At 66.9% G+C, this 55829-nt stretch carries 56 protein-coding genes (1 of these 56 running past the window's edge); 25 read left to right on the top strand and 31 right to left on the bottom strand.

Annotation, left to right across the window (positions count from 1 at the left end; translation table 11 throughout):
- On the bottom strand, positions 1–1909 hold the 5' portion of the coding sequence (locus tag BKG60_RS12505) for an FUSC family protein (protein WP_070945312.1). 113 nt of this gene lie to the left of the window's left edge; only the first 1909 of its 2022 coding nucleotides appear in the window; it begins with the start codon at positions 1907–1909; its stop codon lies beyond the left edge, outside the window.
- Between the two features lie 85 nt (positions 1910–1994).
- Here BKG60_RS12505 and BKG60_RS12500 point away from each other — a divergent pair, with 85 nt between their 5' ends.
- Both BKG60_RS12500 and BKG60_RS12495 read left to right on the top strand, forming a co-directional pair.
- A complete protein-coding gene (locus tag BKG60_RS12500; RefSeq protein WP_070945313.1) occupies positions 1995–2699 on the top strand; it encodes an EthD domain-containing protein in 705 nt (234 codons plus the stop codon).
- A gap of 77 nt (positions 2700–2776) precedes the next feature.
- Positions 2777–3532 (top strand): enoyl-CoA hydratase/isomerase family protein, encoded by a 756-nt coding sequence (locus BKG60_RS12495; RefSeq protein ID WP_070945314.1) that lies wholly within the window; start codon positions 2777–2779, stop codon positions 3530–3532.
- Here the strand turns inward: BKG60_RS12495 and BKG60_RS12490 are convergent.
- Positions 3529–3744: a (2Fe-2S)-binding protein gene (locus BKG60_RS12490; RefSeq protein ID WP_070185005.1), complete on the bottom strand. Its 216-nt coding sequence runs from the start codon at positions 3742–3744 to the stop codon at positions 3529–3531. The genes BKG60_RS12495 and BKG60_RS12490 overlap by 4 nt on opposite strands.
- The gene (locus BKG60_RS12485) at positions 3744–4379 is read right to left on the bottom strand and encodes a fatty-acid--CoA ligase (RefSeq protein ID WP_070945315.1); all 636 of its coding nucleotides are present in this window, start codon (positions 4377–4379) and stop codon (positions 3744–3746) included. Before BKG60_RS12485 ends, BKG60_RS12490 begins: the two co-directional genes overlap by 1 nt.
- 241 nt (positions 4380–4620) lie before the next feature.
- On the opposite strand from BKG60_RS12485, the gene bfr reads away from it, so the two are divergent.
- The 5 genes from bfr (at position 4621) to BKG60_RS12460 (ending at position 9647) form a co-directional block, all read left to right on the top strand.
- On the top strand, positions 4621–5100 hold the full coding sequence (gene bfr / locus BKG60_RS12480; RefSeq protein WP_019345482.1) for a bacterioferritin: 480 nt from the start codon (positions 4621–4623) through the stop codon (positions 5098–5100).
- Positions 5101–5246: 146 nt separating this feature from the next.
- Positions 5247–7307: an MDR family MFS transporter gene (locus BKG60_RS12475; RefSeq protein ID WP_070945316.1), complete on the top strand. Its 2061-nt coding sequence runs from the start codon at positions 5247–5249 to the stop codon at positions 7305–7307.
- A 41-nt stretch (positions 7308–7348) separates the two neighbouring features.
- Positions 7349–7831 carry a carboxymuconolactone decarboxylase family protein gene (locus BKG60_RS12470; protein ID WP_070945317.1) on the top strand — a complete coding sequence of 161 codons (483 nt, stop codon included), beginning with the start codon at positions 7349–7351 and terminating at the stop codon, positions 7829–7831.
- Positions 7832–7860: 29 nt separating this feature from the next.
- Positions 7861–9231, top strand: coding sequence for a type I glutamate--ammonia ligase (locus BKG60_RS12465; RefSeq protein WP_070945318.1), 1371 nt, complete (start codon positions 7861–7863; stop codon positions 9229–9231).
- A 50-nt stretch (positions 9232–9281) separates the two neighbouring features.
- Entirely contained in the window at positions 9282–9647 is a 366-nt protein-coding gene (locus tag BKG60_RS12460; protein ID WP_070945319.1) for a VOC family protein, read from the top strand.
- 12 nt (positions 9648–9659) lie between these two features.
- On the opposite strand, the gene BKG60_RS12455 is transcribed toward BKG60_RS12460, so the two are convergent.
- The 3 genes from BKG60_RS12455 to BKG60_RS12445 form a co-directional block, all read right to left on the bottom strand.
- Positions 9660–10118 (bottom strand): nuclear transport factor 2 family protein, encoded by a 459-nt coding sequence (locus BKG60_RS12455; protein ID WP_278185118.1) that lies wholly within the window; start codon positions 10116–10118, stop codon positions 9660–9662.
- Positions 10108–11898: an N-acyl-D-amino-acid deacylase family protein gene (locus BKG60_RS12450; RefSeq protein WP_075909663.1), complete on the bottom strand. Its 1791-nt coding sequence runs from the start codon at positions 11896–11898 to the stop codon at positions 10108–10110. The genes BKG60_RS12455 and BKG60_RS12450 overlap by 11 nt, the downstream gene beginning before the upstream one ends.
- A 100-nt stretch (positions 11899–11998) precedes the next feature.
- On the bottom strand, positions 11999–12925 hold the full coding sequence (locus BKG60_RS12445) for an SDR family oxidoreductase (protein ID WP_070185012.1): 927 nt from the start codon (positions 12923–12925) through the stop codon (positions 11999–12001).
- A gap of 177 nt (positions 12926–13102) precedes the next feature.
- On the opposite strand from BKG60_RS12445, the gene BKG60_RS12440 reads away from it, so the two are divergent.
- Together BKG60_RS12440 and BKG60_RS32460 are read left to right on the top strand one after the other, a co-directional pair.
- The gene (locus tag BKG60_RS12440; protein ID WP_075909662.1) at positions 13103–14209 is read left to right on the top strand and encodes a glycosyltransferase; all 1107 of its coding nucleotides are present in this window, start codon (positions 13103–13105) and stop codon (positions 14207–14209) included.
- Positions 14210–14464: 255 nt separating this feature from the next.
- Complete coding sequence (locus BKG60_RS32460) at positions 14465–14686, top strand: cupredoxin domain-containing protein (protein WP_242671600.1); 222 nt, start codon at positions 14465–14467, stop codon at positions 14684–14686.
- Here the strand turns inward: BKG60_RS32460 and BKG60_RS12430 are convergent.
- Positions 14679–15971, bottom strand: coding sequence for a cytochrome P450 (locus BKG60_RS12430; protein ID WP_070945324.1), 1293 nt, complete (start codon positions 15969–15971; stop codon positions 14679–14681). The two genes, BKG60_RS32460 and BKG60_RS12430, sit on opposite strands and share 8 nt — an antisense overlap.
- A 177-nt stretch (positions 15972–16148) precedes the next feature.
- Here BKG60_RS12430 and BKG60_RS12425 point away from each other — a divergent pair, with 177 nt between their 5' ends.
- A complete protein-coding gene (locus tag BKG60_RS12425; RefSeq protein ID WP_070185016.1) occupies positions 16149–16628 on the top strand; it encodes a hypothetical protein in 480 nt (159 codons plus the stop codon).
- A gap of 40 nt (positions 16629–16668) precedes the next feature.
- Here the strand turns inward: BKG60_RS12425 and BKG60_RS12420 are convergent, their stop codons facing one another.
- Positions 16669–17109 (bottom strand): DUF6188 family protein, encoded by a 441-nt coding sequence (locus tag BKG60_RS12420; protein ID WP_070185017.1) that lies wholly within the window; start codon positions 17107–17109, stop codon positions 16669–16671.
- Positions 17110–17195: 86 nt separating this feature from the next.
- On the opposite strand from BKG60_RS12420, the gene BKG60_RS12415 reads away from it, so the two are divergent.
- From BKG60_RS12415 to BKG60_RS12405, 3 genes are all read left to right on the top strand, one after another.
- Positions 17196–18077, top strand: coding sequence for a TIGR03854 family LLM class F420-dependent oxidoreductase (locus tag BKG60_RS12415; RefSeq protein WP_070185018.1), 882 nt, complete (start codon positions 17196–17198; stop codon positions 18075–18077).
- Positions 18078–18181: 104 nt separating this feature from the next.
- Positions 18182–18685, top strand: a complete 504-nt coding sequence (gene dsbE, locus BKG60_RS12410) for a disulfide bond-forming protein DsbE (protein WP_070185019.1) — start codon at positions 18182–18184, stop codon at positions 18683–18685.
- A gap of 9 nt (positions 18686–18694) precedes the next feature.
- Positions 18695–19597, top strand: coding sequence for a cytochrome c biogenesis CcdA family protein (locus BKG60_RS12405; protein WP_070185020.1), 903 nt, complete (start codon positions 18695–18697; stop codon positions 19595–19597).
- Here BKG60_RS12405 and BKG60_RS12400 read toward each other — a convergent pair.
- From BKG60_RS12400 to BKG60_RS12390, 3 genes are all read right to left on the bottom strand, one after another.
- Positions 19539–19871: a hypothetical protein gene (locus tag BKG60_RS12400; RefSeq protein WP_070185029.1), complete on the bottom strand. Its 333-nt coding sequence runs from the start codon at positions 19869–19871 to the stop codon at positions 19539–19541. The two genes, BKG60_RS12405 and BKG60_RS12400, sit on opposite strands and share 59 nt — an antisense overlap.
- A 17-nt stretch (positions 19872–19888) precedes the next feature.
- Complete coding sequence (locus tag BKG60_RS12395; protein ID WP_070185021.1) at positions 19889–20101, bottom strand: hypothetical protein; 213 nt, start codon at positions 20099–20101, stop codon at positions 19889–19891.
- Positions 20102–20183: 82 nt separating this feature from the next.
- Positions 20184–20606 carry an acyl-CoA thioesterase gene (locus BKG60_RS12390; protein ID WP_070185022.1) on the bottom strand — a complete coding sequence of 141 codons (423 nt, stop codon included), beginning with the start codon at positions 20604–20606 and terminating at the stop codon, positions 20184–20186.
- 101 nt (positions 20607–20707) lie between these two features.
- Between BKG60_RS12390 and BKG60_RS12385 the strand changes: the two genes are divergently transcribed.
- Positions 20708–21661, top strand: a complete 954-nt coding sequence (locus BKG60_RS12385; RefSeq protein WP_070945325.1) for a threonine ammonia-lyase — start codon at positions 20708–20710, stop codon at positions 21659–21661.
- Here BKG60_RS12385 and BKG60_RS12380 read toward each other — a convergent pair.
- On the bottom strand, positions 21655–23112 hold the full coding sequence (locus BKG60_RS12380; protein ID WP_070945326.1) for a peptide MFS transporter: 1458 nt from the start codon (positions 23110–23112) through the stop codon (positions 21655–21657). The genes BKG60_RS12385 and BKG60_RS12380 overlap by 7 nt on opposite strands.
- A 210-nt stretch (positions 23113–23322) precedes the next feature.
- Here BKG60_RS12380 and BKG60_RS12375 point away from each other — a divergent pair, with 210 nt between their 5' ends.
- Positions 23323–24828, top strand: coding sequence for a DUF7159 family protein (locus BKG60_RS12375; protein WP_070945327.1), 1506 nt, complete (start codon positions 23323–23325; stop codon positions 24826–24828).
- 175 nt (positions 24829–25003) lie between these two features.
- The gene (locus BKG60_RS12370) at positions 25004–25783 is read left to right on the top strand and encodes a L,D-transpeptidase (RefSeq protein ID WP_070945328.1); all 780 of its coding nucleotides are present in this window, start codon (positions 25004–25006) and stop codon (positions 25781–25783) included.
- Here BKG60_RS12370 and BKG60_RS12365 read toward each other — a convergent pair.
- The 3 genes from BKG60_RS12365 to BKG60_RS12355 are packed head-to-tail and all read right to left on the bottom strand — an operon-like array spanning position 25764 to position 27964.
- Positions 25764–26420, bottom strand: a complete 657-nt coding sequence (locus BKG60_RS12365) for a sterol desaturase family protein (protein ID WP_070945329.1) — start codon at positions 26418–26420, stop codon at positions 25764–25766. The genes BKG60_RS12370 and BKG60_RS12365 overlap by 20 nt on opposite strands.
- Positions 26417–27139, bottom strand: coding sequence for a FadR/GntR family transcriptional regulator (locus BKG60_RS12360; protein ID WP_070945330.1), 723 nt, complete (start codon positions 27137–27139; stop codon positions 26417–26419). The genes BKG60_RS12365 and BKG60_RS12360 overlap by 4 nt, the downstream gene beginning before the upstream one ends.
- A 48-nt stretch (positions 27140–27187) precedes the next feature.
- Complete coding sequence (locus BKG60_RS12355; protein ID WP_120764901.1) at positions 27188–27964, bottom strand: helix-turn-helix domain-containing protein; 777 nt, start codon at positions 27962–27964, stop codon at positions 27188–27190.
- A 104-nt stretch (positions 27965–28068) separates the two neighbouring features.
- Here BKG60_RS12355 and BKG60_RS12350 point away from each other — a divergent pair, with 104 nt between their 5' ends.
- On the top strand, positions 28069–28392 hold the full coding sequence (locus BKG60_RS12350) for a hypothetical protein (RefSeq protein ID WP_070945331.1): 324 nt from the start codon (positions 28069–28071) through the stop codon (positions 28390–28392).
- Here BKG60_RS12350 and BKG60_RS12345 read toward each other — a convergent pair.
- Positions 28346–29593 carry a cytochrome P450 gene (locus BKG60_RS12345; RefSeq protein WP_070945332.1) on the bottom strand — a complete coding sequence of 416 codons (1248 nt, stop codon included), beginning with the start codon at positions 29591–29593 and terminating at the stop codon, positions 28346–28348. The genes BKG60_RS12350 and BKG60_RS12345 overlap by 47 nt on opposite strands.
- Before the next feature lie 253 nt (positions 29594–29846).
- On the opposite strand from BKG60_RS12345, the gene BKG60_RS12340 reads away from it, so the two are divergent.
- Positions 29847–30335 (top strand): hypothetical protein, encoded by a 489-nt coding sequence (locus tag BKG60_RS12340; protein WP_239252923.1) that lies wholly within the window; start codon positions 29847–29849, stop codon positions 30333–30335.
- Positions 30336–30350: 15 nt separating this feature from the next.
- On the opposite strand, the gene BKG60_RS12335 is transcribed toward BKG60_RS12340, so the two are convergent.
- From BKG60_RS12335 to BKG60_RS12320, 4 genes are all read right to left on the bottom strand, one after another.
- Positions 30351–32600: a molybdopterin-dependent oxidoreductase gene (locus BKG60_RS12335; protein ID WP_070186948.1), complete on the bottom strand. Its 2250-nt coding sequence runs from the start codon at positions 32598–32600 to the stop codon at positions 30351–30353.
- Positions 32597–33166: a TetR/AcrR family transcriptional regulator gene (locus tag BKG60_RS12330; protein WP_070945334.1), complete on the bottom strand. Its 570-nt coding sequence runs from the start codon at positions 33164–33166 to the stop codon at positions 32597–32599. Before BKG60_RS12330 ends, BKG60_RS12335 begins: the two co-directional genes overlap by 4 nt.
- Positions 33167–33381: 215 nt before the next feature.
- Positions 33382–34512 carry a nitronate monooxygenase gene (locus BKG60_RS12325; RefSeq protein WP_070945335.1) on the bottom strand — a complete coding sequence of 377 codons (1131 nt, stop codon included), beginning with the start codon at positions 34510–34512 and terminating at the stop codon, positions 33382–33384.
- Positions 34513–34633: 121 nt separating this feature from the next.
- Positions 34634–34999, bottom strand: coding sequence for a VOC family protein (locus BKG60_RS12320; protein WP_070945336.1), 366 nt, complete (start codon positions 34997–34999; stop codon positions 34634–34636).
- A 56-nt stretch (positions 35000–35055) separates the two neighbouring features.
- Between BKG60_RS12320 and BKG60_RS12315 the strand changes: the two genes are divergently transcribed.
- Positions 35056–35817, top strand: coding sequence for an HAD family hydrolase (locus BKG60_RS12315; RefSeq protein ID WP_070186944.1), 762 nt, complete (start codon positions 35056–35058; stop codon positions 35815–35817).
- Here the strand turns inward: BKG60_RS12315 and BKG60_RS12310 are convergent.
- Entirely contained in the window at positions 35814–36890 is a 1077-nt protein-coding gene (locus tag BKG60_RS12310) for an NAD(P)H-dependent amine dehydrogenase family protein (RefSeq protein WP_070945337.1), read from the bottom strand. The two genes, BKG60_RS12315 and BKG60_RS12310, sit on opposite strands and share 4 nt — an antisense overlap.
- Before the next feature lie 102 nt (positions 36891–36992).
- Between BKG60_RS12310 and BKG60_RS12305 the strand changes: the two genes are divergently transcribed.
- The 5 genes from BKG60_RS12305 to BKG60_RS12285 all read left to right on the top strand — a co-directional run bounded on the left by BKG60_RS12305 (position 36993) and on the right by BKG60_RS12285 (position 43504).
- The gene (locus BKG60_RS12305) at positions 36993–37730 is read left to right on the top strand and encodes a glucose 1-dehydrogenase (protein WP_070945338.1); all 738 of its coding nucleotides are present in this window, start codon (positions 36993–36995) and stop codon (positions 37728–37730) included.
- Between the two features lie 239 nt (positions 37731–37969).
- Complete coding sequence (locus BKG60_RS12300) at positions 37970–40663, top strand: glycosyl hydrolase 2 galactose-binding domain-containing protein (RefSeq protein WP_239252921.1); 2694 nt, start codon at positions 37970–37972, stop codon at positions 40661–40663.
- A gap of 9 nt (positions 40664–40672) precedes the next feature.
- Positions 40673–40897 carry a hypothetical protein gene (locus BKG60_RS12295; protein WP_070186940.1) on the top strand — a complete coding sequence of 75 codons (225 nt, stop codon included), beginning with the start codon at positions 40673–40675 and terminating at the stop codon, positions 40895–40897.
- A 75-nt stretch (positions 40898–40972) separates the two neighbouring features.
- Positions 40973–42199, top strand: a complete 1227-nt coding sequence (locus tag BKG60_RS12290) for an enhanced intracellular survival protein Eis (protein WP_278185119.1) — start codon at positions 40973–40975, stop codon at positions 42197–42199.
- A gap of 36 nt (positions 42200–42235) precedes the next feature.
- On the top strand, positions 42236–43504 hold the full coding sequence (locus tag BKG60_RS12285; protein WP_070945340.1) for a competence/damage-inducible protein A: 1269 nt from the start codon (positions 42236–42238) through the stop codon (positions 43502–43504).
- Positions 43505–43514: 10 nt separating this feature from the next.
- On the opposite strand, the gene BKG60_RS12280 is transcribed toward BKG60_RS12285, so the two are convergent.
- From BKG60_RS12280 to BKG60_RS12240, 9 genes are all read right to left on the bottom strand, one after another.
- Positions 43515–44894 (bottom strand): FAD-dependent oxidoreductase, encoded by a 1380-nt coding sequence (locus BKG60_RS12280; RefSeq protein ID WP_070945341.1) that lies wholly within the window; start codon positions 44892–44894, stop codon positions 43515–43517.
- A gap of 90 nt (positions 44895–44984) precedes the next feature.
- Positions 44985–45632, bottom strand: coding sequence for an MBL fold metallo-hydrolase (locus tag BKG60_RS12275; RefSeq protein WP_075909660.1), 648 nt, complete (start codon positions 45630–45632; stop codon positions 44985–44987).
- A gap of 56 nt (positions 45633–45688) precedes the next feature.
- Complete coding sequence (locus tag BKG60_RS12270; protein WP_070186936.1) at positions 45689–46597, bottom strand: alpha/beta fold hydrolase; 909 nt, start codon at positions 46595–46597, stop codon at positions 45689–45691.
- 26 nt (positions 46598–46623) lie between these two features.
- Positions 46624–47517, bottom strand: coding sequence for a fructose bisphosphate aldolase (locus BKG60_RS12265; protein ID WP_070186957.1), 894 nt, complete (start codon positions 47515–47517; stop codon positions 46624–46626).
- 94 nt (positions 47518–47611) lie between these two features.
- Positions 47612–49087, bottom strand: a complete 1476-nt coding sequence (locus BKG60_RS12260) for an amidase (RefSeq protein WP_070945343.1) — start codon at positions 49085–49087, stop codon at positions 47612–47614.
- Position 49088: 1 nt separating this feature from the next.
- A complete protein-coding gene (locus tag BKG60_RS12255; protein WP_070186934.1) occupies positions 49089–49316 on the bottom strand; it encodes a hypothetical protein in 228 nt (75 codons plus the stop codon).
- Positions 49317–49359: 43 nt separating this feature from the next.
- The gene (locus BKG60_RS12250) at positions 49360–49989 is read right to left on the bottom strand and encodes a hypothetical protein (RefSeq protein WP_239252919.1); all 630 of its coding nucleotides are present in this window, start codon (positions 49987–49989) and stop codon (positions 49360–49362) included.
- A gap of 271 nt (positions 49990–50260) precedes the next feature.
- Positions 50261–51007, bottom strand: a complete 747-nt coding sequence (gene yaaA / locus BKG60_RS12245; RefSeq protein WP_070945345.1) for a peroxide stress protein YaaA — start codon at positions 51005–51007, stop codon at positions 50261–50263.
- A 53-nt stretch (positions 51008–51060) separates the two neighbouring features.
- Positions 51061–51723 (bottom strand): glycoside hydrolase, encoded by a 663-nt coding sequence (locus BKG60_RS12240; RefSeq protein WP_070945346.1) that lies wholly within the window; start codon positions 51721–51723, stop codon positions 51061–51063.
- Between the two features lie 550 nt (positions 51724–52273).
- On the opposite strand from BKG60_RS12240, the gene BKG60_RS12235 reads away from it, so the two are divergent.
- On the top strand, positions 52274–53047 hold the full coding sequence (locus tag BKG60_RS12235; protein ID WP_070945394.1) for an ArsR/SmtB family transcription factor: 774 nt from the start codon (positions 52274–52276) through the stop codon (positions 53045–53047).
- Here the strand turns inward: BKG60_RS12235 and BKG60_RS12230 are convergent.
- A partial coding sequence (locus BKG60_RS12230; RefSeq protein WP_075909659.1) for an MMPL/RND family transporter occupies positions 53044–55829 on the bottom strand: 2786 nt, incomplete at its 5' end. The two genes, BKG60_RS12235 and BKG60_RS12230, sit on opposite strands and share 4 nt — an antisense overlap.

Here is a 55829-nt window from a genome sequence, read left to right as displayed (position 1 = left end):
GCGTCGAGGCCACGTTGTGGACGCGGCGCAGCGCGGTGGACAGTTCGGCGGTATCGAGGCTCCATGGCACGGCCGGGCTCGGCGGGGCTCCGCGCAGCGCCTCCACATAATCGTCCACCGCAGCGATGAACTCGTTGTGCAGTGCGGACGACGGATGGGTCGGCAAGCTGTTCTCCAGCGTGGTGCAGGCGCTGGTCACCGAGTTGAGCGCGGTGCGGTAGGACCGCAACCACCGACGCAGGATCGGTGGGTCCAGACTGGTCGCGCCCCACGCGGCCTCGAAGGCTGCCCGCGCGCGGAACGCCCGCTGCCAGGCCGCCGACAGGATCTCGGCCGGGTGGTCGACCTCGTGTACGAAGGCCTTGATCACCAGCGCGGCGTAGTCGATCTCGGTCATCAAGAGTTCACCGGCGCGCTGGCGCAGCCGGATCAGGGCGTGATCGGGTAGCGCCACGTGGGCCATCACGGCCAACGCGCCGCCGATCATCACCGCGAACAACCGGTCGGTGTTGCCCGACCAGGGTTCCGCGGCGCTCACCCCGACGGCGAACATCACGATCGTCCCTACCGCCGCGCCGACGGCCAGATACCCGAACTGCGCGACACCATAGGCGAGCCCGACGAACAACAGGGCACACACCGCCGAGCCGACCGGGCCGGGTTGCCAGATGAAGGTGAGGAGGGAGGCCACGACGATGCCGACGCACAGGCCCGCGATGCGCCCTGCGCACCGGGTATAGGTATGTGCCGTTTCCGGCCGCAGCACCACCACGACCGTCAGCGGCATCCAGTAGGCGTGCTCGAGCCCGCCGTACCGAGCCGCGGCGACCGCCAGGGCAGTTGTCACCGACAGCCGGATGGCGTGCCGAAGGATGGGGGAGGTCCAGGTCAGGTGGGAGCGCACCACTGCGGGCGCCGAGGCCAGCGAGCCGATCAGGTCGGGCCGGTGCAGCTGGCCGAACCGCAGTACCGCGGCTTCCCGCAACTGTTCACAGAATCGTTGTGCCAGCGCGGCTTCGGGGCCTGTGACGGCGGCTGCGGCGGTGTGGACGCGCACCAGGGCGTGCTCGGCGTCCCGTCGCGCGGTGTGACTGTGATCGGCGATCGCGTCGAGCAGCACCGCGGCGGCGGTCAGCAGTTGCGGCAGCCCGCTGCCGGCCGCGGATTCTTCCTCGGGCATGTCGTCGCGTCCGGCGGTGGCGTGCAGCGAGGCCAACGTGCCTGCGAGACGTTCCGGTAGCCGATAGCCGCCGTGGTAGGCCCGCGGCCGTTGGCTGACCTGGCTGTCGGCGAACACTTCACGCAGCCAGGTCAACGGTGCGTCGTCGACATCGGCGGCGCTGTTGGTCGCGACGTTGCGGGAATCGGTGGCCAAGGACCGGTAGGCCCGGGTGAGCCCTTCGCGCTGGGCCCGCCAGCGCCGCGGTGGCCAGACGGCGATCAATACCGCCTGCACCACGCCGGCCAGCACCACCAGGACAGGTGTCAGCAGAGCCTGGCCGACCGTCGGGGCGACCGGTGGCGCCAGGACCAGCAGCGCGCTGGCTGCCGAGGCCACCAGGCCCGCATTGGCGCCGAGCGACCACTGCATGCCTGCGGCGAAGCACCACAGCGCCACCACGGCGACGAACACCGGGCTGTGCCCGCCGGCGAGGATGCCGAGCAGTACGGCGATGGCCAGTTCGACGGAGCCGGTGACAACCAGCGGGATCCGGCCGCCGGGGCTGCGCTGCAGCGCGATCGCGCCGGCGATGACGCCACCGCTCAGTGTCCACATCGCGGTCGCACCGGTTCCCCACGCCAGGGCGACAGCTGTCACTGCCAGGACGCCGATCAGGCTGCGGGCCACCGCGCCGGCGTCGGGGGTGCTCAGCCGGAGCGCGTCGGCTGCCTGTCCACCCGTGTGCACCCCACCATTCTCTCTCGCCGCGGGCTGCCGGGGTGGCAAGCACCCACGCGTGGCGGAAATCGGTGCGCCGGTAGGTTCTCCCACCGTGGAGAAAGTCATCGTTCTGCTACGTGGGGCCCACTCGGATCAACAGTGGTGCGAGCGCCTGCGCTCCCGTGCGGCCGGCGAACTGCCGGCGCTGGGGATCGACGGCCTGGCGGTCAATGTTCGCGACGACGCGGTGCGAGAGTCGTTGATGACGCTGACCACGCTGGACCCGCCCGTGGTTGCGGTGGTGAGCCTGTGGGTTCAGCAGTACTACGGTGAGCACGTCCGGCGGGCATTGGAAGTGCTTGCGGCCGAATGTGATTCGCTGGCGGCATATCTGGTCACCGAATCGGTTCCGATGTCTGCGCCGCCCACCGCGGCGGGTGAGCGGACCGACGGCCTGGCCAATATCGCACTGCTGCGCCGGCCCGCGGACCTGGACCGGGCCACCTGGCTGCGCCGCTGGCACCTCGACCACACCTCGGTGGCCATCGAAACCCAGGACACGTTCGGCTACACGCAGAACACCGTGGTTCGCGCCCTCACCGAGGATGCCCCGGCGATCGACGGCATCGTCGAAGAGTTGTTCCGCCAGGAGGCGGTGTCGGATCTGCATGCGTTCTTCGGCGCGGCCGACGACGACGATCTTGCCGACCGCATGCGTCGCATGGTGGCCAGTACCGACGCCTTCGGCGCCAGCAGCAACATCGACACCGTGCCGACCAGTCGGTACGTCTATGTCACCCCGTTCGCCGGAGGGTAGCCCGCACCCGGTCGGCAATAGTGAAACGTGTTCTAGTTAGGCTGCAGCGGTCACGGCGCGCACCCGAGGAGTGAGAGATGACCCTGCTGATCGAGGACAACAACCGGGTTCGCACCCTTACCCTCAACCGCCCGGAAGCGCTCAACGCGTTCAACGAGGCGTTGTACGACGAGACGACGATCGCCCTGCGCGCCGCGGCCGAGGATCCCGACGTGGCGGTGGTGCTGCTGACCGGGGCCGGTCGGGCTTTCAGTGCGGGCAACGACCTCGTCGAGATGCAGACTCGCATCACCAATCCGGAGTTCACCCCGGGCGAGCACGGGTTCTACGGAATGATCGAGGTGATCGCCGATTTCCCGAAGCCGTTGATCTGTGCGGTGAACGGGGTCGGCGTGGGTGTCGGGTGCACCATCCTCGGCTACGCCGACCTCGCGTTCATGTCGTCGACGGCCCGGCTGAAGTGCCCGTTCACCAGCCTCGGGGTGGCGCCGGAGGCGGCGTCGTCGTATCTGATGCCGCGGCTGGTCGGCCGGCAGAACGCCGCCTGGCTGTTGATGTCCTCGGAATGGCTGAGCGCGGCCGAGGCTCTTGAGATGGGCCTGGTATGGAAGGTCTGTGAGCCTGACGAGCTGCTGTCCGAGGCCCGCCGCCATGCCGAAATCCTTGCAGCGAAGCCGATTTCGAGCCTGGTTGCGGTCAAGCAGGCCATGGTGGCACCGATCCGAGACCAGATCTCGGCGGCAGTGGAGCGGGAGAAGGCGTTGTTCGTCGAATTGGTCGGCGCGGCGGCCAATGTCGATGCGCTGGCGCAGTTCGCCGATCGCAAGCGTTAGCGGGTGACCCGTGAGGGGCAGCCGTTGATCTGCGGCGGGCCCCCCTCGGCCGCCTGATGGGCGGCGATGATGGCGCGGATCGTGCGTCGGCACCGTCCGCAATCTGCCCCGGCGCCGCAGGCTTCCGCCACCTCCTTGGACGTCCTCGCGCCGGCCTCGACGATTTCGTTGACGACCTGGCTGGTCGCCCCGGTGCACAGGCAGACGAACATCAGTCGTCCCGCTCGTCGACGTTCATGATGTGCGCCAATTTGCCCACGAACAGGCTCGGATAGGCGCCGAAGCCCGCCGTGGTCATCCACTCGGCAGCCGCATCGGGGTGGTCGATCCACTGCCGGGCGCTGATCTCGTCGGAGACCTCCTGCAGGATCATCACTTCCTGCCCGTCATCGAGCGCCTGGTAGACCCAGATCTTGCGGATGCCGCCCTGCTCGAAGCGGTCGAGACCGTCGTGCACCTTGCGCATCAGCGTGGGGACGTCGTCGACGGTGGCGACTGCGCCCACGATCACCCCGGCCACGTGCCCCTCCGGCGACGGCTCGGTCAGGTCGATTTTCTCGACCACTTCGCCGCCGAATATCGGCGGAATATCTTCGACGCCGGAAATATCGAACCACTCGAAAATCGCCGGGGAACTTAATACGTCGCGGATCGACCGGGCGTGCCGAATGCCAATTGTCACCAATACCCGGCCGGGCTCCCAAATTGATTTATAGAGCACCACATGATGGGCACCGATAGACAATAGACCGGACCGGTGCTTCTTCATCCATTTCCACATCTCTTCGACGTCGTCGACGCGGAAATCGCACGAGAGAATGAGCGAGTGTAAATCGTACTCACTCATCTTTACCGACCTTTCTTTTGGGGTGTGGCAAGAGATTAGCGCAGTCTAACCTTAGTTAGGACAGCCAGTCCACTCCTGGTGGCCACGCCTCGGTCCGGTTGCGTCCAAAGCTGCGCCAATGTGGCACCAACACGCCGAATTGGCCGTTAAACATTGCGCCGCGCCATGCTTTCTGCACTAGATTGGATGTGCACGACAGACGGCAACACTTGACCAGCCCTCAAGGTGCTTAGGAGTCACGATGCAAGGCGATCCGGATGTTCTGAAATTGCTCAACGAGCAATTGACAAGCGAACTCACCGCAATTAATCAGTATTTTCTTCATTCGAAAATGCAGGACAACTGGGGATTTACCGAACTGGCGGAACACACCCGTGCCGAGTCTTTCGAAGAGATGCGGCACGCGGAGACCATCACCGACCGAATCCTGCTCTTGGACGGCCTGCCCAACTATCAGCGACTGTTTTCGCTGCGGGTGGGCCAGACGCTTCGGGAGCAGTTCGAGGCCGATCTGGCGATCGAGTACGAAGTGGTGGCCCGGCTGAAGCCGGGAATCATCATGTGCCGGGAGAAGCAAGACGCTACTTCCGCGGGGATTCTGGAGAAGATCCTGGCCGATGAGGAAGGCCACATCGACTACCTGGAGACCCAGTTGGAGCTCATGGAGAAGCTCGGCGACGCGCTGTATGCAGCGCAGTGCGTCTCCCGGCCGCCGCAATAAGGACGGTCGTACCACCCGTTTCAGTCGAAGCCGCCCTGGGTAGCCGGTGACCGCCGGTTGTCCAGGGCGGTGTTCGTCACGGCTGTAACTTTCATAGCCTATCTAACGATATCGTGGTTGAACTGGCAGGCTGATGAAAGGAAGTCATGTCGAGCCCATCGACCACCGCCGAGCCGACCTCGGGTGCAGCCCTGTTGAGCGTGCGCATGCGCAATCTGGTGTTCATCGCCGTGCTGCTCGGCATGCTGCTGGCCTCGCTGAACCAGACCATCGTCGCGACGGCCCTTCCGACCGTGGTGGCAGACCTCGGCGGGGCCGGCCATCAGGCGTGGGTGGTGACGAGCTACCTGCTCGCCTCGACCGTCGTGACCGCTGTGGTCGGCAAAGTCGGCGACATCTTCGGCCGCAAGGCGGTGTACCAGGCCGCGGTGTTGTGTTTTCTCATCGGATCGGTCCTGAGCGGGCTGTCCGGTTCGATGGTCATGCTGGTGGCCGCGCGGGCGCTGCAGGGGATCGGCGGCGGTGCGATCATGGTGACTTCCTCCGCGCTGATCGCCGAGGTCATTCCGCTGCGCGATCGCGGGCGGTACCAGGGTGCGCTCGGGGCGGTTTTCGGTGTCACGACCGTGGCCGGCCCGCTGCTCGGCGGTTTCGTCACCGACCACCTCGGCTGGCGGTGGGCGTTCTGGCTGAGCATCCCGGTGGGCTTGGTTGTGCTCGTGGTCGCGGCCGCCACCATCCCGGCGCTCACCTCTCGGCCGGCCCGCCCGGTCATCGACTACGCCGGAATCGTCTGGGTCGGGATCGGGGCGTCCGGTCTCACCCTGGCCACCAGCCTCGGCGGCGAACTGGCGTGGACGTCACCGACGATCATCGGCCTGGTGTTGGGATCGGTCTTGGCCCTGGCGATGTTCGTGCGAGCGGAATTCAAGGCGGCCGAACCGATTCTGCCGATGCGCCTGTTCCGCAATCCGGTGTTCACCATGTGCTGCGTGCTGTCGTTGGTGGTCGGTTTCGCGATGCTCGGTGCACTCACCTTCATGCCCACCTTCATGCAGTTCGTCGACGGTGTGTCGCCGTCTGAATCCGGTCTGAGGACCATGCCGATGGTGGTCGGGCTACTGATCACCTCGACGGTCAGCGGCAGCCTGGTGGGGCGCACGGGTCGCTACAAGATCTATCCGGTGGCCGGGACGGCCGTCATGCTCGTCGGCTTCGTGCTGCTGTCGCGAATGAACGCCGCGACGCCGATCCCGTTGCAGTCGCTGTACTTGTTGATCCTGGGCGCCGGTATCGGCATGTGCATGCAGGTGCTCGTCCTCATCGTGCAGAACACCTCGGACTTTGCCGACCTGGGCGTGGCGACCTCCGGGGTGACGTTCTTCCGGACCATCGGAAGTTCGTTCGGTGCCGCAATTTTCGGTTCGCTGTTCGCCGGATTTCTCTCCGACCGGCTGCCGGGTGCGCTCGCGGCCAGCGGAGCCCCGCCGGTTGCGGGGGCCTCGCCCAAGGCGCTGCACGAGTTGCCGCCCGAGGTTGCCGCCCCGATCGTCAACGCCTATGCCGATGCATTGGATCTGGTCTTCCTGTGTGCCGCACCGGTGGCGCTAATGGGCTTGATCGCGGCGCTGTTCCTCAAGGAGGTGCCGTTGGTCGAGGCCGAGGCGACGCTGGCTGCCGACCTCGGCGAGGGCTTCGGCATGCCGAGCGCGGAATCCTCGGACCAGGTGCTGGAGACGGTGGTCAGCCGCCTGATGCGCAGCTCACCGGAGGTGCGATTGCGCAGCGTCGCCGGGACGTCGGGGTGCGAACTGGATGTGGCCGGACTCTGGGCGCTGCTCAAGATCTACCGGCACAACCAGGTATTCGGCTCGGCCCGCCTCACCGAGATCGCCGATCGGCTCGTGGTGCCTTATGAGGTGCTCGAGCCGACGTTCAACCGCCTGGTGCAGGACGGGTATGTGCTCCGTACCGGAGACAGCCTGTGGCTGACCCAGAAGGGCGTGCAGCAGGTTGACTGCGTATCCGCCGCGCTGGTCGGGCGGATCGTCGACAAACTGGGCGAATCAGCGTCTTTCGAAGGCCGGCCAGACCGAGCGCAGGTCGAGGCCGCGCTAGAGCGGATCGCTCACCGGGTGGTCGTGCAACGGGACTGGGGTGACGAGGACCGAGCCACCGAGCTCAGTGGTTCGGGAGCCAAAAACTAGAACTTGTTCCAGAATCGGCTTCGCGCGCGTACGATTCGGCCATGAGCCGTATCGGAGAATTTCCCGACGACGACGTGGCCGGCTGGATCCTGAAGTCTCCGGAGATCGGCACCGCCATGGCCAACTTCACCAATGCGGTGTACACCAAGGGGCGGCTGCCCTTGCGGGTCCGCGAACTCGCCCGGATGGTGATCGCGCTGGACAACGAATGCGCGGTGTGCCAGAACACCCGCGACTCCGACGGGGCCGCGGCCGGGGTGGACGAGGATCTCTACGATCACGCCGCCGAGTGGCAGACCTGGCCGGGTTACAGCGCCCAGGAGCGGATTGCCGCCGAGTTCGCCCACCGGTTCGCCACCGGCCACACCGAACTTCGCGACGACGAGGACTTCTGGGAGCGCGCCGGTGAGCAGTTCGATGCCGAGGTGCTCACCGACCTGGCACTGTCGTGCGCGATGTGGCTCGGGATGGGCCGGATGTTGCGTACGCTCGACATCGGCCAAACCTGCAAGATCACCCTGTAGCGCACCCTGTCCCGGCGCACAATGAGGTTGTGACGGCTGGATTATCGGGACCGGCGAAACCGCTGGCTGCGGCCGCCATCGCCCAGCTGGAGTCCGACGGGGTCGCGACTCTGATCGGCACGGTGGTCAGTCCGGCCGGGTTGACCCATGCGAAAACCGTTCCGCTGCGCCGGATGGGGATCTTCGCCGATCCGGGTCTGGGTGCGAGTCCGGTGTTCCACGGATTCACCATCGATCAGACCGGGATCGCCAAGAGCGCGGACATCGGCGTGGTGGGGGATCAGCGGATCCGCATCGACCTCGGTGCACTCCGGATCCTCGGCGATGGATTGGCTTGGGCCCCAGCGGCTTTCTACAACCAGGACGGTTCCGCAGATCCGTACTGCACGCGCGGGACACTGCAGCGCGTACAAGACCGGCTGGACGCCGCCGAGCTGACCGCTCTCGTCGGCCACGAGGTGGAATTCGTGCTCGTGGGGCCGGACGGGACCCGGCTCCCGTCGCTGTTGTGGGCGCAGTACGGGTTGGCCGGAGTGCTGGAGTTCGAGGGGTTCGTCCGCGATGTCACCAATGCGGCCAACAGCTCTGGAGTGGCGATCGAGCAATTCCATCCCGAGTACGGGTCCAACCAGTTCGAGATCTCGTTGGCGCCGTTGCCCCCGGTGGCCGCCGCCGACCAGTTGGTACTCATGCGGATCATCGTGGCCCGGGTCGCCCGACGATACGGATTCCGGGTCAGCCTGTCTCCGGTTCCGTTTGCCGGCGGTGTGGGTTCCGGTGCACACCAGCACTTTTCACTGACCCGGTCCGGGGTGCCGCTGTTTTCCGGTGGCACCGGCACGCAGGGAATGACATCGGAGGGTCAATCGGCGTTGGCCGGGCTGCTCGCCGGTCTACCCGCGGCCCAGGGGGTGCTGTGCGGCTCGGTGCTCTCCGGGCTGCGCATCCAGCCTGGTTACTGGGCCGGCGCCTATAACTGCTGGGGCACCGAGAACCGGGAAGCCGCCGTGCGGTTCCTGATCGGCGGTCCCAGCAACCCGTACGGCGCCAACGTCGAGGTGAAGGTCATCGACCCGTCCGCCAACCCATACCTGGCGAGCGCGACCATCCTGGGGCTGGCCCAGCACGGCATCGACCAGGGCCTGCCCCTGGGGCCGGAGGTCGTCGTCGACCCCGCCTCGCTGAGCGATACCCAGCGTGCCGACAACGGCGTCGTGCAGTTGCCCGATCGCCAGGCCGACAACCTCGCCGCACTCGACGCGTCGGCACTGATCCGGGAAATACTCGGCGATCAGCCCGTGGATGCGGTGCTGGCGGTCCGCAACTACGAGCTGGAGAACTTCGGCGCCCTGGACGCCGAGCAACTCACCGAGCGGTTCCGCCTGGCCTGGAGCCTGTGAGCGGCGGGGTGAGACGTTTGCGGGCTGCCCACGATGGCAATATCGATCCGATGATCGGGACACTTCGCTCCATAGTGCTGGACTGCCGGGATCCGCGGGCATTGGCCGAGTTCTACGCCGGGCTGCTGGGCGGAGACGTTGCCGCCCAAGACGACACGTGGGTTGTCGTGACAGATCCGTCCGGGCGGCGGGTCGCATGTCAGTACTCGCCACAACACGAGCCCCCGGACTTCCCCGATCCGCGGGGATCCCAGCAACTCCACCTGGACATCGAGGTCGACGATGCGGATGTGGCCGAGCGCCAGGTGCTGGCGCTGGGTGCCACTCGGGTCACCGATGCCGTCGGCGAGGAGAACTTCCGGGTGTTCCGGGATCCGGCCGGCCACCCGTTCTGCTTGGTGTGGGGCCCCGATTAGCCAGGGGTCGGGTCAAACCAGCCCGGTGGCATCGAACACCCACGACATGTCCGCGGTGGCGAAATTCTCCAGCCAGTCCGGCGGGGCATGGTTGGCCAGGGCGCCCATGTCCCAGTAGTCCTTCCACAGCGTCACCTTGCCGTTCTCGACCCGGTGTACCGTGACGAACTTCAGCACGGCGGATTCGCCGCTGGCCCAATGCCATTCCTCATGATGTTCGTACATGGCGTCGCGACCGTTGTCCACGAGCAGGCCCGGGAAGTTCTCGTAGGACGCCAGCGGTTCGAGGCCGATTTTGAGGCGCTTGACGATGTCGGTGGGTCCCTTGGCTGCCGCGGCGGGACCCACCGGCATGTCGAGGTAGATGCAGTCGTCCGACAGATACGTCATGAGGGTGTCCCAGTCGCGCTCCGAAAGCGCTTTCCACATGCCGTGGACGGTCTCTTCGATCGTTACGTCTTCAACGGACACTGGTCAGCTCACTGTTCTCGGCGGAGATCGACGGGGTCTGATGTGCGGCTCGCAGGAACCGGCCGGTGCGCTGCTTGCCCACCAGGTCGGTCAACCGGCCGTCGGCGAACACGGTGCGCCCGCCGACAAGTACGGCGGTGACGGTGTCGTCATTGCGATTGACCATGCGGGACAAGCCGCCGTACTGGTCGACGGTGTCCTCGGCGTAGGCGTCGAGGGAGTCGTCGAGATGCTCGGGGTCGATGATCACCACGTCGGCGCGGTCTCCGATGCGCAGGTGGCCGGCGTCGATGCGATACCAGTCCGCGAGTTCGCCGGTGAGCCGGTGCACGGCCTGCTCGGTCGACATGAACGGCGTGCCCGTACGTTCGGCGTCGCGAACATGCCGAAGCAGCCGCAGCCCCATGTTGTAGAACGCCATGTTCCGCAGGTGCGCACCGGCGTCGGAGAACCCGAGCTGGATACCGGGGTCGCGGGCCAGCTTCTTGAGCACCTCCGGCCGGTGGTTGGATATCGTGGTGCGCCACCGCAGCGCCGTGCCGTGCTCGAGCACCAGGTCCAGGAAGGCATCGACCGGGTGCAGCCCACCCCGTTCCTGCCCGACCTGGCCGAACGATTTGCCGACCACGGATTCGTCAGGGCAGGAGACGATTTCGGCGTCGAAGAAGTCCCGGTGCCAGACACGCACACCGAACTTGCTGTCGTAGTCCTTGCGGAACTTGCGCCGGTATTCCTCGTCGCGCAGTAGTTCATTGCGCTCGACTTCGTCGCGCAGGTGCAGAGCCGCTGCGCCGGAACCGAATTCCTCGAACACCACCAGGTCGATGCCGTCGGCGTACACCTCGAACGGTACCGGAAGATGCTGCCAGCGGAAGTTGCCGCCGAGCTTGTTCACCAGCCGGGCGACGGGGCCCATGATCGCGATCGAGTACGGGTTGGCCTTGATGTCCGCGGCCGAGAGCAGGCTGGTCTTCAGGTTGTTTCGTATCAGCCCGAGCGACTGCGCCAACTGCGAGACGAGGTTCAGCGGGTTCTGGATGTCCGGACCGGATTGCAGAACCCGGCCCGAGCGGCGTAGCAACGACTTGAGTCGGCGCAGCTCACGGGGTTTGGCGTAGGTCGAGGGCAGGGTGCGCGACCGGCAGGTGTCGCCGTCGATCTTGTCGAAGAGCAGCTGCTGAGACGACATTCCGACGAAGCCGGCCTCCAGGGCCTCGGTGAGCATCTGCTCCATCCGGGCCTGTTCGGCGGCGGTGGGCCGCTCGTCTTTGCGGGTGGCGCGGTCCAGGCCCATCACCGCGGTGCGCATGTCGGAATGCCCGATGAACGCGGCGAGGTTGGGTCCCAGCGGCAGGCTCTCCAGTGCCGTCACGTACCCCTTGCAGTCGGTCCAGGTCTTGTTCCCGTCCACTGCGGCGATGACTTGGCCCCGGGGGATGGCCTCGACCCGGCCGAACAGGTCACCGGCGTCGACGCCGCCGACGTGCACGGTCGACAGTGAGCAGGAGCCGAGCATCACGGTGGTCACGCCGTGGCGCAGCGATTCTGACAGCGAGGGGCCGCCCAGCACCTCGACGTCGTAGTGGGTGTGGATGTCCAGCATGCCGGGCATCACCCACTTGCCTGCGGCATCGATGACCTGCGGGCCGCCCGTCTCATCGAGGGGCTCGGGGGAGATGGCGACCACGTGCCCGTTGCGAATTCCGATGTTGCGGACGGCTGACGGGGCGCCGGTGCCGTCGAACCACCGGCCGTTGCGAATGATTGTGTCGAACGTCACTCAGCCATAGAACAGGCCCGGTCGCGCCGATGTCAATGAAAAAGGTGAACAGATTCGAGGAAATGTCTACTGGCTGTGTGAGATGACGCCTCACCTGGGGTTATAGTGGAGCCCAGACGTCCGGCACCCGCCCGTCGAGGTCGCTGAAACCGTAGTGGCGGGCGAGCGCGGCCGAGCTGACGGAGTGCTGGTTCCATCGGGCCCGATCCGGGTCCGCGGCCACCGCGGCGATCCCGCGGCCGACGAACCTGGGGGACTCAGACTCGGCGAACCCGGGCGGCGCCGCCGGGTATCCGTCCGTGCGGGCCAGGTCGAGTGCACCCCGCCAGTTGGCTTCGGTTACGCCGTAGTTGTCCAGCATCATTTCCGAGCGCAGCCAACCCGGGGTGACTGCCACGGCGGTGGCGCCGAATGCGGCGAGTTCGTGCCCGTGGCTGAACGCCAGCCGGTTCACTGCGGTCTTGACGAGGTCGTAGAACACCGACAGTCGGGGATTTTCTGCGTTGAATTCTGTTGTCCCATCGGTCATCTCGACCAACAGCCCGCCGGGGCGGTCGGCGAGCAGCGGCAGGATGCAGTGCGAGGTGATCAAGTGGGTGTCCAGCCCGAGTCGCAGCATCCGCAACCCGTCGTCGAGATCGTGCTGCCACATCGGGCGGCCCCAGGTGTCGGGCGGCCCCTTGAGGATCTCGGCGCCCCAGATGTCGTTGACCAGAATGTCGATGTGCCCGTAGTCGGCCTTGAGCCGGCCGGCCAGTTTGCGCACCTGCGTCACCTCGAGGTGATCGACCTGAACGGCGATGCCGCACCCACCGAGCGCCGTGACCAGTTCGGCGGTTTCTTCGATGGTTTCGGGCCGGCGATAGTCGGAGTCGCGGCTTCCACACCGGCTGCTGCGCCCGGTGCACACGACGGTGGCGCCGACCTCACCCAGTGCCGCCGCGATGCCCCGGCCCGCACCGCGGGTGGCCCCGGCGACCACGGCGATACGGCCCCGCAGCGCGTCCGGCTCCGGTGTCCAGCCCATCGGATGAGTATCCCGCGGGAGGCACCGTTATAGCTGTGGTTCGGGATTTCGGCGCATAGTGGTTCGCCACCCATCTCACCTGGACCCGAGCGGGCCCCAGGGCTTGTTCAGTGGCTGTTCAGGTCACGGTCGCGCCCTCGTTGTTGACCGCACACGCGGCCCGGTTCTGATCGTGGCATGCGGGTTGTCCAGGTCGCCAACTTCTACGGCCCGCGATCGGGAGGCCTGCGGACCGCCGTCGACCGGCTGGGCGCAGAGTACTGTGCGCTGGGGCACGCGGTGTTTCTCATCGTCCCGGGTTCACAACCGCAGCGGCATGTGCTGGCCAGCGGCGTCGTGCGAATCTCCCTGCCCGCCAGGCTCATCCCGTTTACCGGTGGCTATCGTGCGGTGCTACCAGGTCCGGTGACCACGTTGTTGGAACAGCTGGGCCCCGACGCCATCGAAGTGTCGGACCGGTTGACCCTGAGGTCGCTGGGACCCTGGGGCCGCAGCCACGGAGTGGCCACCGTGATGATTTCCCATGAACGCCTCGACCGGTTGGTCGGCCAGGTGCTGCCACGGTCGGCGGCGGTGGTGGTGGCGGACTTCGCCAATCGGCGAACCGCGGCCAACTATGACGCCGTGGTGTGCACGACGGCCTTCGCGCGGGAGGAATTCGACCGTATCGGCGCGCACAACGTCGCGACCGTTCCGCTCGGGGTGGACCTCGAGCAGTTCCATCCGCGGCGCCGGTGCGCGGCGATGCGCAGTCGGTGGGCCGGGCCGCAGCAGACCCTGCTGGTGCACTGCGGCAGGCTATCGATCGAGAAGCATGCCCACCGGAGCATCGATACCGTCGCCGCACTGCAGGATTCGGGGGTCGACGCCCGGCTGGTGGTGGTCGGGGAGGGGCCGTTGCGGGCCCGGCTGGAACGGCAGGCCAGCGGACTGCCGGTGGCCTTCACCGGATACATCGGCTGCCGAGACACGGTGGCGACCATCCTGGCCTCCGCCGACGTCGCGCTCGCGCCGGGACCGCACGAGACCTTCGGCCTGGCCGCGCTGGAAGCGCTGGCCTGCGGAACACCGGCGGTCGTGTCACGAACCTCGGCGCTGGCCGAGATCCTCACCCGCGACAGCGGAGCCACCGCCGACAACGACCCACAGGCCATTGCCCGTGCGGTCACCTCGGTGATCGGTCGTCCCGAACCGTTGCGGCGCAGCAGTGCCCGACAGCGGGCCGAGCAGTTCAGCTGGCCGCGATCAGCGGCAGGCATGCTCGATGTCCTGGGGCCCCGCTAGCAGCGCCGGATCGGCGGATTCGAGCACATCACGCCCTGGGGGGGAGGGGATAATCGGCCCCGTCAGCACGATCCCGAGGGGGCCCGGATGTTGCGACTCGCGGCGGCGGCGGTGGTGTCGTCGTTCTTACTAGTGGTTACCAGTGTTGCTTGCGGGCAAGCCAATTCGCCGGGCGGTCACGGTCAGCATTCCGAGACGGTCACCGCGAGCTCCGACACATCGGTCCCATCCGGCCCCGTCCTCGCGATCGAGGGTATGGGGTTCAGCTCGCTCGGACCCGTCGCGCCGGGCACCGAGATCACGATCGTCAACAACGACGAGGTCGAGCATTCGGTGACCTCGCGGACCAAAGGGCTGTTCGACGTCCATGTCGAGGGCAAGGGGCGGGCGACGCTGACGGCTCCCGAGGAGCCGGGGGAGTATGCCTTCTACTGCCTGTATCACCCCGCGATGCTGGGCACCCTGACGGTCAGGTAGCCGCTGGGCCCGAGGACCAGGCCACCGGCATGCGCTTGATGCCGTGGATGAATTGTGACTGCAGCCGGTCGGGTTCCTCGGTCGCCACGATGTCGGGCAATTGCCGGTGCAGTTCCTCGAACGCCACGGTGATCTCACGGCGCGCCAAGTTCGCTCCGAGACAGAAATGTGCACCGCCGCCGCCGAATCCGAGATGGGGATTGGGATGGCGGGTGACGTCGAACATCCACGGATCGGCAAACTTCGACTCGTCGCGGTTCGCCGACCCGTACCACAGCGTGACCTTCGCCCCGGCGGGCAGCGGTGTCCCGCCGAGCACCGTGTCCTGGGTGACCGTGCGGCGCATGTAGCTCACCGGCGATGCCCAGCGCACGATCTCCTCCACCGCGGTGGGGGCCAGCTCGTCGTAGGCTGCCCACCATTTTTGGCGCTGCTCGGGGAATCGGGTGAGGGCCAGTACGCCGTGGCTGATGGCGTTGCGGGTGGTCTCGTTTCCGGCGACCACCAGCAGAATGAAGAACGAGGCCACCTCCGCCGAGGTCAGGCGTTCGCCGTCGACCTCGGCCTGGACCAGGCTCGTCGTGAGGTCCTCGGCCCCGACGGCGCGGCGCTCGTCGGCCAGCCCCGTGGCATAGGCGCCGATGTCCGTCGCCACCTGGAGGAACTCGTCGAAGTCGGTGGTCAGATCCGGATCGCCGAACCCCAGGATCACGTTGGTCCAGTGGAAGATCTGCTGATGGTCGGGCTCGGGAATTCCCATCATGTCGCAGATGATCTGCAGCGGTAACGGGCCGGCGAGTTCGTTGACGAGCTCGGCGTTGCCGTCGGGATTTCTGGCGACCATGTCGGCAACGAGCCGCCGGGCCCGATCACGGACAGAGTCCTCGATCAGCGCCACCACCCGTGGCGTGAACGCGCTGCGCACGATGTTGCGCAAGCGGGTATGACGCGGATCGTCCATCACGATCATGGAGCCGAAATACTCTGCCAGTTCCGGGGTTTGGTCACCGATGGTGATCCCGGACGCGGAGCTGAAGATCTCCGGATGCCGGCTGGCATGGAAGACATCGTCGTATCGGGTCACCGCCCAGTGCCCGGGGGTTTCGGGGAAACCCTCGAGGGTGCAGGCCGGGTGATACGAGATCGGGTCGTCGTGGCGCAGTGCAGCGAACGCTGCGTCCCGAATGTCGTCGTCCTCGCGCCAGAACTGCCAGGATCCGAGATCGACCTCCGACCGTGCTATGTCGGGAGGAGGTGCGCCATTGGTCCGCGGTGCGATACCCACCTCGCCAGGGTAGGTGCGCCAGGTGGGTGGACAACGGGTAACGCTCGGATCCGTGGTGGCGATACCTCCCTGGGGTGCACGTTTCGCCGCTCGCACAGGGCTGGGTTGCAAGGCGTTGCGGCGCCGGGCCGTTGGGGGACGGCCGGCGCCGGGGTCACGACTGTAGGAGGTCCAGGTATGAAACTGACCAAGTTCGTGGCGGCTGCGTTGACAGTCGGTGCGTTCGGAATCGGCGCCGCGGGGATGGGGGCCCCGGTGGCGTCGGCGTCGCCGGCGGTGCCCGCGCCGCTCAAGCCGGGGCACGGCAACGATGACTGCTTCCCGTTCTGCAACGGCGGGCGACCCGGTCATGACCGCGATTTCGACAGCCGTGGGCGCGGCCCTGACCGCGGCCCTGATTTCGACAATCGACGGCACTGGGATGACAAGGGACCCTGGTGGGCGAACAACCGGCACGACTGGTGGGACGACCGCAATGGCCCGCCGCCGTGGGGTTGGGGTCCGCCACCACCGTTCCACTGGCGGGGCGGGCCGCTGCCACCGACCGTCAATTACTGGGGTTACAACTTGAACCCAGTGTGGGACAACGGCTTCCGGCAGTGGGGCGTGTGGCTGTTCGGCGTCTGGATCCCGATCATCGGGGTTGGCGTCGGCTGATCTTCGGTAAAGGGGTACCCACGGCCGCGCCGTACGCCGGTCAGCCGCTCTCACGGGTGGGATTCTCGTCGGCGCCCTGATCGGAGTCATCCTGATCGTGGCGGACGACGCGAACCCGGCCGTGCGGCAGGCATGCGGCGTAGCCGTGGTACTTCCCGTACAGCTCCCACGAGGTATGCCCCTCGTCAGGCCGGACGTCGATGCGGTGGCCGTCCGAGAAGCTCAGGTGGAGACTGCCGTCGTCCTCCCAGTCGGCATGGGTACAGCGCTGGCCGGCGAAATCGAACAGCGGCCGGACCTCGTTTCGCAGTGCACGGGGGTCCAGTGACACCACTTCGGAATCGTCGGTGCCGGTCGCCGGCAGCGTCAGTTCCAGCGGAACCGAGATCACCAATTCGTTGTAGTCGTCGAGGTTGAGCACCAGGCCATCACGAAACGTGATCCGCTGGACCAAGCACCCTTGAATCCATTGTTCGCTCATTGTCTTACTCTGAACCGCCTGACGGGCGGGCACAAGAGGCGCGTCGCCGGTGTTACGCCCAATATGAACGGTATGGGACGCCCCCGATGAAGGTCCGCTTCGGTGTCGGGCTCGGTGCTGAAACCGCCCCGGAGGAGCTGGCCGACATCCTCGATCACCTCGAGGGTTCCGGCGTCGACTCGGTGTGGTTCTCCGAGCTGGTCTATACGCCCGCGGTGGACCCTTTCGTCGGTATGGCCTACGCGCTGGCCCGCACCCGGCGGCTCAAGGTCGGGACCTCGGTCGCGATTCTGCCGGGCCGCCATCCGGTTCTGGTGGCCAAACAACTGGCCTCGCTGGCGGCGCTGGCACCCAAGCGGGTGCTGCCCGCGTTCGGCCTGCACTCGGCACTCCCCGCCGAGCGGGATATCTTCGTCGTCCCCGACGGCCGCCGCGCCGCGGTCTTCGACGAATCCCTGGACCTGCTCCGAACCGCCCTGAACAGCGGCGACGTGACGTTCGAGGGCGAGTATTTCAGTGTCCGTTCCGCCCAGGTGCAGCCGCTGCCCGCCACCCCGATCGACATCTGGCTCGGCGGATCGGCACCGGCGGCGCTGACCCGCATCGGCAAATTCGGTGACGGCTGGCTGGGCAGCTTCCTCACCCCCGACGAGGCGGGCGCGGCCCGTCGGCGTATCGAAGCCGAGGCCGTTGCCGCAGGCCGCCGCATCGAGCCCGACCACTACGGCATCAGCCTTGCCGTGGGGGACGGCGCGCTGCCTGCTGAACTGCTCGCCGCGGTCCGTCGTCGCAGACCCGACGTCGACCCCGAGGAGCTGGTCGCTGCGGATTGGTCCGATCTGCACCGCCAACTCGATGGCTACCAGGCCGCCGGCCTGACCAAGTTCGTGGTCCGAGCGGCCGGGCCGACCGACCGCAACGCATTCCTGAACCGGTTCACCACCGAGCTGTTGCCGCGGCAGAACTGAAGGCGGGAACGCCGCGAACTTGAACCCGGGCGTGTCGACTTGCGTGTTAGGGGGTATGCGCGAGCCGTGGGTGTGCTTGCGCCCCGAGCGAAGGAGACGGTGCCATGAGGATGCGATTGCCGTACATACCCGGCCTGGCGGCCCTGCTGTCCGCGGTCGCGATGGTGTTCGCCCTGGTGGCGGCGCCGAGCGCGACGGCCGACGACCGGCTGCAGTTCACCGGCACCACCTTGTCGGGCGCCCCGTTCAACGGGTCGAGCCTGGCCGGGCGGCCTGCGGTGCTGTGGTTCTGGACGCCCTGGTGCCCGTTCTGCAACGCCGAGGCACCGTCGGTCAGCCAGGTTGCCGCCGCCAATCCAGAGGTCAGCTTCGTCGGTGTGGCGGCGCACTCCGATGTGGGGGCGATGCAGGCGTTCGTCGACAAGTACCACCTCAATTTCCCCAATCTCAATGACGCCGACGGGTCGATCTGGGCCCGCTACAACGTGCCGTGGCAGCCCGCCTACGTCTTCTACCGCTCCGACGGGTCGTCGACATTCGTCAACAACCCGACGTCGGCCATGCCGCAGCAGGAGCTGGCCGATCGGGTCGCGGCCCTGAAGAGCTAGTTACCGGGCGTGCGAGACAACCTGGTGGGGTTGGCGTTCGGTGCCGGGCTCGTCGCGGCACTGAACCCCTGCGGTTTCGCCTTGTTGCCGGGCTACCTCGCGCTGGTGGTGCGCGGTACCTCGCCGCGCGGGCCGCTTGCGGCGCTGGGGCGGGCGCTTGCCGCCACCGCGGTGATGACGGCCGGATTCGTCGCGGTGTTCGGCACATTCGGTCTGCTCACGGTTGCGGCTGCCAGCACTGTCCAGCGCTACCTGCCCTACGTCACCCTGCTGATCGGTGTCGTTCTCGTCGGACTCGGTTGCTGGCTGTTGGCCGGCCGCCGGCTCGGGCTGCTGCTGCCCGACGCCCTGACGGCACATACCGGCTGGGCGCCGACCGCCCGGCTCGGGTCGATGGCCGGCTACGGCGTCGGGTATGCGCTCGCGTCGCTCTCGTGCACCGTGGGCCCGTTCCTGGCCGTCACCGGCGCCACCCTGGAATCGAACACGCCACTGCATCGGGTGGCCGTGTTCGTCGCGTACGCGGCCGGTTTCGCCCTCGTCGTCGGCGTGCTGGCCGTCGCCGCGGCGCTGGCCGGCACCGTAGTGGTCGACCGGCTGCGGCGCGTCGTTCCCTACGTCAGTCGAATCAGCGGGGCCCTGTTGATCGTGGTCGGCGCGTATGTCGCGTACTACGGCTGGTATGAGATCCAATTGTTCAGCGCTGCAGGCAATCCCAGTGACCCCGTGATCGCCGCCGCCGGGCGGGTGCAGGGCAGTCTCGCCGGGTGGGTTCACCGGCACGGGGCGTGGCCCTGGGTGCTCGGCCTGCTGGCACTGGTCGTGCTCGGCGTGGGGCTGCGGATACGGCGGGTCAGATTCGCCGGGAGAACTCGCCGCGCACATCCGGCCACGGCGGACGACGCACCATAGCGGCCGTGGCCAATGTCGCTGCTACCAACCCGATCAGTTCACCCAGCAGGGCGATACGGGTGTGGTCGACCGCGGGCACCCAGGTGGGGTTGCCGTCTTTGACGACGAAGATGCCCAGCGGTCTGCAGTCGGACCGCCCGCTGCCGGGACGGTGCCGGGCCTTGCTGACCGGAATCACCGTTGCCCCGTCCGGCGTGACATACGGGTCACCGAACACCCGGGAGGTCGTCACGGGATCGGTGGCCATGCTCTCGAGCGAGTCGGGCAAGCGCATGCCGGACATCCTTTCGGTCAGCGGTCGAACTCGGATTCGTCGTCCAGGGGCACCGCGATGGCCTGATCGATCAGGTCCGCTTCGGTGGCATCGGTATCTGTCGAGATCCGCACCCGGGGCAGATCTGAGATCGCGTCGTCTTCGTCGTCGACACCGACTGGTATCAGTTGTTCGACAACGTCGGCCTCTGGGGCGCCATCATCGAAGTCGCCACGCTCAGCATGCGTCATGATTTCCCCTCATCGACCGGCAACGCCATCCATACCGATTGTGCTACCCGGGAAGTGGTGTTTCAACGCGAATTTTGGCAATTCATTGGCAGGCAACGGAACTGAGCGCTGTGCGAACAGCTTCGGGAACGGGGCGCTTGGTCCAGTCATCGGTCGAGACGACGACATAGACGTTGCTGCCGTGTACCCGCGGCTGCTCATGTCCGGAGGAGTCGGTGCCGAGCACGGTGAAGCCCAGGGTGAAGCTGGTGGTGCCGATACGCTCGCACCCGACCGCGACGCGGACCCGCTCCCGCCAGCGGACCGGTGCCCGGAAGTCGATCTCGGTGTGCACCACCTGCATGTCGACACCGTGGGCGATCAGGTCGGCATAACTGACCCGCAGGTGGTCGAACAGCCCCGTGCACGCCTCGTCGAACCAAGTGAGGTAGTGGCCGTTGAACACCACGCCCTGCTGGTCGATCTCGGCGTACCGCGGAACGATGCCGAAGCTGTACTGGGTCACGTGTGCACTCCAAAGGCCGGGCGGGGTCTGCGGCTCCACCGTAGCGGGTGCGGCGTGCCCCACCTCTTCCTCCGGGCCGAGCCGCGGGAGAGACTTCTGTCGTGAAGCTGGTGACCCTCGACGACATCGCTGCCGCGGCCGAGCGGATCGACTCCGACATCGTGCGAACCCCACTGTTGCCTGCCGGGTGGGGCGATCCCGTCCGGCCGTTGTGGCTCAAACCCGAGAATCTGCAACCGGTCGGTGCGTTCAAGATCCGTGGGGCGTTCAACGCGTTGGGCCGGCTGGATCCGGATGTGCGGGACAAGGGAGTGGTGGCCTATTCCAGCGGCAATCACGCTCAGGCGGTGGCGTATGCGGCTGCTGCCTATGGAGTTGCCGCGCATATCGTGATGCCCGAGGAGACGCCGGCGGTGAAGGTGCAGGCAACGCGGGATCGCGGAGCTCAGGTGGTGTTGTGTGGGGCCGGACGGCGTGAGAGCGTGGCCGCCGAACTGGTTGAGCGCACCGGCGGTGTGTTGGTGCCGCCCTTCGATCATCCCGATGTCATCGCCGGGCAGGGCACCATCGGTTTGGAGATCGCGCAGGACTTGCCGGATGTCGCATCGGTATTCGTTCCTGTCAGCGGCGGCGGGCTGGCCTCGGGTATCGGCACCGCGATCCGTGAGTTGATCCCGCAGGCGAAGATATTCGGCGTCGAGCCCCAGCTGGCTGCGGACACCGCCGAAAGTCTGGTCGCCGGTCACCGCGTGGACTGGCCTGTGGCACAGCGTAACCGGACGATTGCCGACGGGTTGCGCTCAACACCTTCGGAGCTCACGTTCGCTCATCTGCAGCGGGTTCTCGATGGCGTCATCACCGTGACCGAGGATGAGATCCGTTCGGCGGTAGGGGAGCTGGCATTGTGCGCACACCTTGTCGCCGAACCCAGTGGCGCGGTGGCGCTGGCGGGTTACCGCAAGGTGGCCCAGCCGCCGGGTCCGGCCGTCGTCATCGTCTCCGGCGGCAACATCGAGCCGGCGATGCTGGCCGCTGTCCTGACCGGCGGTCAGTGAACACCTTCCATCATCCGGCTTATCCGCGGCGACATCAGTAGCACCACGACACCGACGAGGATTGCCACCGCTCCCAGGATGCCGAAATAGGCGAGTTCGTTCGTGGGATCGTAGTGCTGCGCGAGGACCCCTGACATCGCCGTACCGAGGCCGACCGAGAAAAAGAACAGCGCCATCATCTGAGCCCGGAAAGCTTGTGGTGCAAGCTTTGTGGTGACCGACAGTCCGATCGGTGATACCAGCAACTCGGAAACCGCGAACACCACCATGATGCCGGCCACCAGCAACGCGGGCACCACCCTGCCGGTGGTGGAGGCGCTCGGCAGGAACAGCAGAAACGCTGCGCCCATGCCCATGACGCCGTAGGCGAACTTGTGCGGGGTACTCGGCGCACGGTTACCCAGCCGGGTCCACAGGATCGCGAACAGCGGTGAGAGCAGGATGATCCAGACGGGTTCGATCGAGCCGATCCAACTCGAGGGTGCGGTCCAGCCGAATACAGACCAGTTGACCCGCTCGTCGGAGTAGAGCGCCAGCACCGTGAAGGTCTGCTGAAACAGTGACCAGAACACCGCGTTGGCGATGAACAGTGGGACGAAAGCGCGAACCCGGGCGCGTTCGGTGCCGGACACCTTGGGGCTGGTCAGCATCACCGCGAAGTACATCACCGAGGCCACGACGATGACGCCGGTGATGAACTGCGACAGGTTCGCCAACTCGACCACGTGCATCATGAACAGTGCCGCCACCGCCGCGGCCAGCGCGGCGACGACACCGAGGGTCTTGCCGATTGCCCGGGGTGGCAACGGATTTGCCACGATGCGCCCGTGGTCCCCGAGGTTTCGCCGGAATGCGACGTACTGCGCGAGGCCCAGCGCCATGCCGATGGCCGCGGCGCCGAACGCGTAATGGAACCCCGAGTGGTTCTGCAGAAAGCCCGTGATCAGCGGTCCGACGAAAGCACCCAAATTGACTCCGAGGTAGAACAAGGTGAAGCCGCCGTCGGCGCGCGGATCGTCCTTGTCATAGAGGGTGCCCAGCAACGAGGACGCGTTGGCCTTGAGTGCGCCGGACCCGAGTGCGACCAAGACCAGGCCGAAGCCGACGCCGGCCAGGCCCGGAATGACCGCGAGGGCGATGTGCCCGGCCATCACGACCACCCCGCCGTAGAACACCGTGCGTTCCATGCCCAGCAGGCGATCGGCGATCCAGCCACCGAGGACGGTGGACAGGTACACCAGCCCTCCGTAGGCGCCGACGATGCCGGTGGCGGTGCTCTTCGGTAGCCCCAAGCCACCGTCGGTGGCCGTGTAGTACAGGTAGTAGCCCAGGATGGTGAGCATCCCGTAGAACGAGAAGCGCTCCCACAGTTCCACCCCGAACAGATTGGCCAGCCCGACGGGATGGCCGAAGAACCCGCGGTGGCGTGGTGGATCCTGAACTTCCGGCATGGGTGATCACCTTGCCATGCGTGCGGTCTGCGGGCCGGCATTTGGCCGCGTGACGGCAAACCGGCACAGCGTTGTGTGCTGGCTGTTCTGGGGCACAGCACATTTGGCCGTGGTCGCGACCGGGCTCAGTGGCGGTGCAGAGTTAGACGCCACGCTGCCACCGGGTAATGTCACGGTGAAACGTTTGGACGACGGCCACACATTTCGGGGGTGAACGTGGACGCGGTGCTCGGTGTTTCGTTGACACCGTCTACCGTCGGCCTGGTCCTGGTCGAGGGCAGCGAGGCTGACGGGGTGACCGTCGATCACAACGCCCTCGACATCCGTGGTCTTGCGCCTGCGCGGACAGACGACATCTGCGCTGACGTGGTAAAGGCCGTCCGGAAGTCCGAAAGGCTTGCCGCAGAACACGGTTTGCGGCTGACCGCGATCGGTGTGACCTGGAGTTCGGGGGCAGCCGCCGAGGCCACGGTCCTGCTGAAGAAGTTCGAGGACGCCGGATTTGCCGACGTGGTCCCGGTACGGTTGCCGCACGCGACGGATGCATTGGCCCGGCGCGTCGCCGGCACCGTCGGATTCGACACGACGAGCGTATGCGTCCTGGAACCCGATGTCGTGCAGGCGATGACGGTGGGCGGCGACGATCCGGTGCAGACTTCGGTGAGCCGCGGCATCGAGACCGTGGCCGGCCTGACCGCCTGGTTGTCGGAGATCTTCGATACGGCGGACCGGCGTCCCGACGCGCTGGTGGTTGTGGGGGCTGCCGTCGACCTGGATTCCGTTCTACCGAAATTGGAACAGGCACTGCAGGTCCCGGTGTTCACTCCGGCCGAGCCGGGGCTGCCGTTGGCCAGAGGCGCGGCCCTGGCCTCGGCGCGACGCGGCCGCTGGGCTTCGGACGAGACCGCGACCTCCATTGTTTGGCGCTGGCCCGCCAAACAATTGACGCCTCTGGCGATATTGGTCGGTGGCGTGCTCGCCTTCGGGGTCTCGTTGGCGTTGGCCGTCGGTCAGCAGCTGCTGCCCGGTTCAGAGCCGGCTCCACACCGAAGCACCCGTCCGGTGGTGAGCACATCGGGCGACTCGGCCGCGGTGCCGCCGCCGTCGCTACCCGCCGTACCTCCGCCCCCCGAAGCGCCTCCCGCGTTGGAGCCTGTGGTCCAGGACGCCGGCCCGGAGTATGCGATCGGTCAAAACCCCACGGCCCCATCCGAGAACACCGCGGTGCCGGCCGAGCAACTCGCCCCTGTCGGTGCCGAGCCGGCACCGGTGATCTCGGAGTTGCCACCGGAGCCCGCCGAGGGGGTACCGGGTGCGCCACCGATCGAAGCGGGACAACAGCCCCCGCCACCGGATCAGTTGCCGCCGGGGGAAACCGTGATGCCGGAGGCGCCGCCTCCGCCATCCGAGCCACCACCTCCGCCCCCGCCCGAGCCACCGCCCCCGCCGCCGCCCGAGGCTCCACCCGCTCCTGCCCCCGAGGTGGTGCCAGAGGCCGCACCGGTACAACAGACGGCTGCGCAGGCTCCGGTGGCCGAACCGGCGCCCCCGGCTGCCGAAGGGGCGCCTCCCGCTCCCGAAGAGGCGCCTCCCGCCCCGGAAGTGGTGCCACCCGCGCCAGAGGCGGTGCCTGCAGCGCCGGAGGCGGTCGTACCCGAGCCCGAAGAGGTCCCGGTCGTGCCCGAGCCGCAGGCCCCGCCGCCGGCCGCCCCGTGATCCGTCCGACGTTGCTGAGTCGTGGGTCAGTTCACCGACCCTGCGGTGAAACGTTCTGCCGCGTCGCGTCGATGTGTTCACCATGGGCAACTCATCGTGCGACCGCCGAGACCGCTTTCCCGCCATCACGCTGCGCCTAAAAGGTGCAGTCTCGGCGAGCGCCTACACTGGTGTAATGCTGAGCGTCCCATCGTCGTCATTCAGAACCGTTCGAGCGTCGGTACTGAAAGTGTTTGCGGCGATCGGTGTCGCCACCTTGGCCGCTGCGAGCACGGTCAATGTCGCATCGGCCGCGGTCAGCACGCCCGAGCCGGTAGCGGAGATTGCACCTGCAGCCGGTTCGGTGGTCGGTGTGGCGATCCCGCTCACCGTTACTTTCGATCATCCGGTGACCGACCGCAACGCAGCTCAGCGCAGCCTGCAGATCAGCTCACCGCGCACGCCCACAGGCACATTCACCTGGCTCAGTGACGAAGTGATGCAGTGGAAGCCCGATCAGTTGTGGCCGGCCCATTCGAAGATCTCGGTATCGGCCGGTGGGGCGAAGACCAGCTTCGAGACCGGGGCACAGGTGCTCGGTGTGGCTGATGTCAGCGCCCACACCTTCACGGTCAGCATCGACGGCGCCGTGGCCCGTACCATGCCGGCCTCGATGGGCAAGTCCAAGTTTCCGACTCCGGTCGGTACCTTCACCGCATTGGCCAAAGAGCCTGTGGTGGTGATGGATTCGCGGACGATCGGCATTCCGCTGAGTGATCCGGAGGGCTACAAACTCACGGTGTATGACGCCGTCCGGGTGACCTGGGGTGGTGTGTACGTGCACGGCGCGCCCTGGTCGGTGGGCTCACAGGGCTATGCAAATGTCAGCCACGGCTGTATCAATTTGAGCCCCGACAACGCCGATTGGTACTTCAACACGGTGCGCCTCGGCGATCCTATTGTCGTGCAGGCATAGCCGTATGCAGGTTCTTCGACGTCGGTGAGGTGGACACCGCCGCCGGGTCGGGATATGTCCCGAGCACACGGTCGGCGGTTCCGGCGGTGGTGACCGTGAACCAGTAGTGCTCGTTCTTGTAGTGGTGCTGGCGATGATTGCGCCAAACCGCGCGATATAAACGGCTTTTCGGCTTGTAGTCGCTGTGAATCAGGTAGTGGCACCACTCGTAGGACAGACCCAGCACCGTCAGGAATGACAGGAAGGTCAAGCCCAGGCCGGGACGCGGGAACGCCAGGATCGCGACGGCCACGGCGACGGGCAGGATCCACAGCAGGGCGCGCCATGGAATGAAGATCAGCGGGATGGCGCGTGGGTCGACGTGGTGGAGTCGGTGTTCCCGCGCGAGCAGCGAATCCAGCGTGATCGGGCCGAACGTCCTGGGCCGCCAATGCAGGACAAAAACATGGACGAGCCATTCGAAGAACGGAAAAACCGCGAGCATCACTACGGGGACGAGCGCATCGGTGAATTGCCAGTCGCCGACCGCCCATCGCGCGACGACGGTGACGGCCAGGGTGGTCCCGATCATCCAGGGGGAGGGGTGGCGGACGAACTCGCGTGCCGCGTCACCGAGTGTGAAAGCGTTGCGCGTCATGGGGTTTCCTCCAGGGTGTCGAGAGCGTCCATGAGCGCATCGGTGGCAGGCCCCAGCAGTTCGGCAGCGGCCTGGCCGGCCGCTGGGGGGTCGTGCGCCGCGATCGCCTCGACGATGCGCCGGTAGGCGTCCGGGCGACCGACCTCTGCGGCCATCATGGTGGCCAGCGCCGGCAGCGCGGGCTCGTAGGTCTGCCGAAGGGTGTTGTACATCAAGCGGAATGCGATCGAGTCGGCGCCGTCGACGACGAGGTCCCAGAAGGCCAGTGCTCGGCGCTGTTGTTCGACCGGATCCGGTTCGGCTGCCAAGGACTCCACGGTCTCGCCGAGTGGCCCGATCAGTTCGGCCGGGGCCCGCTCGGCAGCCAACTCGGCGACCTTGGGTCCGTTGTGTAAGCGGGTCTCCAGGATGCTGCGCACCACACTGACATCGAGTTCGCCTGCACGCAAAAGCAATCGGGGCAACAGATCGAGACCGGCATGCCTGCGGAAGTCGCGCACGGTGGTGGCGTCGCCTTGCCGGACCTCGACCAGACCGGCCTCGGTCAGTCGCTTGATTGCCTCGCGTACGGCCGGGCGCGACACCCCGAGCACCTCGGCCAGTCGGCGTTCGCTGGGTAACGACTCGCCAGGCTGCATCTGGCCACTGAGCACTTCGTCGATGATCTGATCGAACACGTCTTCGGGGACGGAACGGCGGTTTACCGGTTGCAGCGCCATGAGAACATCTTGCTCCCGGTGCGGTCAGAGGTCAAGTGGTAAGACCACTCAGCGCAACGTGGCCTCGGTCTCGGCGTTCGCGGGAAGAAACGCCTCGATGCTCAATTCCGCGGCGGTCAGATCCAGCGCGGTGCCGAACGTCGTCACGGTGCTCAGGAAGGTCAGCACCGTACCGTCGGGCGTGGCGAGTTCCAGTGGGACGACGACTCCGCCGAGATCGCGCACGGGTTCCATGCCGCCCGGGTAGGCCTCGATCTCGGTGAGGAGGTCCGCCAGTTCGGCCGACCCGCTCACCGTGACCTCGCGGCGCAGTCGGCTGATCAGGTGGTGGCGCCACTCGGCGAGGTTCCGGATGCGGGGAGCCATTCCCTCGGGGTGCAGGGTGATCCGCAGGGCGTTGGGTTGCGCCAACAGGTGTGGCGCGACGCCTTCCAGCATGACGCCGGCACCGGCGTTGGCCCGCAGCAGGTTCCAGGTGCGATCGACGACCACACAAGGAAAAGGGTTGTAGGCGTCCAAAACCCGTGTGACACCGTCGCGCACCGCGGCCATCTCGGGATCGTCCAGCGTACGTTCGGCATACACCGGCGCCAGGCCCGCCGCCAGCAGCAGCTGATTCTGGTCGCGCAGGGGCACCTCGAGGGCCGCGGCCAGTCGCAGAACCATCGCCCGGCTCGGCACCGAGCGTCCGGTCTCGATGAAGCTGAGATGACGGGCCGAGACATCGGCCTCGATGGCCAGTTCCAGCTGACTGATCCGGCGGCGCAGCCGCCAGTCGCGCATCAGCGAGCCGATCGGTGTCTGGGTGGTCGCACTCGTCACCATCCGAGTCTCACGCACACCCTGCGAGATAACCACTACCTGAGGGGTAATTGCCCCGGTTACCCGGTCGGGCCACGCTGGAGTCGAACCCCCTACAGGAGGCAAAGATGGGTAAGCCGCCCCAGTCACCCCAGTCGATCCCGCGCTGGCTGCACTTCGTGATGGCCGCCGACCGGTCCGGATCGGCCGCCTACATCGGCACCGGGTTCTTCTTCGCGCCGGCGCTCGCCCTGGCCTCGCCGTGGCCCGCGGTGACGACGGTGCTCTGGACCTTGATCGCACTCGCGGGCCTGTGGCTCGGAGTACTCGGCATCGCGATGGCTACCGGCCTGGCGATCGTGCTGCGGTCCAACACCGAAATCCCGGAAGACTACTGGCGGTCCATCATCGATTATCCGAGCGGCCGCGGTAATCCACCTGCCAGTGTTTGATTCCGTTCAGCCAGCCCGACCGCAGCCGTTCGGGCGCCGACAACGGGGTCAGGTCGGGCATCCCGTCGGCGATCGCGTTGAAGATCAGGTCGATGGTCATCCTGGCGAGGTTCGCGCCGATGCAGTAGTGCGCGCCGGTCCCACCGAATCCCACGTGCGGGTTGGGATCACGCAAGATGTCGAAACTGTACGGGTCGTCGAACACCTCTTCGTCGAAATTGGCCGAGCGGTAGAACATCACCACCCGCTGGCCTTTCTTGATCGGCACACCGGCCAGCTCGGTGTCCTGCAGCGCCGTGCGCTGAAATGAGGTCACCGGGGTGGCCCACCGCACGATCTCGTCCGCGGCCGTCGCCGGCCGCTCCCGCTTGAACAACTCCCATTGGTCAGGGTGATCGGCGAACGCCATCATGCCCTGGGTGATGGAGTTGCGGGTGGTCTCGTTGCCCGCCACGGCGAGCAGGATCACGAAGAAGCCGAACTCGTCGTCGGAGAGCTTGTGCCCCTCGACATCGGCCTGCAGGAGCTTGGAGACCAGATCCTCGCCGGGGTTCTTCGTCCGCTCGGCGGCCATCTGCATCCCGTACATGATCAGTTCGACCGAAGCGCTGATCGCATCGTTGGAGGCGAACTCCGGGTCCTGATCGCCGACCATCTGGTTGGACCAGTCGAACAGCTTCTTACGGTCCTCCTGCGGCACGCCCATGAGCCCGGCGATCGCCTGGAGCGGCAGTTCGCACGACACCTGTTCGACGAAATCTCCCGAGCCTTCGGCGGCGGCCGTCTCGACGATCGTTCGGGCGCGCTCGGCGAGGTCGGCACGCAGGCGTTCGACCGCGCGTGGCGTGAAGGCGCGCGAGATGATCTTGCGCAGGTGGGTGTGATGGGGGGCGTCCATGTTGAGCAACACGAACTTGCCCTGGTCGATCTGCTGTTGGACGCTGCCCTCCCGATAGCGCGGCAGGGCGGTCTTCTCCTGGCTGGAGAACACATCGCTGCGCAGCGACACCTCTTTGACGTCTTTGTGCTTGGTGACGACCCAGAACCCGCCGTCGTCGAACCCCCCTTGGCCTTTCGGCTGTTCGTTCCACCAGATCGGGGCCAGTCTGCGCATCTCCGCGAGTTCCTCGACCGGCAGTCGTTCGGCGTAGATGTCGGGATCGGTGAAATCGAATCCGGGCGGAAGGTTCAGAGTCGGCATGGCGTTGGCGCTCCTCGCGACGACGTTGTGTAGTGGCGTAAAGCCATTGCTACACCACAGGTGGGGCGCTATGGAGCGGGTTGGGAGAAACTCCCGCATCGTTGGTATTGGAACGTGTTCTGATCCCTGTGCTGTAACGGTTGGACGAGCGCGACGATGCACTCAGCGTTACCATCTGTCCCTGAAGCAACAGCGGGAGGTTACCCAGATGCATGTCGACATTCGAAGGTTGACGACTGTCTTCGCATGCTGTGTGTCAGGTCCCATCGTTGCGTTGTCGGTGGCCGCCGCGGCGGCCGCGGAGCCGGCCAGTCCGCCGGCACCGCCCGCACCGGCGCCGGTACCAGCGCCGCAGGCCGCGGGTTCGGATCCGGGGGCGCCACCAGCTCCTGGTGAGGTGGCGGGCACCCCGCACCTGGCGAGCCCCGAGGCACTGCCGCCCGGCTCGACGATGGATCCCACCGGGCAGGGCACCGAGTCCCCGAACCTGAGCTACCTCAAGGATCTGTGGCACGCGGTGCAGAGCCAGGAGATCAGTGGCAAGGAAGCGCTGATTCTCGGGCTGGCGCAACGCGGCATGAACACGCCCGTTCCCAACCAGGTGCCCGGCCCGAACGTACCGATCGCGCCCGAGGCGCCGGCCCCGGCGCCCGCGGTCGCACCGCTGCCCGCGACCGCACCGTTGCCCGCCGGACCGGTTGCTCCGCCTCCGCCGGTTCCGGCCCCCGTTCCCGCACCCTGAGTGCCGGGCAGCTGATCAGCCCGGAATGCTTTCGGCCCTGATGGGGTCGACGCGGGCAGGCACGTGCTTGTGCCACGGCGTGCCCGCGTACTCGTCGCGCCATTGCGACGACGTGAGCTCATTGGGTGCGACCCCGGGAGCCACCGCACGCCCGTCGCCGTCGGTGTAGTCCAGCCCGAACCCGTTGGGCAGGGAGATATGCCCGGGCAGCATCGCGTCGCTGACCTCCACGGTGGCCGTTGCGCTGCCGGCTGCCGTGGTGATCCTGGCCAGGTCACCGTCGAGCAGGCCGATGACTTCGGCATCGTGGACGCTGATCCGCAAGGCGCCGTTGACATCCCGCTTGCGCCAGCCGGGATCGCGGAAGATGTCGTTGGCGGTGTAGGCACGCCGTTCCCCGGCGGACAGCACCAGGGGAAGTGCCTCGGTGGTCAGCGCCGAGGCCGTGGTCGGCAGGGCCCGCACGGCATCGAGCAGTTCCGGCATCTCCAACGCGATCTTGTGGTCCGCGTGGGTGATCAGGGCGAAGTCGTCCGGATACTCGTGCACGGTGAACGTGATTCCGGACCGGCCGGCCAGGATGGCCTCGAACAGCGCGTTGCCGTCTGCGTGGCCGGCACGGCGCACCGCGTCGGGATAGGTCATCGCGGTCTTCTGTGCCAGGCCCCACAGTGCGGCTGCCCCGGCCAGGCCGGCCGGTAGGACCGGGCCGAGCGTTTCGTAGAGCACGTACGGCAATACCCGGCCGAGCCCGGGATTGGCGCCGACCGCCCCGAGAAACGCCTCGGCGTACGCGTCCAGGCCGTCACGGGCAGCGCGGCGCAGCGGGTCCAGTTCGGCGTCGTCGACCGCACCGATCGCGCGCACCAAGCGGGCCCAGATCTCGGGTTCGGGCAGTGTTGTCGGCAGCGGTTCGAACAGTGGATGGCGCAGGTGAAAGTTGTTGTGCGGGAACTCGAGATTGAAGAACGTCGCCTCGGGCTTCTCGAACTGGTTGGCCGCGGGCAGCACATAGTGCGCCAACCGCGCGGTCTCGGTCATTGCGACGTCGACGACCACCAGGAGTTGCAGCGATTGGAGTGCGGCCCGCACGGCCGCCGAATCGGCCACCGAGTGCGCCGGGTTGCTGCTCTCGACGATCATCGCGCGGAACCGGTCGGGATGGTCGCCGAGGATCTCCTGCGGCACCACGTTCGACGGCACCAGTCCGGCGATCACCGGAGCACCCGTGACCGGGCTGCGGCCGACCCCACCCGAGCCGAACAGCGGGGCGAACGACGAATGCAGATGCTGCCCACCTCGTTTCGCGAAATTGCCGGTGAGGATCCACAGCATCTTGTTGAGGTATGAGCACAGCGTGCTGTTGGGGGCCTGCTGAATGCCGAGATCCTCGAACACCGCGACGCTGCCGGCTGCGGCGATCCGGCGTACCGCGGCGCGCAGCAGGGACTCGTCGACGCCGCACCGGGTCGCGTAGTCGCTGACCGGCACTTCGGCGAGGACGTCGCGGACGGGTTCGACGCCGTTGACATGGGCGGCCAGAAAGTCCTCGTCGCAAAGGTTTTCCTGTACCAGCACCGCGGCCATGGCGGCCAGACACCAGGCGTCGGTGCCCGGCCGCACACGCAGATGGAATTCGGCCAGCTTGGCGGTGTCGGTCATCACCGGATCGATCACGATCATCGCGCGGTCGGGATCTTTGGCGATCTCGTTGAGCACCACCCGTGCCCGCGGGAAACTCTGCGACATCCACGGGTTCTTGCCGACGAACACCGAGACCTCGGCGTGTTCGAATTCGCCGCGGGTGTGACCGCCGTACAGGTGGGCATCGACCCATGCCTCACCGGTCTTTTCCTGCGCCAGGGCGTTTGACCGGTACCGCGAGCCGATCGCCTTGAGGAACGCGCCGCTGTAGGCCCCGCCGAGATGATTGCCCTGGCCACCGCCGCCGTAGTAGAAGATCTTGTCTCCGCCGTAGTTGTCCCTGATGGCCAGGAAGCCTGCGGCGATCTCGGAAATCGCGGTGTCCCAATCGATCTCCTCGAAACTGCCATCAGGCCGCCGGCGCAGTGGCGAAGTGAGCCGGTTGGAACTGCTCTGATAGTGATCGAGCCGCAGGGCCTTGTTGCAGGTGTATCCCTGCGACGCCGGATGGTCCTTGTCGCCACGGATCTTGGTGATGGCCCGGTCTTGGGTCTGTACCACGATGCCGCAGTTGCACTCGCACAGGATGCATGCGGTGGGCTGCCATTGATCGACGGTCATGACGATGTTCCTTCCGGCAGGAGTGCACGAAGTTGGCGGTGGATCTTCTCGAGTGGTTTGACGTCGCGAGTGGCCCGCGCCATCACCACCGCGCCTTCGATGGCAGTCATGATCAGTGTTGCCAGTTCCTCGGCGCGCCCGGCGGGCACTCCGTCGTCGGTCAGCCGGCGGGTGATCTGGCCGGTCCACCGGGTGAAGGCGGCTCCCGCCCGATCGAGTGCGGCGTTCTCGGCCGGGCCGGGATCTCCCGCCTCTACCGCGACTGCAACGATCGGGCAGCCGGCTCGGAAATTGCTGGCGGACAACTGTTTACGAAACCCGGCGATCATGGCGTCGAGCAACGCCGCCGCGCTGTCGGCCTTGTCGATCCGTGCGGCCACCTGATCGCTGGCGTAATCGATGGCCTCGCAGAGCAGCTGGCCGCGCCCGCCGGGAAAGTAGTGATAGGCCGATCCGCGCGGTGCGCCGCTGTGGGCGAGCACGTCGGCGATCGCAGTCGGGTGCGCGCCGCGCTCACGGATCAACAGTGCGGCCGAGGCCACCATGCGTTCACGAGGACTGGTCACCGGGTGCCTTCCGTCGATTATGTATAGAAACATACATAATCGACGGGCATCGGTCTACACCTTCGAGCGATGCCCTCGGCAGGGGGACGACAAGGCCGAGGATTGCGGCTACATGCTGACCGCAATCCTCGGCCTAATTGCCTAATTGGTGGTCGACCCCAGATCGGGTCCAGTCACTCCGCCGGCGATGGGGAACCCGCCGCCGGCGGCCTCGATCAGACCCCGGCGGCCTCGTTGAGGGCGTTGAGGGTGCCCGTGGCCTCCAGGTATTCCTGAACCCAGCGTTCGATCACCGCGGAGGTCTTCTCGACCTTGGTGAACTGGCCGACCACCTGACCCACCGGGTTGAACGCGACGTCGACACTCTCGTTCGGGTACTTGTGCGTGGCGGCCACGGCCATTCCGGACACCATGTACTGCAACGGCATGCCGAGCGGCTTCGGGTTTTCCGGGTTCTCCCACGCTTCGGTCCAGTCGTTGCGCAGCATGCGGGCCGGCTTGCCGGTGAACGAGCGGCTGCGCACGGTGTCGCGGCTGCTGGCCTTGGCGTAGGCGGCGTGCTGCTGCGCGGTGTGCTCGGACTCCTCGACCATGACCCACTGGGATCCGGTCCAGGCGCCCTGCGCGCCGAGTGCAAGTGCGGCGGCGATCTGCTGACCGCTGCCGATACCACCGGCCGCCAGCACCGGAACCGGAGCGACCTCCTTGACCACCTGTGGCCACAACACGATCGAGCCCACCTCGCCACTGTGCCCACCGGCCTCGCCGCCCTGGGCGATGATGATGTCGACACCGGCGTCGGCATGCTTGCGGGCCTGTGACGGCGATCCGCACAGCGCCGCGACCTTGCGGCCTTCGTCGTGGATGCGCTTGATCATGTCGGGCGGCGGGGTGCCGAGCGCATTGGCGATCAGCGTCATCTTGGGATGCTTGAGGGCGATTTCCACCTGCGGGGTCGCGGTGGCCTCGGTCCAGCCGAGAAGCTGCAGCGCATCGTCGTCGCTGTGCTCGACCGGCACGCCGTGGTCGGCGAGGATCTTGCGGGCGAACTCGAGGTGCTCCTGGGGCACCAGGGACTGCAGCATGCCCTTGAGTTCATCGGCGGACATGTTGGCGTCCATGCCCTCGTACTTGTTGGGGATGACGATGTCGACGCCGTAGGGGTGGTCGCCGATGTGCTCGTCGATCCAGTTGAGCTCGATCTCCAGCTGCTCGGGCGTGAAGCCCACGGCGCCCAGGACGCCGAAACCGCCGGCCTTGCTGACGGCCACGACAACGTCGCGACAGTGGGTGAACGCGAAGATCGGGAATTCGATCCCCAGCTCGTCGCAGAGTGCGGTGTGCATTCGGAACTCCTTGAAGTGACGGTGCGGTTTGAGAGTCCTCGGCCGATCCGGCCCGGACAGAAGTGAAACGTGTTCTAGTTTAGTACCACCATGGGTGGTTTTGGACCGGGACCCGGCACATTCACGCGAGCTCGGCCACGAACGACACCTCATTTCCATCTGGATCGGCGACATCGATGACGGCGACCATGTCGGCGATGACCTGCGGCTCTGTGACACTGACACCGTTGTCGCGCAGCCACGCGGCGGTGGTGTCCAGTTCGTCGACCCCGCATCTGACGGCCGATCGCCCGGCGCGGCCAGGATCGGTGACGACCTGTAGCCACGCGGTCGCGGTCAGCTGCCATTCGGCGACTCCCGGAACGGGTTCCAGGTCGGGTTCGCGGTCGAGCAATCGGGTGTACCAGGCCCTCGCCTCCTCGAATCGTCCGGTGGCGATGACGGCCGCGACGTCCTTGATCCCGATGCAGTGTGCGGTTGGGGCCATGCCCCATTTCTAGTCTCGACTGGCCGATTGTCGTGGCGGCTTGGTTTAGTAGCCCCATGGGCCGCACCTTGTCGCCACCCGAGTCACTCGAGGAAATCGGGTCCGGGCCGGGGGGATCGCAGGTGGGCGCGTTCTTCGACCTCGACGGCACCCTGGTGGACGGATTCACCGCGACGGCGCACGCCGGCCATCGCATTCGGCAGCGGCAGGCTGCTGCCGGCGAGATCCTCGGGATCGTCGAAGCCTCCGTGCGCTATCGGATCGGCCGGATGCCGTTCGAGCGGCTCCTGGTGCGGGCCGCCGGGTACCTGCGGGGCGAATCCCTGCTCGAACTCGACGAGCTGGGGGAGTACCTCTTCCAGAACCGGATCGCACAGCGGGTCTATCCGCACATGCGGGAGGTGGTGCGTCGGCACCAGGACCGCGGCCACACCGTGGTGCTGAGCTCCTCGGCTCTGACCATCCATGCCGAGCCGGTCGCGCGACACCTCGGGATCGACCACGTGCTGTGCAATCACTTCGTGACCGACGGCGAGGGCAGGCTGACCGGCGGCATCGTCGAGCCGATCATCTGGGGTGCGCGCAAGGCCATTGCGGTACAGACGTTCTGTCGGGCCGAGCAGATCGACATGGCGCACTGCTATTTCTACGCCGACGGCGACGAGGACGGGGCACTCATGCGGTTGGTGGGCCATCCGCGGCCCGTGAACCCGAGGCCGGGGCTGGCCTCGGCCGCGACCGACCACGGTTGGCCGGTGCTCACGGTTCCGCGTCCCGGCAGCCGGCGTCGGGATCGGCGGCTCCGGCCCGGGGCTTAGCCGAGCTTGTGGAGTCCCTTGCCGGTCACCAGCGGCAGGTCCAGGGTGGTGCGAATGCCCGGCTCGGCGGCCACCACGTCGGGGATGGCGTTGACGATGCGCCCGGCCGCCGCCACGATCGCGGCGTGGTTGTGGTCGCCTCGATCGCTGGTCGGGCAGATGTCCACGACATATGACGGCTCGCCGGTGATCTCGACGCGGTAGGAGCCGCCGGGCTGGGCCGGTTGCGCCCAGTCCGGTCGCAGGTCCGCACGCACCCGGGTGACGTGTTCGACGACGATCACCGGCTTACCGCCGACCATGCCGTTGATCTGGAAGCGCATCGCCGCCACCGTGCCCTTGGCGATGACGCCGGTCGCGACCTCGATGTCCTCGGGCGCGGGTTCCAACTCGTAGTGCTCGGTGATGTCTTCGACTTCGACGCCCAGTCCGGCGGCGAGCATCCGGATCGCGGTCCCCCAAGCGGCGCTGAGGATTCCGGGGAGAAACAACATTCCGGGCTGGTCGATCGGATTGCCGAATCCCATGACGATCGACATCACCTCGCTGCCGTCATAGGTGGCGTAGTCGGCGATCTCCATGGTCTTGATCTGATCGACGCGCTGACATGTGCCAGCGATCGCGAACGGCACCAGGTCGGTGGCGAACCCGGGGTCGACACCGGTGATGAACACGCTTGAATTGCCCGCCTGAGCAGCTTCTTCCACCCGTGCGATGGCCTTCTCCGGCATGGCGCCCCAGGGGAATTGCAGGCCGCCCGGGGCCGAGCCGACCACGTTGATCCCGGCAGCCAGTGCGGCCATCACATCGCGGGTGGCTTCCATGGGGCGGGTGTCACCCATCGCGCAGTACACCAGGCAGTCCGGTTTGGCGGCGATCGCGGCATCGATGCCCAGCGTGGCGGTGACCCCGGTGACGTCGCCCAGCCCGGCCAGTTCGCCGGCGTCCAGACCGACCTTCGCCTCGGTCGAGGTGCCCACCGCGACGAGTTCGAACCGGGGGTCGTCGATGAGCTGGATCAGGGCCAATCGGCCGCAGTTTCCGGTTCCGACGATCGCCACGCGAATGGCCATACAGGTCTCCTCAAGATGTGCGGTCTAGTCGCAGTATGCCGATCCGGCGACAAAATTGGAACAGGTTCTAATTCTGCGCGTCAGGCGGTAGCCTCACCCGTCATGGGACGGGTAGACGGAAAAGTGGCACTAATCAGTGGCGGCGCGCGCGGGATGGGCGCCGAGCACGCGCGCGCTCTGGTCGCCGAGGGCGGCAAGGTGGTGATCGGGGACATCCTCGACGACGAGGGCAAGACGTTGGCCGCCGAGCTCGGTGACTCGGTCCGGTATGTGCATCTCGACGTCACCCAGGAGGACCAGTGGGACGCCGCGGTCGCGACGGCGACCGAGGAGTTCGGTCTGCTCAATGTGCTGGTGAACAATGCCGGGATCGTCGCGCTCGGCCAGATCGGCAAGTTCGACATGGCCCAGTGGCAGAAGGTCATCGACGTCAACCTGACCGGCACCTTCCTGGGGATGCAGGCGTGCGTCAAGGCGATGAAGGCCGCGGGCGGCGGCTCGATCATCAACGTGTCGTCCATCGAGGGCCTGCGCGGTGCGGCCATGGTGCACCCGTACGTCGCCTCCAAGTGGGCGGTGCGCGGCCTGACCAAGTCCGCGGCGCTGGAACTGGGACCCAAGCAGATCCGGGTCAACTCGATCCACCCCGGCTTCATCCGGACCCCGATGACCGAGCACTTCCCCGAGGACATGCTGAGCATTCCGCTGGGCCGGCCCGGGCAACCCGACGAGGTGTCGACCTTCGTGGTGTTCCTGGCCAGCGATGAGTCGCGTTACGCCACGGGCGCCGAGTTCGTCATGGACGGCGGCATCGTCAACGACGTCCCGCACAAGCTCTGAGTCGCACCGCCCGTACGCGGCGGTTCCGACCACGGCAGAATGACCTGGCAGGGCATCGAATCGCCGACACGGTGCCAACCTGACCGGTCTGTGAGGAGCTGCCCATTTCCGCCCGGAATCGCCGCGCCGGCCTGAGCGTCACGGGCTTCGTCGGCCTGGTCGGTGCCGCACTGCTGCTCTTTTCCCTGTGCGCCGCCGATTTCCCGCCGTTCGCGCAACCGGAACCGCCTTCCGGACGGATGGAACTGGCACAGGGCTGGCAGCTGGCCTCGGCGCGTACCGTCACCGCCGACGGCGCCGCGATGTCCACACCCGGCGAGGTGAGCGCCGACTGGCATCCGGTCAGACAGATGCCGTCCACCGTGCTCGCGGCCCTGCAGGACGACGGCACCTATCCGGACCTGTATTTCGGGGACAACCTGGCCGATGTGCCGGACGACCTCTTCCGGCAGGACTGGTGGTACCGCACGACGTTCACCGCGCCCCGAGGTAGCTCGAGTTACCGGCTGGATTTCCCCGGCATCAACTACCGCGCCGAGGTGTGGCTCAACGGCACGATGATCGCCGGCAGTTCAGTGCTGGTGGGCATGCACACGATCCACGAGATCGACGCGACCGAGTGGATCAACCCCGGCGGGGTCAACACGCTGGCGGTCAAGGTGACACCCGAGCAGTCGCTGCAGGACATCGACGGCGTCGAGCTCGCCGACAGCTGGTGGGACTGGCTCAACTGGAACCGCATCGGCTACCAGGGCCCGGGCAAGAACCCGCTGCGCGGCAATTCCTATGTGGCCGACCGCAATGCGGGGATCTTCAAACCGGTGTACCTGAGCTACTCGGGCCAGGTCGTGCTCAGTGACCCGCTGGTCACCACCGAGCTGCCGCTGCCGGCCACCGACTCGGCCCGGCTCGCCGTCCACTCCGATATCCGCAACACCGCCGATGTGCCGATGCGCGGCGTGGTGCGGGCCCGCATCAGCCGACCCGGCAAGCCCTCCATCTCGGTGTCTCAATCGGTCAACCTGGCGCCGGGGGAGAGCCGGGAAATCCGGTTCGACCCCGACACTTTCGCGGCGCTGCGGGTAAGCGACCCGGACCTGTGGTGGCCCTACACCATGGGCAAGCCCGACCTGTACGACCTGCGGCTGGAATTTCTGCGCTACGGCCGGGCCACCGACACCCTGAATTCCCGATTCGGCATCCGCACCGTGGCACAGCACCGCGACAACGACGAGCAGTACCCCGACCTGGGTCGGGGCGGCAGCTTCTACCTGACCGTCAACGGCCGTGATTTCCTGGTCCGGGGCGCGGCATACACGCCCGACCTGTTGTTCCGGTACGACCCGCAGCGCGAGGACGCCATCCTCGGCTACGTCCGGGACCTGGGACTGAACATGCTGCGGCTGGAAGGAAAGTTCCCGGGCGACAACATCATCGAGCGTGCCGACGAACTCGGCATCCCCCTGATGTACGGATGGATGTGCTGCAACCAGTGGGAGAAGTGGTCGCAGTGGGACGACGAGGATCGGCGTGTGGCCGACGAGAGCATGCGCTCGCAGATCCTGTCGCTGCGCGGGCACGCGTCGGCGTTCCTGTGGGCCAACGGCAGTGACGGCAAGCCGCCGGCGCCGGTGCTCGCGGGTTATCACGAAATACTGCGTGATCTGCACTGGCCCAACACCGTCGTCGACACCGTGTCGTCCCTGGCTCGCGACGCCAACGGGGAACCTGACTGGGACGGCATCCACATGGCCGGCCCCTACACCTGGCGCCCGCCGAGCTACTGGTTCAGCGGCCGGTATCAGGCCACCCGCGGCTCCAACGCCGAACAGGGTGACAACGAGCACATCCCGCCGTTCGCCAGCCTGCAGAAATTCATCCCGCCCGACAAGCTCTGGCCCATCAACGACGCGTGGTACTTCCACGCCGGGGCCAACCCGAGCAACGCCGCCCTGGAGAGCATCCGGACCGCGGTGATGCAGCGTTACGGATCCTCGCGCAGCGCAGAGGAATTCGCGCGCAAGGCGCAACTTGCGCATTACGAGTCCACCCGCGCCCAGTTCGAGGCGTTCGCGGCCGGCGGGTGGGACAACCACAAGATGACCATCTACTGGATGCTCAACAATCACTGGCCGTCGTTCTTCGGCCACCTCTTCGACTACTACCTGCGGCCCGGCGGCGCCTACTACGGGGCAAAGAAGGGGCTGAGGCCGCTTTCGGTGGTGTTCGATTCCTACGCCACCGGAGATCACGACACCGCCCACGTCAGTGTGGTCAACCAGTCCCCGCAGGAGCGGACCGGCCTGCGGGTGCGGGTCCGGGTCTATGACCTGACCGGCCGGATGCGTGACGACCGGAGCGCCGAGGTACCTGCGGTCCCCTCCAACGGTGTCGTGCCCGGGTTGTCCCTGCCCCGACCGGACGGCGACTCGCCGGTGGTGTTCGTCCGCGCTGAACTGATCGACGAGGACGGTGCTGTGGTCGCCGACAACACTTACTGGCAGTCGCAGCACCTCGACGACGTCGGACCTCCGGTCAACGACCAGGCGTTCGACCTTGTACAGAGCAGCTGGGCCGACATGACCCCGCTGAACACCATGGCACCGGCGCGCCTGCAGGTGAGTGCGCACCGGACCGAATCGGCCGGCGACGCCAAGGTGCAGATCCGGCTGCACAATCCCGGCCGCCGGCTCGCGTTCTTCGAACGTGTCGAGATCACCACCACTGAAGACGGTGACGAGATCCTGCCGATCGAATACTCCGACAACTACGTGACCGTCTACCCGGGGGAGACGGTGGAGCTGACCGGCACGGTGACCGGAACGGAGCAGCCACCCTCCGCGGGCACCGCCCGCGCCGCGAACTGGGTCCGGGTCAGCGGCTACAACAGTGCGCCGACGGTGGTGCCGATCGACCAACGGGCCCGACGATAGGATCGGGTGATGACCACAACCGATGAGCGCCATGAGATCAGCCAGCTGGCCGAAAGCGGCGGATGGCTGCACCGTGACGTCGACCGGGTGGACGTCTACCAGCGCGGTACCAACCGCATCAGGGTGGTGTGGCAGGGCTCCGACAAGATCAGTGGCGCGACGCTGTACCAGGACGACATCATGACCACCTACACCCGCGAACTGGCGACCTTGAACGGGTGGCTCAAGCGCTGAGTCGCCCGTCGGCCCGATCATGCGGGCCGAAAATCGGTCGCATCGACCGGTGACGGTGTGGCACTGTCGGATTCCGTGATCGACAACGCGGATACCCCGGCAGGCACGCTCGCGCTGCATACCGTCACCGAGTCCGACTGGGCGGGCATGGCACTGCTCGGCAACACCGCGTTCGGTGAGGTCAACCATCCCGAATCGATGGCGGCGTGGCAGCAGATGGTGCCGCCCGGCGGCGGCGTGGTGATGCGTGCCGGTGGCACCGACGGGGACATCGTCGGGCAGTCGATCTACCTCGATCTCACACTCACCGTCCCGGGCGGGGCACCGCTGCCCGCGGCCGGCATCAGCTATGTGGCCGTCGCTCCCACCCATCGGCGGCGCGGGATCCTGCGCTCGATGTACACCGAGTTGCACCAGCGGATCGCCGATGCGCAATACCCCATCGCGGCGCTCACCGCGAGCGAAGGCGGAATCTACGGCCGGTTCGGCTACGGTCCCGCCACCACCGTGCACCTGATGACGATCGACCGCAGGTTCGCCCAGTTCCATGCCGGCGTCCCGGACCCGGGCGGCGTGCGCCTGGTCAAACCCGCTGAGCACCGTGACAGGTTCGCCGAGATCTACGAGCGCTGGCGGCAGCGGACGCCGGGCGGCCTGGCCTGCCCGACGGCGCTGTGGGACGACGTCCTGGCCGATCGGGAGAACACCCGCGACGGAGGGTCTGAGTGGTTCGCGTTCCTTCACCCGGACGGCTACGCGCTGTACCGGGTGCACGGCGAGGAGTCCAGGTCGCTGCGGGTACGCGAAGTCACCGCGGTGACCACGGATGCCTACATCGCACTGTGGCGCGCTCTGCTGGGCATGGACCTGATGGAGAAGGTGAGCATCTGGACCCATCCCGGCGACGCCCTGCCGTACCTGCTGACCAACCCACGGCTGGCAAGGGTGACCTCGAGCAGCGACGATCTGTGGGTCCGGATCATGAACATCCCGGTTGCCCTCGAGGGACGCAGGTATCAGGCCGATCTCGAGACCGTGCTGGAGGTGGCCGATGGTTTCCGCGGTGACGGTGGACGCTTCGCCCTGGAGATTCGCGACGGCCAGGCCCGGTGTACGCCCACCGAGGCAGCCGCCGACATCGAGCTCGGCCTCGACGTACTGGGCAGTCTGTACCTGGGCAGCCACCGGCCCGAGACTTTCGTCGCCGCGAACCGGTTGCGCAGCAAGGATTCAGAGGCAGTGCGGCAGCTCGGCGCAGCCTTCGCCAGTGACGTGCCTGCCGAATTGGGCTACAGCTTCTGAGCCTGACCGCCGGGCGCCTTGCGTAGTGTTCACCTGGTGAGCGCACGTGCAGGCATCGTCGTTACCGGAACCGAAGTACTCACCGGAAGGGTCCAGGACCGCAACGGTCCGTGGCTGGCCGACCAGCTGCTCGAGCTCGGGGTGGAACTCGCGCACATCACCATCTGTGGCGACCGTCCCCGAGACATCGCGGCCCAGCTGCGATTCCTGGCCGCCGAAGGTGTGGACCTGATCGTGACGAGTGGCGGCCTCGGGCCGACGGCCGACGATCTGACCGTGGCGACCGTCGCCGAGTTCAGCGGCCACGAACTCGTTCTCGACGCGGCCATGGAGGAGCGCATCGCCGCGATCCTGCGCAAGCTGATCGGTGACCGTCCGGGCGTGGATTTCGATGCGGTGCGCGCCGCCAACCGCAAGCAGGCCATGGTGCCGGCCGGTGCCGAGGTTCTCGCGCCGGTCGGCACCGCTCCCGGCGTCGTCGTGGACGGCAACCCGACGGTGGTCGTGCTGCCCGGCCCGCCGCGGGAGTTGCAGCCGATGTGGCGCGCTGCGGTCTGCACCGAAGCTGTGCAGCAGGCGATTTCGGGCCGCACCCGCTACCGCCAGGAGATGGTGCGGATGTTCGGCCTGGCTGAGTCCGGTCTGGCCGAGACGCTGCGTGACGCCGAGGGCACGATCGCGGGTTTCGACGCGCTTGAGATCACCACCTGCCTGCGCCGCGGCGAACTCGAGATCGTCACCCGATACGAGCCTGACTCGGCGCCGGCCTACCAGGCCCTGCTGACGTTGCTGCGCGACCGGCACGGTGCGGCGCTGTACTCCGAGGATGGCACCACCGTCGACGAGCAGGTGTCCGGCTTGTTGGCCGGACATCGAATCGCCACCGCGGAATCCTGCACCGCTGGGTTGCTGGCCGCTCGACTGGCTGACATCCCCGGCTGCTCGGAATACTTCGCGGGCGGGGTGGTCAGCTATTCGAACGAAGCCAAAGCCGAACTGCTGAACGTCGATCCGGTTCTGATCACCGAGCACGGAGCGGTCTCCGAACCAGTGGTCGAATCGATGGTCACCGGCGCGTTGCACCATTTCGGCGCCGATACCGCGGTGGCCATCAGTGGTATCGCCGGCCCGGATGGCGGTAGCCCGGAAAAGCCGGTCGGCACCGTGTGTTTCGCGGTCCGGTCGGGTTCGACGGCGATCACCCGCACCCTGCGACTGCCGGGCAATCGTTCCGACATCCGGGAGCGGTCCACGACGGTGGCCATGCACCTGCTGCGCCGCGCCCTCGCCGGAATCAGCGAATAGCCGAACGATCTCAGGTTCGCACCACGGCGGCTCTGTCGGTCGCCGGCTGTTGCGTGCGGCGCCGTCGGGAGCCGGCCGCCACCCGGCGCACCACGGACGGATGGAACAGTCGGCCGGGTCGATCCACCAGGTTCATCACCCGGAAGAACGCCTCGGTAACCACCGGGTCGTCTTCGGCGGCGGTGAGCACCCGCTCGGTGTACCAGTTGGTCAGCCGCATCGAAGCGGGTCGGGGGCCGGGTATCTGCGGCAGGGCAAGATCGGCGCCGCACGCCATCTGCCATGCCGTGTTGACGCAGCCGGCGGCGGCGCGCAGGAATCTACGGCCCAGTTCGTCGGCTCCGCGGGCCAGGCAATCGCGCAAGGCCAGCGCCTCGAGCGCGGCCACCGACATTCCTTGCCCGTACACCGGATTGAAGCTGCAGATCGCATCGCCGAACACCAGCAGGCCTTCGGGGAAGCGTGGCATGCGCTCATAGCGCCTCCGGACGCTCGCGGGATAGCGGAAAGTCGCCGGCGGACCGAGTGGTTGGGCGTTGCGTAAGGCTTCGACCGTGTCAACCGGGAACAGATTCTCGATGAACCCGATCATCCCGTCCAGATCCGCCGGTGGTTCCTGCCCGTTCATTCCTGCCGTAGTGAGCAGCCAGGTGTTGTCTTCGTAGGCGAACAGTGAACCCCCACAGGTTCTTTCGGGAACCGGTCCGACAAGGGTGAGCCGATCGTGTGGCGCGTCGCCGGCAAAACGCAGCAACTGGCTGGAATAGGCCACCTGCACCGTGATTCGGTCCTCGGCCGGACGCCCGAATCCCGCGCTCTCCAGGAACGCTGGTGTGCGTCCGGCACGGCCCATCGCGTCGACGATCAGGTCGGCCGCGATCGCCGCTCCGGTGCCACCGTCTCGGGCGGTCACCAGAACGCTGTTCACCCGGCGGGTGTCGTCCATCAACAACTCGACGGCCTCGTGCCGGTCGAGGATCCGGATGTTGTCGATGGCGCGCACCCGGTCGCGCACGTGTGCCTCCAGGAACGGTCGGCTGGCCAGATACGAGGCGATCGGTTTGGACTGCTGCCCGTTGAGGTTGAGTCGATGGCCGCCGAATGTCAGTGAGACGAGGGCCAGGTTCGTCCCGTCCAGCACCGTCGCACCGTCGGCGGCCAGGTCCTCTGGGAGCCCGGGAAACAGTTCGGCCATCGCCTCCAGGCCGCCGCTGAGCAGTCCGTGGGCGTGCCGTCCTTGCGGGACGCCGCGCCGTTGAGCCGGGCCGTCGGGTAGGTTGTCGCGCTCGACGAGTGTGACGGTGTCGAAGAAATCGGCCAGCGCGCGGGCCGCCAGCAGACCTCCCATGCTCGCGCCCAGCACTACCGCGTGTTTGCCGATCGTTGCCATAGCCGACCTCCGGACCGCTGGCATGTCGCCAGTTGTTCGAAGTATCGGAGCCGGCCGGGGCCGGGCCTAGAGTAGTGCGCTACTCGAACGTCAGCCGGGCACCGGCACCGATTGCAATGCTTCCTCCACGCAGGCCGGCCACGTGCCTTCGTCGAGGGGCGTGACCGCACGCGCCCCGTATGCGCTGGAGATGACGACATCGGGCTGCAGGCTCGCCAGCACGTGCAGGCTGTCGGCCATGGCCCCGGCATCGCCGATGCCGGGAATCACGAACGTCGACCACCGACCGTCGGCGGCGACGAACATGGTGTCCCCGGTGAACAGGTACCGGCCCTGGGCGCCCTTGACCAGATAGCTCGTGCTGCCGGGAGTGTGACCGGGGGTGGGGATCACCTCGACGCCGCGGTCATCGACATGGCGGGACGACAGCGGTACGTCGATCGGGCTGTGCCGACCGATCGTCTCGCGTTCGGCCGCGGGCGCATGCAACCGGGAACCGAAGTGTTCGGCGATTCGGGCCAGCATCGGGCCGGCCTCGTCCTGGTGGGACAGATAGTGGTCGTCGACACCGCCGAGCGACTCCAGCGTGGCGAAGTCTGCGTCGCCGGCCGGGCAGTAGAACAGCGCGTTGTGCCCGCCCGACGTCCACAGGTAGGAGTGCGTCGTCAGACCGGGAAACGGTGTGTCGGTACGGGTTTCCCACAGGTCGGACCGGATCTGGGTCATCGAGTTTGTCATGACCCCAGCCTCGACCCTCAACAATGGTTGAGGTCAACCCCCGGGCGAGGTGGGTGTTACTTCGTCTTGTCCCACATGGAGATCATCGTGCCCATGATCTCCTCGGCGCAGCCCAGCCCGCCGAGGTGGCTCTCGTAGGGCAGCTCGGTCATCACCGCATCGGGCAACCGGGAGACCACGTGCTGACCGTGTGCGAACGGCACGATGTGGTCGTGGTCGCCGTGCCACCAGCGCACCGGAACCCTGACCTCGTCAAGCCGGAAACCCCAGTCACGCTCGAACACCACGATGTCGTAGAACGGCGCGGCCAGCTGCTTGCGGCTGCCGTTGAGCAGATCGTCGAGGAACATCGCCTTGAACTCGGGGCGGCCCAGCATGCGCCGGTCGCCCTCGGGGGAGATCCGCGCGTAGATCTCCAGCGCGGGCGACGCGACCGGACGGATCAGCCGGATCAGCCCGGAGGCGGCCAACCGGATCGGTGCGCCGGCCACCTCCAGGATCGGGGCGACCGCCGCACCGAGCTGCATCAGCGGACTGCTGATCGCGTCGGGGCCCACCATCGGCGCCACGCCGCCGAGCACCCCGGCCGCCACCACCCGGTCGGGCATGGCGGCCGCGGTGGCCAGCGTGTAGGGCCCGCCGCCGGACAAGCCGATGACGGCCATCTTGTCGATGCCCAGGGTGTCGGCGATGGTGCGCAGGTCGTCACCGAAATCCAGCACCCGGTCGTACTGGTGCGGGGTGGACGAACCGATGCCGGGCCGGTCCACCCCGATCAGCCGGATGTGGTTCCGCTCGGCGTAGATCCGGGCCTCGGTCGGGATCTGCCTGCGGGCACCTGGGGTGCCGTGCAGCCAGAAGACTGCGCGGCCCTGCGGATCCCCGAACTCGGCGAAGCCGAGCTGCCGGCCGTCGCCCACGGCGACATTGCCCTCCAGTTTGGGGCGATCGATCGGGATGACCATCTGCGCGCGCCTCGCCGGTTCCGCGACTAGCCCGCGACGGACGCGTCGTAGATCGACTGGATGGACTTGTCCAACGTGGCGTTGAACTCGTCGTCGCTCTGCTGTGCCGACAGACCCTCGGTCAACGCGCGGCTGAAGCTGGCGATCACGCCGGTGTTGGCGGCCAGCAGCTTGTTGGCCTCGTCGCGCGAGTAGCCACCGGACAGCGCCACCACCCGCATCACCTTGGGGTGCTCGACCAGCGCCTGGTAGTGGTTGGTCTGGGTGGGCAGGGTCAGCTTGAGCATCACCTTCTGATCGGCCGGCAGCGCATCGAGGTTCTTGGCGATCTCGCCGCGCAGCAGCTCCTCGGCCTCGGCCTTGTCGGAGATCGAAATGGTCACCTCGGGCTCGATGATCGGGATCAGGCCGTGCGACAAAACCTGCTTGGCGACCTCGAACTGCTGGGCGACCACCGCTGCGATGCCTTCGGCGTCCGCCGCGCCGATCACCGAACGCTCCTTGGTACCGAAGATGCCGTTCTTCGCCGCACGCGCCAGCAGATCGTCCAGGCCGGGCATCGGCTTCATCACCTGCACACCGTTGGCCGCATCGGCCAGGCCCTTGTCGATCTTGAGCAGCGGCACCACGCCCTTGTCCTCCCACAGATAGGTCGCGGTGGGCTTGCCCTCGATGGTGCGGTCCATGGTCTGCTCGAACAGGATCGCGGCCAGGACCCGGTCACCGTTGAACACCGGCGAGGTGATGATGCGCGAGCGCATCTGGTGGATCAGGTCGAACATCTGCTCTTCGGAGGAATAGGCGCTCTCCTCGACCCCGTAGAGACGCAGGGCCTTCGGGGTGGACCCGCCACTCTGGTCGAGCGCGGCGATGAAGCCCTTACCCGTGGTCATCTTGTCGGCCTGCTGCTGATTAACCATGAGGTTGTCCACTCCTTTGAAGACGGCGTCGGCGCTGTTGTTCTGCTGTTGCGCACACCACAGTGGCGCACAGTTCGCCTCAGAGGATATGCGGCTACGTCCCGGCGGTAGCGCCCACCCATCGGGGCGGGGTGCGGGCAGCCCACGGGGCGGCCTGCTCGAGTTGGCCGGCCAGGCTGAGCAGGACCGATTCGTCGGGAGCCATCAGCTGCACCCCGATGGGCAGTCCGTCCGACGTCTGGCCCAGGGGCAGCGATATGGCAGCCCAACCGGTCACATTGGCCAAGGCCGTCCATCCGGTGCTGGCGAACTCGACATCGAAGAACGCCCGGGTGGTACCGCGGGGCTGATTCAGCAGCCCGTACGGCGGCGGACCGGTCAGCAGCGTCGGCACCAGCAGCACATCGCCACCGGCCATTCCCGCGGCGAACCGCCGCGTCTGGGCGTGGATGTCGGCGATGGCACCGGCATAGGCCAGTCCGGTGGTGGTGAAGCCCTCGCGGATCATCACCCAGGTGCTCGGCTCGAACTCGTCCTCGCGGGGCGCCCGGCCCAGATGTTGCCGGGCCAATTCGTGCAACTGGGCGTTACTGACGGTGTGCAGCACCGCGATGGCGTCGGCGACCACGTCCGGGTCGACCGTAGGAGCCCCCGGGGTGACGTGGTGGCCGAGGCTTTCCAACAGCCGCCCGGCGTCTTCGACCGCCGAGACCACCTCGGGGTCGCTTTGGTCGGTGGGAAACGGCGACGAGGTGGCAATCAGGATGCGCTGCGCCGACGGCGTCTGGGCGGCCGCGTCCAGGAAAGAGACGGGTGCGACGGCCGCACTGTAGGGATCACCGGGGGCGGTCCCGGCGATGACGTCCAGCAAGGCCGCGCAGTCACGGACCGTTCGGGCCAACGCGTGACTGTTCACCAGGCCTTCGAGTCCGTGACCGCCGTCAGGGGCGAAGGAGGACCGGCCACGTCGAGGCTTGAGTCCGACGACACCGCAACAGGACGCGGGCACGCGGATCGACCCGGTACCGTCGCCACCCGAAGCCGCGGGCACCACGCCGGCGGCCACCGCGGCAGCCGAACCGCCGCTGGATCCGCCCGGGGTGACGGTCGACGACCAGGGATTCACCGTGGGACCGGACAGCAAGGGCTCGGTGGTGCAGTGGTTGCCCCACTCGGGGGTGTTGGTCTTGCCGAAGACCACGAGGCCGGCATCGAGGTAGCGGTCCACCGTCCACGCGGTTTCAGTTGCCACATGGTCGCGAAAAGCGCGGCAGCCCATCGATTCGCGAGTGCCCGCCAGCGCCGCTCCGAGATCCTTGAGCAGGAACGGCACCCCGGCGAGCGGCCCGGATCGCTCACCGCGCAGCACCCCCGACTCGTCGAGGGCAGCGGCCTGGGCCCGACCCCGGTCGAACAGGTCGGTGATCACGGCATTGAGACTGCGGGTCGCCTCGACCCTGATGATCGCGGCGTCGAGCAACTCGACGGCGGTCACCTCACCGGCAGCGGCCAACGCCGCCTGTCCGATCCCATCGGTGCGGGCGAGCTCGAAGGCCGACGACGAATCCATGTCACATCACTTCCGGGCGATCACTGGCGGTATCGGGAGGGCTGCTGATGCGGGTCAACTCGAGCGCGATGAGAACCTCGATCGCGGTGATGATCAGACCCGTGAAGTACATCCATTTGAGAGTCGGATCTGGTTGTGCAGCAAAGTAAACGGTCAGAAAGATCGGCCCGACGATACCGACGACGAACACCATGGCCTGGATGCGGATGTACCGCCAGAATGTGGACATCGATCTCCCGCCGCGTGGCCGATGAGCGGCCAGCTTAACGCGGCTACCGCGGTGCGATGACGACCGGCGTGGACAGGATCTCGCGGTACTCGACCATCGGTTCGCGTTTGAGCACCGCGCTGCCCGAGGTGACGAGCAACTCGGTCGGCGAGACCGAGTAGTTGACCTGGTAGTTGCGTGCGACGAACCGGCGGCCCGGCGTGAGGTCGGCCGACGCCGCGAGCGCGGCCTTGTCGGAGAGTCGGACACCGTGGTACTCCAGCCGGCCGGTGCGGTCCAGGCAGATCACCACCAGTGATCTTTCGGTACGCCCGATCGCCCGGGCCGTCTGGGTGTCCGCGCACCGCGCTTGAGAATCGACGAAGCCGGATCCGTCGGAGGCGAACGTCGCTGCCGGGGCCGCGGCGGCGCGCGCGGCGAAACTGCGCGGCGGGGGCCGGTGCGGTTTCACCTCGTAGGTCCTGGCCCCGACGGCGTAGACCGAATCTCTGGCCGAGAATTTGGAGGCGAGTGTGGTGAGGATGACGAATGCGGTCAGCATGGAGCTGACCACGGCCGCGGCCGCCACCCCGATGCCGACGGGTAGCCAACGTCGTTCCGGTACCTTCCGATGTCGTCCACGGCGAGCCGGCTGATACGTCGGATGCGGTGTGGAAACGAGGCGGGTGACCAAGCTTGCTCCCGGGGAACGGCGGTGTGGTGGGCGTGGCACGGCGACAGGCGCTGACGCGAGCTCATATTGTGCACGACGCGGCAGGGCGCTGTGGGCAACACCCGGGAATTGGCCGAAACCTGCTTTCCTCGTGGGCCGGTCGCGCGGGGGTTCTGAAATTAGCTCGGCAACAATCAGATTCGCGTGAGGCGGCCGACTGTATGTCAGTACACCACAGGCAGAAGCGATTTGGGTCGTCAGCGCGGCTGGTGCCGGGCAACGCCGGCACGCGTCAGGCTGACACCACGACGGTCAGTTCGTTTCCGTCGCGTTCCACGTTCATGCCACTGCGGCGGGCAATGGCCGCCACGGCGGCCGCGTCGCTGGGCTCGGCCCGGGAGCCGGCCAGTGCGCGCGCCAGTTGACCTTTGTGGGCCTTGTTGAAGTGGCTGACCACGCTGCGGTGCCCGTCGGGGTGTTCGGCCAGAACCTGCACGCGGACGGCGCCGGGGATACGACCCAGTCCTGCGTATGAGCCGGAGCGCAGGTCCACGATCAGCTCCGCGGCCGCGATGCCGGCCAGCGCCGGCTCCAGCAGTGGGCGCCAGCGTTTGGCCAGGCCGGGTTGGCCGGGCAGCTTTGAGGAGGCCGACAACCGGTAGGCGGGTACGGGATCGTCGGCCCGAAGCAGACCGAACAACGCTGATCCGACTGCCAGCCGGGCGCGGGCGCGCGTGGCGGCGGTCCCGCGCAGGGATGCGATGTCGAGCGCGTCGTAGAGGACTCCGGTGTATCGCTCGATGGCCGGCATCGTGGGCGCGTGCCACAGCGCGGCATTGCGCTCGATCTCTGCGTCCTGGGCGGCGGAGATGCCCAGAGCCTTGCGGCACGCGGGCGGGTCGCCGGCGAGGTCGACCAATTCGTCGATCAGCGACTGGCGAAGCGGGGTGAGCTGCGGAGAGCTCAGAATGTCCAAACGCACCGGCGGGTCGTCCCCGCCGGTGCGTTTGGTCTCCGACGGTGGCAGGAGCACGATCACATCCAGACGTTATCCGAACGATCGTGGCCCGCTGACCACCGACAGGTGTGATGTCAGATGGCGACCGGAGCCGGTTCGCCGGGCGCCGGGGGTGCCGGCGGCGGCGGGACGTCGAGCACGATCGGTGCCGGACCATCCATCGGGGCGGGCGGGATCGCGTCGGCCGGTGGCGGCGGTGCGAAGGGGTCCATCGGGGCCGGGGCGGCCATGGGATCGGCCGGCGGCGGCGGAGCGAAGGGATCAACGGGAGCCGGGGCGGCCATCGGGTTGATCGGGGCTGGGGGCGGCGGTGGCGCGCCGAACGGCAGGGGAGCATCTGCGGGCGCATCCGGCGGTGCGGCGGCTTCTACCGGTAGGTACATGTGGTGGGTGAACTGGCGCTGGTAGGCGCCGCCGCCACCGATCCGCACGCCGTGGCCGCCCTCGCCCGAGGACACGGGGGTGCCGTCCGGGAGGGTCACGGCGGTGTGGCCGCTGTTCCAGCCGATCACCAGGGCGCCGGGCTGGCTGCCGTACTTGAAGCCACGGGCCAGCAGGGCCCGCTCCTGGTTGCCGGTGTTGAAGCGGTCACCGTAGACAGGACGGCCGGTGGCCATGTTGCTGACCCAGGAGGCCAGGCCGGAGCAATCCGTACCGGCCGGGGAGTCTCCACCGGAGATGTACGGCGTGCCCGAAACCTGCTGGACAAGCGCCATAAGCGTCGCGATAGCAAACATGCGGCGGGACGCTAGCAGAGGGGATTTTGGGCGGGCAAAATATGTGACTCCGTTCACAGGGGGTGTCGGATATGGACTGATTCACGCTTTCACGGATCGGGTGTGGTTGCCTGTGCGGGCAATTCGGTTGCCAGTGGTACGTATTTGCCAGGACGATGCCGTACGCATTCGACTATCGCCAATAGTGCTGCGGCACTGGGCTTGTGCTGTGATTCGCCTGCCGGATTCACGCCGTGCGGCATGCGGTCGATCGGCGAAACATATTGCTGTAACAAGTATTTCGGAACTATTCGATCGATCCCACGGAAAGGGTGCCGCCCGGGTATCGGCGGACCGCCGTGCCACGGCCGCGGCCGTAGAGAGGGGCGGGGGTGACTCATGCCGGCAACGTCGGCACTGTCTTGACGGTTGGCTGGACAGGCCCCGTTCGGCGTGTGCAACGGCGGTTCCATCGCTTGTCTTCGCTGATCGGACCCGGTTGACAGGCAGCCGTTTGGCTGCATGATTGACGGAGGTTTGGTGCGCGGCCGCGGCTGAGGGGATGGCGAGGGTGGACGAGGTATTCAAGGCGCTGGCCGACCCCAGTCGGCGGCTGCTCCTGGACAGCCTCAATGACCGGGACGGACAGAGCCTGCGCGAGCTCTGCAGCGGCTTGTCGATGGCCCGGCAGTCGGTCAGCAAGCACCTGGCCATACTGGAGGCGGCCAATCTGGTCACGTCCGTCCGGCAAGGCCGGGAAAAGCTGCACTACGTGAACGCCGAACCGATCAATGCCATCGCCGACCGCTGGATCGACCGCTATGACTCCACGCGGGCGCAGACCCTGTCGGACCTCAAGACGGTGTTGGAGAACCCCGGCTCGGTGGGCGAGTTCGTCTACACGACCTATATCCGCACCACCCCGGAGCGGTTGTGGCAGGCCGTCACCAATCCGGCGTTCTCATGCAGATTCATGGGCCATGCCATCGAGTCCGACTGGCAGAAGGGTTCGACCTACACCTGGGTCGAGGGCGGACTTCGGATCGAGGACTCCGCGCAGGTGATCGTCGAGTCCGACCCCTATCAGCGGTTGGCCTTCACGTTCCACGGGTTCACGCCTGAACTCCAGCAGATCGCCCCGGATCTCAGCGGCGAAGCGATTGCCGAAGCCGCGGCAGAACGGCGCTCACGGGTGTCGTTGAGCATCGAAGCCGTCGGAGATCAGGTGGAGCTCACCGTGACCCACGACGGGTTCGAGCCGGGCAGCATCGTGCGGGATCTGATCGCTCGCCGGTGGCCGCTCAAGTTGTCGAGCCTGAAATCCGGCCTGGAACAGGCTGACTAGACCCGGGAATCCTGCGGCTCGCGCTGGACGGGGGAGGGCCATGGTGCCGGCAGGGGCCGCTGACGCACGATCTGCGGCCACCAGAACCACTTGCCCATCAGTGCCGCGATGGAGGGGGTCATGAAGGAGCGGATGACCAGGGTGTCGAACAGCAGGCCCAGGCCGATCGTGGTGCCCACCTGACCGATCACGGCCAGTTCGCTGACTGCCATCGACATCATGGTGAACGCGAACACCAGGCCGGCCGAGGTGACCACCGATCCGGTGCCGCCCATCGCGCGGATGATGCCGGTGTTGAGGCCCGCGTGGATCTCTTCTTTGAATCGGGAGACCAGTAGCAGGTTGTAGTCGGCGCCGACGGCCAGCAGCACGATGACGGCCATCGCGATCACCATCCAGTGCAGTTCCAGGCCGATCAGGTGCTGCCAGATGAGCACGGACAGACCGAAGGATGCGCCCAGGGACAGCACCACCGTTCCGACGATGACCGCGGCGGCCACCACGCTGCGCGTGAGGATCAACATGATGATGAAGATCAGGCACAGCGCGGCGATTCCGGCGATCAGCAGGTCGTAGTTGGCGCCTTCCTGCATGTCCTTGAAGGTGGCCGCGGTGCCGCCGAGGTAGATCTTGGACCCCTCCAGCGGGGTGCCCTTGATCGCCTCCTTGGCGGCGTTCTGGATGCCGGCGATGTGTGAGATGCCTTCGGGGCTCATCGGGTCGCCCTCGTGGCTGATGATGAACCGCACGGCGTGCCCGTCGGGGGACAGAAACATTTTCATGCCGCGCTTGAAGTCGGGATTGTCGAAGGTTTCCGGCGGCAGATAGAACGAGTCGTCGTTCTTGGATGCGTCGAAGGCCTGGCCCATGGCGGTCGCGTTCTCCATCGACGCTTCCATCTGATCCTGCAGCCCGCCCATGGTGGCCTGCATGGTCAGCATCATGTTCTTCATGTTCTTCATCGTGGTGATCATGGGCGGCATGATGGTGAGCATCCGTGGCATGAGGACATCGAGCCGGTCCATGTCCGGCATCATCTTCTGGATGTCGTCGGTCATGGTGTCGATGCCGTCAAGGGTGTCGAAGATCGACCGGATCGACCAGCACATCGGGATGTCGAAGCAGTGTGGTTCCCAGTACAGGTAGTTGCGGATCGGCCGGAAGAAATCGTCGAAATCGGCGATGTGATCCCGCATTTCGGCGACATCGTCAACCATGCCGTGCATCTTGCCGACCATACTGTGGGTGGTGTCCGACATTTCCTTGGTCAGCTGGAGCATCCGCTCCATGGTGTCGACCGTTTTTTGCATCTCGTCGGCCTGAACCAGCATGTCCTTCATGCGGTCCTGCATGTACTTCATGTTCATCATCTGCGTGGTGCCCTGCATGCTGATCTGGAACGGGATCGAGGTGTGCTCGATGGGTGTTCCCTGCGGGCGCGTGATGGCCTGCACCCGGGAGATGCCGGGCACCTGGAAGATTCGCTTGGCGATGCGGTCGACGACCAGGAAGTCCGCCGAGTTGCGCAGGTCGTGATCGCTCTCGATCAACAGCAGCTCGGGGTTCATCCGCGCCTGGGAGAAGTGCCGATCGGATGCGGCGTAGCCGGTGTTGGCCGGCAGGTCCGGCGGCAGGTACTTGCGGTCGTTGTAATTGGTCTGGTACCCGGGCAGGGTCAACAGGCCGACCAGCGACAGTGCGATGGTGGCGACCAGGATCGGTCCGGGCCAGCGCACCACCGCGGCACCGATCTTGCGCCACCCGCGGGTGCGCATGGCGCGCCGGGGTTCCAGCGTCTTGCCGAACCGGCTGGCCACCGAGATGATCGCAGGCCCCAGCGTCAGTGCGGCGACAACACCGGTGACCATGCCGATGGCCAGCGGGATGCCCAGCGACCGGAAATACGGCAGCCGCGTGAAGTGCAGGCACAGCGTGGCGCCGGCGATCGTCAGGCCCGAGCCCAGCACCACGTGGGCGGTGCCGTGAAACATCGTGTAGTAGGCCGACTCTCGGTCTTCACCGACACTTCTGGCCTCTTGATATCGGCCGATCAGGAAGATCGCATAGTCGGTGGAGGCCGCGATCGCCAATGTCACCAGCAGGTTGGTGGCGAATGTCGAGAGCCCGATGATGTTGTAGTAGCCCAGCGCGGCGACGACGCCGCGGGCCGCGGACAGGGACAACACCACCATGACCAGAGTGAGGAGCACTGTCACCACTGACCGGTAGACCAGCAGCAGCATGATGATGATGACGGTGAAGGTCAGCGCCTCGATGATCCGTACGCTGCGGTCACCGGCGATGTGCTGGTCGGCCGCCAGTGCGGCCGGCCCGGTGACGTAGGCCTTGACCCCGGGCGGCGGGGTGACACTCTCGACGATCGCCTGGACGGCCTCGACCGATTCGTTGGCCAGCGCCTCGCCTTGGTTACCGGCGGTGTAGACCTGAACATACGAGGCCTTGCCGTCCGCGCTTTGGGCGCCGGAGGCAGTCAGCGGATCGCCCCAGAAATCCTGGACGTGCTCGACGTGCTTGTCGTCGGCCTCGAGCTTGTCGATGATCTCGTCGTAGAAGTCGTGCGCTTTGATGTCCAGCGGCTGGTCGCCCTCGAGCACGATCATGACCGAGCTGTTGGACTTGAACTCCTGGAACACTTCGCCGACGCGCTTCATCGCGATCATCGACGGCGCCTCGTCCGGCGTCATCGACACCGACCGCATCTTGCCCACCTCTTCGAGCTGGGGCACAACCGTGTTCAAGACGGCGATGAGGGCGATCCAGC

The sequence above is a fragment of the Mycobacterium syngnathidarum genome (assembly GCF_001942625.1).
GTDB lineage: Bacteria > Actinomycetota > Actinomycetes > Mycobacteriales > Mycobacteriaceae > Mycobacterium > Mycobacterium syngnathidarum.
This window is presented reverse-complemented; position numbering and strand designations above follow the sequence as displayed.

What these genes read in the sequence shown, in the direction of transcription:
- BKG60_RS12265 (WP_070186957.1), bottom strand. Translation starts at nt 47,517, where the DNA reads ATGGTTAATCAGCAGCAGGCCGACAAGATGACCACGGGTAAGGGCTTC.
- BKG60_RS12370 (WP_070945328.1), top strand. Translation starts at nt 25,004, where the DNA reads ATGCTGAGCGTCCCATCGTCGTCATTCAGAACCGTTCGAGCGTCGGTA.
- BKG60_RS12345 (WP_070945332.1), bottom strand. Translation starts at nt 29,593, where the DNA reads ATGCCGACTCTGAACCTTCCGCCCGGATTCGATTTCACCGATCCCGAC.
- BKG60_RS12295 (WP_070186940.1), top strand. Translation starts at nt 40,673, where the DNA reads ATGACCACAACCGATGAGCGCCATGAGATCAGCCAGCTGGCCGAAAGC.
- BKG60_RS12380 (WP_070945326.1), bottom strand. Translation starts at nt 23,112, where the DNA reads ATGCCGGAAGTTCAGGATCCACCACGCCACCGCGGGTTCTTCGGCCAT.
- BKG60_RS12440 (WP_075909662.1), top strand. Translation starts at nt 13,103, where the DNA reads ATGCGGGTTGTCCAGGTCGCCAACTTCTACGGCCCGCGATCGGGAGGC.
- BKG60_RS12415 (WP_070185018.1), top strand. Translation starts at nt 17,196, where the DNA reads ATGAAGGTCCGCTTCGGTGTCGGGCTCGGTGCTGAAACCGCCCCGGAG.
- BKG60_RS12365 (WP_070945329.1), bottom strand. Translation starts at nt 26,420, where the DNA reads ATGACGCGCAACGCTTTCACACTCGGTGACGCGGCACGCGAGTTCGTC.
- BKG60_RS12315 (WP_070186944.1), top strand. Translation starts at nt 35,056, where the DNA reads ATGGGCCGCACCTTGTCGCCACCCGAGTCACTCGAGGAAATCGGGTCC.
- BKG60_RS12445 (WP_070185012.1), bottom strand. Translation starts at nt 12,925, where the DNA reads ATGGGCTGGACACCGGAGCCGGACGCGCTGCGGGGCCGTATCGCCGTG.
- BKG60_RS12260 (WP_070945343.1), bottom strand. Translation starts at nt 49,087, where the DNA reads ATGGATTCGTCGTCGGCCTTCGAGCTCGCCCGCACCGATGGGATCGGA.
- BKG60_RS12320 (WP_070945336.1), bottom strand. Translation starts at nt 34,999, where the DNA reads ATGGCCCCAACCGCACACTGCATCGGGATCAAGGACGTCGCGGCCGTC.
- BKG60_RS12475 (WP_070945316.1), top strand. Translation starts at nt 5,247, where the DNA reads ATGTCGAGCCCATCGACCACCGCCGAGCCGACCTCGGGTGCAGCCCTG.
- BKG60_RS32460 (WP_242671600.1), top strand. Translation starts at nt 14,465, where the DNA reads ATGGGGTTCAGCTCGCTCGGACCCGTCGCGCCGGGCACCGAGATCACG.
- BKG60_RS12255 (WP_070186934.1), bottom strand. Translation starts at nt 49,316, where the DNA reads ATGTCCACATTCTGGCGGTACATCCGCATCCAGGCCATGGTGTTCGTC.
- dsbE (WP_070185019.1), top strand. Translation starts at nt 18,182, where the DNA reads ATGAGGATGCGATTGCCGTACATACCCGGCCTGGCGGCCCTGCTGTCC.
- BKG60_RS12280 (WP_070945341.1), bottom strand. Translation starts at nt 44,894, where the DNA reads ATGGCAACGATCGGCAAACACGCGGTAGTGCTGGGCGCGAGCATGGGA.
- BKG60_RS12300 (WP_239252921.1), top strand. Translation starts at nt 37,970, where the DNA reads ATGGAACTGGCACAGGGCTGGCAGCTGGCCTCGGCGCGTACCGTCACC.
- BKG60_RS12400 (WP_070185029.1), bottom strand. Translation starts at nt 19,871, where the DNA reads ATGCGCTTGCCCGACTCGCTCGAGAGCATGGCCACCGATCCCGTGACG.
- BKG60_RS12360 (WP_070945330.1), bottom strand. Translation starts at nt 27,139, where the DNA reads ATGGCGCTGCAACCGGTAAACCGCCGTTCCGTCCCCGAAGACGTGTTC.
- BKG60_RS12310 (WP_070945337.1), bottom strand. Translation starts at nt 36,890, where the DNA reads ATGGCCATTCGCGTGGCGATCGTCGGAACCGGAAACTGCGGCCGATTG.
- bfr (WP_019345482.1), top strand. Translation starts at nt 4,621, where the DNA reads ATGCAAGGCGATCCGGATGTTCTGAAATTGCTCAACGAGCAATTGACA.
- BKG60_RS12240 (WP_070945346.1), bottom strand. Translation starts at nt 51,723, where the DNA reads ATGTTTGCTATCGCGACGCTTATGGCGCTTGTCCAGCAGGTTTCGGGC.
- BKG60_RS12485 (WP_070945315.1), bottom strand. Translation starts at nt 4,379, where the DNA reads ATGAGTGAGTACGATTTACACTCGCTCATTCTCTCGTGCGATTTCCGC.
- BKG60_RS12355 (WP_120764901.1), bottom strand. Translation starts at nt 27,964, where the DNA reads ATGGTGACGAGTGCGACCACCCAGACACCGATCGGCTCGCTGATGCGC.
- BKG60_RS12275 (WP_075909660.1), bottom strand. Translation starts at nt 45,632, where the DNA reads ATGACAAACTCGATGACCCAGATCCGGTCCGACCTGTGGGAAACCCGT.
- BKG60_RS12490 (WP_070185005.1), bottom strand. Translation starts at nt 3,744, where the DNA reads ATGTTCGTCTGCCTGTGCACCGGGGCGACCAGCCAGGTCGTCAACGAA.
- BKG60_RS12350 (WP_070945331.1), top strand. Translation starts at nt 28,069, where the DNA reads ATGGGTAAGCCGCCCCAGTCACCCCAGTCGATCCCGCGCTGGCTGCAC.
- BKG60_RS12495 (WP_070945314.1), top strand. Translation starts at nt 2,777, where the DNA reads ATGACCCTGCTGATCGAGGACAACAACCGGGTTCGCACCCTTACCCTC.
- BKG60_RS12305 (WP_070945338.1), top strand. Translation starts at nt 36,993, where the DNA reads ATGGGACGGGTAGACGGAAAAGTGGCACTAATCAGTGGCGGCGCGCGC.
- BKG60_RS12420 (WP_070185017.1), bottom strand. Translation starts at nt 17,109, where the DNA reads ATGAGCGAACAATGGATTCAAGGGTGCTTGGTCCAGCGGATCACGTTT.
- BKG60_RS12425 (WP_070185016.1), top strand. Translation starts at nt 16,149, where the DNA reads ATGAAACTGACCAAGTTCGTGGCGGCTGCGTTGACAGTCGGTGCGTTC.
- BKG60_RS12470 (WP_070945317.1), top strand. Translation starts at nt 7,349, where the DNA reads ATGAGCCGTATCGGAGAATTTCCCGACGACGACGTGGCCGGCTGGATC.
- BKG60_RS12395 (WP_070185021.1), bottom strand. Translation starts at nt 20,101, where the DNA reads ATGACGCATGCTGAGCGTGGCGACTTCGATGATGGCGCCCCAGAGGCC.
- BKG60_RS12270 (WP_070186936.1), bottom strand. Translation starts at nt 46,597, where the DNA reads ATGGTCATCCCGATCGATCGCCCCAAACTGGAGGGCAATGTCGCCGTG.
- BKG60_RS12335 (WP_070186948.1), bottom strand. Translation starts at nt 32,600, where the DNA reads ATGACCGTCGATCAATGGCAGCCCACCGCATGCATCCTGTGCGAGTGC.
- BKG60_RS12460 (WP_070945319.1), top strand. Translation starts at nt 9,282, where the DNA reads ATGATCGGGACACTTCGCTCCATAGTGCTGGACTGCCGGGATCCGCGG.
- BKG60_RS12325 (WP_070945335.1), bottom strand. Translation starts at nt 34,512, where the DNA reads ATGCACACCGCACTCTGCGACGAGCTGGGGATCGAATTCCCGATCTTC.